This window comes from Pseudoduganella sp. R-43 (genome assembly GCF_049913255.1).
Classification (GTDB): domain Bacteria; phylum Pseudomonadota; class Gammaproteobacteria; order Burkholderiales; family Burkholderiaceae_D; genus Rugamonas.
Map to the genome: position 1 here is coordinate 3,904,106 of NZ_CP183988.1, position 57,671 is coordinate 3,961,776.

Annotated in this window: 46 protein-coding genes (2 of these 46 running past the window's edge); 18 read left to right on the top strand and 28 right to left on the bottom strand. The window is 61.9% G+C overall.

Annotation, left to right across the window (positions count from 1 at the left end; genetic code table 11):
* Window positions 1–1,901: the 5' portion of a family 43 glycosylhydrolase gene (locus ACN9M3_RS17705; protein WP_426318150.1), read on the bottom strand. It extends 439 nt beyond the left edge of the window; 1,901 of the gene's 2,340 nt are visible here — the first part of the coding sequence; its start codon is at window positions 1,899–1,901; its stop codon lies beyond the left edge, outside the window.
* Between the two features lie 105 nt (window positions 1,902–2,006).
* Window positions 2,007–2,891, bottom strand: a complete 885-nt coding sequence (locus ACN9M3_RS17710; RefSeq protein ID WP_426318151.1) for an alpha/beta hydrolase — start codon at window positions 2,889–2,891, stop codon at window positions 2,007–2,009.
* Window positions 2,892–3,034: 143 nt separating this feature from the next.
* On the opposite strand from ACN9M3_RS17710, the gene ACN9M3_RS17715 reads away from it, so the two are divergent.
* Both ACN9M3_RS17715 and ACN9M3_RS17720 read left to right on the top strand, forming a co-directional pair.
* Window positions 3,035–3,514 (top strand): arsenate reductase ArsC, encoded by a 480-nt coding sequence (locus ACN9M3_RS17715; RefSeq protein WP_426318152.1) that lies wholly within the window; start codon window positions 3,035–3,037, stop codon window positions 3,512–3,514.
* 70 nt (window positions 3,515–3,584) lie between these two features.
* A complete protein-coding gene (locus ACN9M3_RS17720; protein ID WP_426318153.1) occupies window positions 3,585–3,944 on the top strand; it encodes a hypothetical protein in 360 nt (119 codons plus the stop codon).
* Between the two features lie 313 nt (window positions 3,945–4,257).
* On the opposite strand, the gene ACN9M3_RS17725 is transcribed toward ACN9M3_RS17720, so the two are convergent.
* Window positions 4,258–4,896, bottom strand: coding sequence for an NAD(P)-dependent oxidoreductase (locus ACN9M3_RS17725; protein WP_426318154.1), 639 nt, complete (start codon window positions 4,894–4,896; stop codon window positions 4,258–4,260).
* A gap of 118 nt (window positions 4,897–5,014) precedes the next feature.
* On the opposite strand from ACN9M3_RS17725, the gene ACN9M3_RS17730 reads away from it, so the two are divergent.
* Window positions 5,015–5,890: a LysR family transcriptional regulator gene (locus tag ACN9M3_RS17730; protein WP_426318155.1), complete on the top strand. Its 876-nt coding sequence runs from the start codon at window positions 5,015–5,017 to the stop codon at window positions 5,888–5,890.
* A 35-nt stretch (window positions 5,891–5,925) separates the two neighbouring features.
* Complete coding sequence (locus ACN9M3_RS17735; protein WP_426161805.1) at window positions 5,926–6,276, top strand: hypothetical protein; 351 nt, start codon at window positions 5,926–5,928, stop codon at window positions 6,274–6,276.
* A gap of 9 nt (window positions 6,277–6,285) precedes the next feature.
* Here the strand turns inward: ACN9M3_RS17735 and ACN9M3_RS17740 are convergent, their stop codons facing one another.
* Window positions 6,286–7,116 (bottom strand): MipA/OmpV family protein, encoded by an 831-nt coding sequence (locus tag ACN9M3_RS17740; protein WP_426161806.1) that lies wholly within the window; start codon window positions 7,114–7,116, stop codon window positions 6,286–6,288.
* An 89-nt stretch (window positions 7,117–7,205) separates the two neighbouring features.
* Here ACN9M3_RS17740 and ACN9M3_RS17745 point away from each other — a divergent pair, with 89 nt between their 5' ends.
* Together ACN9M3_RS17745 and ACN9M3_RS17750 are read left to right on the top strand one after the other, a co-directional pair.
* Window positions 7,206–7,898, top strand: a complete 693-nt coding sequence (locus ACN9M3_RS17745) for a hypothetical protein (protein ID WP_426161808.1) — start codon at window positions 7,206–7,208, stop codon at window positions 7,896–7,898.
* A 146-nt stretch (window positions 7,899–8,044) separates the two neighbouring features.
* The gene (locus ACN9M3_RS17750; RefSeq protein WP_426161809.1) at window positions 8,045–8,581 is read left to right on the top strand and encodes a glycine zipper 2TM domain-containing protein; all 537 of its coding nucleotides are present in this window, start codon (window positions 8,045–8,047) and stop codon (window positions 8,579–8,581) included.
* A 51-nt stretch (window positions 8,582–8,632) separates the two neighbouring features.
* Here the strand turns inward: ACN9M3_RS17750 and lpdA are convergent, their stop codons facing one another.
* Genes lpdA through ACN9M3_RS17770 form a run of 4 tightly spaced genes read right to left on the bottom strand, consistent with a single transcriptional unit; the run spans window position 8,633 to window position 13,618 of the window.
* Window positions 8,633–10,030, bottom strand: coding sequence for a dihydrolipoyl dehydrogenase (lpdA, locus tag ACN9M3_RS17755; protein ID WP_426318156.1), 1,398 nt, complete (start codon window positions 10,028–10,030; stop codon window positions 8,633–8,635).
* A gap of 3 nt (window positions 10,031–10,033) precedes the next feature.
* The gene (locus tag ACN9M3_RS17760; protein WP_426318157.1) at window positions 10,034–11,350 is read right to left on the bottom strand and encodes a dihydrolipoamide acetyltransferase family protein; all 1,317 of its coding nucleotides are present in this window, start codon (window positions 11,348–11,350) and stop codon (window positions 10,034–10,036) included.
* A 2-nt stretch (window positions 11,351–11,352) separates the two neighbouring features.
* A complete protein-coding gene (locus tag ACN9M3_RS17765; RefSeq protein WP_426172230.1) occupies window positions 11,353–12,357 on the bottom strand; it encodes an alpha-ketoacid dehydrogenase subunit beta in 1,005 nt (334 codons plus the stop codon).
* Window positions 12,358–12,385: 28 nt separating this feature from the next.
* Window positions 12,386–13,618, bottom strand: a complete 1,233-nt coding sequence (locus ACN9M3_RS17770; RefSeq protein WP_426161813.1) for a 3-methyl-2-oxobutanoate dehydrogenase (2-methylpropanoyl-transferring) subunit alpha — start codon at window positions 13,616–13,618, stop codon at window positions 12,386–12,388.
* A gap of 212 nt (window positions 13,619–13,830) precedes the next feature.
* Here ACN9M3_RS17770 and ACN9M3_RS17775 point away from each other — a divergent pair, with 212 nt between their 5' ends.
* Window positions 13,831–15,243 carry a hypothetical protein gene (locus ACN9M3_RS17775; RefSeq protein ID WP_426318158.1) on the top strand — a complete coding sequence of 471 codons (1,413 nt, stop codon included), beginning with the start codon at window positions 13,831–13,833 and terminating at the stop codon, window positions 15,241–15,243.
* 3 nt (window positions 15,244–15,246) lie between these two features.
* On the opposite strand, the gene ACN9M3_RS17780 is transcribed toward ACN9M3_RS17775, so the two are convergent.
* The 3 genes from ACN9M3_RS17780 to ACN9M3_RS17790 form a co-directional block, all read right to left on the bottom strand.
* A complete protein-coding gene (locus ACN9M3_RS17780; RefSeq protein WP_426318159.1) occupies window positions 15,247–15,849 on the bottom strand; it encodes a serine hydrolase domain-containing protein in 603 nt (200 codons plus the stop codon).
* 71 nt (window positions 15,850–15,920) lie between these two features.
* Window positions 15,921–16,166 carry a hypothetical protein gene (locus ACN9M3_RS17785; protein ID WP_426161817.1) on the bottom strand — a complete coding sequence of 82 codons (246 nt, stop codon included), beginning with the start codon at window positions 16,164–16,166 and terminating at the stop codon, window positions 15,921–15,923.
* 59 nt (window positions 16,167–16,225) lie between these two features.
* On the bottom strand, window positions 16,226–16,963 hold the full coding sequence (locus ACN9M3_RS17790) for a substrate-binding periplasmic protein (protein ID WP_426161818.1): 738 nt from the start codon (window positions 16,961–16,963) through the stop codon (window positions 16,226–16,228).
* A gap of 174 nt (window positions 16,964–17,137) precedes the next feature.
* Between ACN9M3_RS17790 and ACN9M3_RS17795 the strand changes: the two genes are divergently transcribed.
* From ACN9M3_RS17795 to ACN9M3_RS17805, 3 genes are all read left to right on the top strand, one after another.
* Window positions 17,138–18,277, top strand: coding sequence for an SLC13 family permease (locus tag ACN9M3_RS17795; protein ID WP_426318160.1), 1,140 nt, complete (start codon window positions 17,138–17,140; stop codon window positions 18,275–18,277).
* Between the two features lie 422 nt (window positions 18,278–18,699).
* Window positions 18,700–21,495 carry a TonB-dependent receptor plug domain-containing protein gene (locus tag ACN9M3_RS17800; protein WP_426318161.1) on the top strand — a complete coding sequence of 932 codons (2,796 nt, stop codon included), beginning with the start codon at window positions 18,700–18,702 and terminating at the stop codon, window positions 21,493–21,495.
* 14 nt (window positions 21,496–21,509) lie between these two features.
* Window positions 21,510–23,606: a prolyl oligopeptidase family serine peptidase gene (locus tag ACN9M3_RS17805; protein WP_426318162.1), complete on the top strand. Its 2,097-nt coding sequence runs from the start codon at window positions 21,510–21,512 to the stop codon at window positions 23,604–23,606.
* 28 nt (window positions 23,607–23,634) lie between these two features.
* Here ACN9M3_RS17805 and ACN9M3_RS17810 read toward each other — a convergent pair whose 3' ends face one another.
* A complete protein-coding gene (locus ACN9M3_RS17810; protein ID WP_426318163.1) occupies window positions 23,635–24,384 on the bottom strand; it encodes a helix-turn-helix domain-containing protein in 750 nt (249 codons plus the stop codon).
* A 374-nt stretch (window positions 24,385–24,758) separates the two neighbouring features.
* Between ACN9M3_RS17810 and ACN9M3_RS17815 the strand changes: the two genes are divergently transcribed.
* The 4 genes from ACN9M3_RS17815 (at window position 24,759) to ACN9M3_RS17830 (ending at window position 30,632) form a co-directional block, all read left to right on the top strand.
* Window positions 24,759–27,431: a TonB-dependent receptor gene (locus tag ACN9M3_RS17815; RefSeq protein WP_426318164.1), complete on the top strand. Its 2,673-nt coding sequence runs from the start codon at window positions 24,759–24,761 to the stop codon at window positions 27,429–27,431.
* 125 nt (window positions 27,432–27,556) lie between these two features.
* Window positions 27,557–28,624 (top strand): OmpA family protein, encoded by a 1,068-nt coding sequence (locus ACN9M3_RS17820; RefSeq protein WP_426318165.1) that lies wholly within the window; start codon window positions 27,557–27,559, stop codon window positions 28,622–28,624.
* Window positions 28,625–28,805: 181 nt separating this feature from the next.
* A complete protein-coding gene (locus ACN9M3_RS17825; protein WP_426318166.1) occupies window positions 28,806–29,318 on the top strand; it encodes a hypothetical protein in 513 nt (170 codons plus the stop codon).
* A gap of 63 nt (window positions 29,319–29,381) precedes the next feature.
* Window positions 29,382–30,632, top strand: a complete 1,251-nt coding sequence (locus ACN9M3_RS17830; RefSeq protein ID WP_426323781.1) for a styrene monooxygenase/indole monooxygenase family protein — start codon at window positions 29,382–29,384, stop codon at window positions 30,630–30,632.
* On the opposite strand, the gene ACN9M3_RS17835 is transcribed toward ACN9M3_RS17830, so the two are convergent.
* Window positions 30,599–31,483, bottom strand: coding sequence for a class I SAM-dependent methyltransferase (locus tag ACN9M3_RS17835; protein ID WP_426318167.1), 885 nt, complete (start codon window positions 31,481–31,483; stop codon window positions 30,599–30,601). The two genes, ACN9M3_RS17830 and ACN9M3_RS17835, sit on opposite strands and share 34 nt — an antisense overlap.
* A 9-nt stretch (window positions 31,484–31,492) precedes the next feature.
* Window positions 31,493–32,386, bottom strand: a complete 894-nt coding sequence (locus tag ACN9M3_RS17840; protein ID WP_426318168.1) for an NAD(P)/FAD-dependent oxidoreductase — start codon at window positions 32,384–32,386, stop codon at window positions 31,493–31,495.
* 83 nt (window positions 32,387–32,469) lie between these two features.
* Here ACN9M3_RS17840 and ACN9M3_RS17845 point away from each other — a divergent pair, with 83 nt between their 5' ends.
* Complete coding sequence (locus ACN9M3_RS17845; protein ID WP_426318169.1) at window positions 32,470–33,132, top strand: TetR/AcrR family transcriptional regulator; 663 nt, start codon at window positions 32,470–32,472, stop codon at window positions 33,130–33,132.
* A gap of 38 nt (window positions 33,133–33,170) precedes the next feature.
* On the opposite strand, the gene ACN9M3_RS17850 is transcribed toward ACN9M3_RS17845, so the two are convergent.
* The 4 genes from ACN9M3_RS17850 to ACN9M3_RS17865 form a co-directional block, all read right to left on the bottom strand.
* Window positions 33,171–34,172 (bottom strand): NADP-dependent oxidoreductase, encoded by a 1,002-nt coding sequence (locus ACN9M3_RS17850; protein ID WP_426318170.1) that lies wholly within the window; start codon window positions 34,170–34,172, stop codon window positions 33,171–33,173.
* 106 nt (window positions 34,173–34,278) lie between these two features.
* Window positions 34,279–34,887 (bottom strand): TetR/AcrR family transcriptional regulator, encoded by a 609-nt coding sequence (locus ACN9M3_RS17855; RefSeq protein ID WP_426318171.1) that lies wholly within the window; start codon window positions 34,885–34,887, stop codon window positions 34,279–34,281.
* A gap of 167 nt (window positions 34,888–35,054) precedes the next feature.
* Window positions 35,055–35,564: a hypothetical protein gene (locus tag ACN9M3_RS17860; protein WP_426318172.1), complete on the bottom strand. Its 510-nt coding sequence runs from the start codon at window positions 35,562–35,564 to the stop codon at window positions 35,055–35,057.
* Between the two features lie 16 nt (window positions 35,565–35,580).
* The gene (locus ACN9M3_RS17865; protein ID WP_426161835.1) at window positions 35,581–36,342 is read right to left on the bottom strand and encodes a hypothetical protein; all 762 of its coding nucleotides are present in this window, start codon (window positions 36,340–36,342) and stop codon (window positions 35,581–35,583) included.
* Window positions 36,343–36,738: 396 nt separating this feature from the next.
* On the opposite strand from ACN9M3_RS17865, the gene ACN9M3_RS17870 reads away from it, so the two are divergent.
* The gene (locus tag ACN9M3_RS17870; protein WP_426318173.1) at window positions 36,739–39,336 is read left to right on the top strand and encodes a discoidin domain-containing protein; all 2,598 of its coding nucleotides are present in this window, start codon (window positions 36,739–36,741) and stop codon (window positions 39,334–39,336) included.
* A 46-nt stretch (window positions 39,337–39,382) separates the two neighbouring features.
* On the opposite strand, the gene ACN9M3_RS17875 is transcribed toward ACN9M3_RS17870, so the two are convergent.
* The 10 genes from ACN9M3_RS17875 to ACN9M3_RS17920 all read right to left on the bottom strand — a co-directional run bounded on the left by ACN9M3_RS17875 (window position 39,383) and on the right by ACN9M3_RS17920 (window position 53,524).
* Window positions 39,383–40,783 (bottom strand): glycoside hydrolase family 43 protein, encoded by a 1,401-nt coding sequence (locus tag ACN9M3_RS17875; RefSeq protein ID WP_426161837.1) that lies wholly within the window; start codon window positions 40,781–40,783, stop codon window positions 39,383–39,385.
* A gap of 40 nt (window positions 40,784–40,823) precedes the next feature.
* On the bottom strand, window positions 40,824–41,684 hold the full coding sequence (locus tag ACN9M3_RS17880; RefSeq protein ID WP_426161838.1) for an alpha/beta hydrolase family esterase: 861 nt from the start codon (window positions 41,682–41,684) through the stop codon (window positions 40,824–40,826).
* A 106-nt stretch (window positions 41,685–41,790) separates the two neighbouring features.
* Window positions 41,791–42,168, bottom strand: a complete 378-nt coding sequence (locus tag ACN9M3_RS17885) for a hypothetical protein (RefSeq protein WP_426161839.1) — start codon at window positions 42,166–42,168, stop codon at window positions 41,791–41,793.
* A 32-nt stretch (window positions 42,169–42,200) separates the two neighbouring features.
* Window positions 42,201–43,382 carry an MFS transporter gene (locus ACN9M3_RS17890; protein WP_426318174.1) on the bottom strand — a complete coding sequence of 394 codons (1,182 nt, stop codon included), beginning with the start codon at window positions 43,380–43,382 and terminating at the stop codon, window positions 42,201–42,203.
* An 85-nt stretch (window positions 43,383–43,467) separates the two neighbouring features.
* Window positions 43,468–44,049 carry a violacein biosynthesis enzyme VioE gene (gene vioE, locus ACN9M3_RS17895; RefSeq protein ID WP_426161842.1) on the bottom strand — a complete coding sequence of 194 codons (582 nt, stop codon included), beginning with the start codon at window positions 44,047–44,049 and terminating at the stop codon, window positions 43,468–43,470.
* 10 nt (window positions 44,050–44,059) lie between these two features.
* Window positions 44,060–45,178 carry a tryptophan hydroxylase gene (locus ACN9M3_RS17900; RefSeq protein ID WP_426318175.1) on the bottom strand — a complete coding sequence of 373 codons (1,119 nt, stop codon included), beginning with the start codon at window positions 45,176–45,178 and terminating at the stop codon, window positions 44,060–44,062.
* The gene (locus tag ACN9M3_RS17905; RefSeq protein ID WP_426318176.1) at window positions 45,178–46,467 is read right to left on the bottom strand and encodes an FAD-dependent oxidoreductase; all 1,290 of its coding nucleotides are present in this window, start codon (window positions 46,465–46,467) and stop codon (window positions 45,178–45,180) included. Before ACN9M3_RS17905 ends, ACN9M3_RS17900 begins: the two co-directional genes overlap by 1 nt.
* A 1-nt stretch (window position 46,468) precedes the next feature.
* Window positions 46,469–49,489, bottom strand: coding sequence for an iminophenyl-pyruvate dimer synthase VioB (vioB, locus tag ACN9M3_RS17910; RefSeq protein WP_426318177.1), 3,021 nt, complete (start codon window positions 49,487–49,489; stop codon window positions 46,469–46,471).
* A complete protein-coding gene (locus tag ACN9M3_RS17915) occupies window positions 49,486–50,790 on the bottom strand; it encodes a flavin monoamine oxidase family protein (RefSeq protein ID WP_426318178.1) in 1,305 nt (434 codons plus the stop codon). The genes vioB and ACN9M3_RS17915 overlap by 4 nt, the downstream gene beginning before the upstream one ends.
* A gap of 670 nt (window positions 50,791–51,460) precedes the next feature.
* Window positions 51,461–53,524: a beta-galactosidase gene (locus tag ACN9M3_RS17920; protein ID WP_426318179.1), complete on the bottom strand. Its 2,064-nt coding sequence runs from the start codon at window positions 53,522–53,524 to the stop codon at window positions 51,461–51,463.
* Window positions 53,525–53,839: 315 nt separating this feature from the next.
* Between ACN9M3_RS17920 and ACN9M3_RS17925 the strand changes: the two genes are divergently transcribed.
* Together ACN9M3_RS17925 and ACN9M3_RS17930 are read left to right on the top strand one after the other, a co-directional pair.
* Window positions 53,840–55,381, top strand: a complete 1,542-nt coding sequence (locus tag ACN9M3_RS17925) for an alpha-L-fucosidase (protein ID WP_426318180.1) — start codon at window positions 53,840–53,842, stop codon at window positions 55,379–55,381.
* Between the two features lie 151 nt (window positions 55,382–55,532).
* Window positions 55,533–57,671, top strand: the 5' portion of a protein-coding gene (locus ACN9M3_RS17930) for a dockerin (RefSeq protein ID WP_426318181.1). It continues 231 nt past the right edge of the window; the window shows 2,139 of its 2,370 coding nt (coding positions 1–2,139); its start codon is at window positions 55,533–55,535; the stop codon falls past the right edge of the window.

The window sequence follows — 57,671 nt, forward strand, 5'->3', positions numbered from 1 at the left end:
TCCGGCAAACGCACGCCAGATGCGCCATTGAAGACGGCGGCACTGCCTTTCATCCCCGGCTCGTACGCCATGCTGCCGCCGGCGGCATCTATCTTGCTGCCGACGACGGTGCCGGCGCCGAAGCCACCCGTCGCTTCGCCCAGATTCCCGTCAAAGGTGTAATGGGCAACCATGCTACCCAGCTTGCGCACCATGACCACGAAGGTCTTGACGGCACGCGCATGTCCCTTGGTGATAGTCGCTGTCAGCGTGACGTTCACGTCATTGGCAGGGCTGGTGACCTGCCCGGTATTGCTCAATACCGAGGGATTCGATGATACCCAGCTGATGGCCGAGTCACGCGCAGCGCTGGTCGGCAGCACGATATCGCCAGTGACTGCATTGGTGTTACCGAGACTGAGTTCGCCATAGACAGCCTGCACCACCTGCATGTCGCTACGGGGCGCCAGGCGGCTGCCCATGATGGAGATGCCATCGCGCGACGTCGCAGTAAACGTCATCACATAGCTGCCGGAGGTCTCATCCCACTGGTTCAGGAACACGCCCTTGAAAGGCGGCGACCCAGCCAGGTTGATTTCAGCCTGGTTGCTCCCAACCAGCGCCCAGCTGCCGGTTACCGCCCCGCTGATTGTGCCGTTGGGATTCAGCGTGACCAGCCGGGACTTCTTGATCGTGGCCGAGATGTCCTTCCCGTGATTGACGAACATATAGTCGCCAAAGACAAAACCGCGCGGAACAGCAGCCAGCGTTTCATTGGTATTGCGGTATGGCGCCACCACCGGCCACCCGTCAGCGTTCATGAACATCTGGTGCACGCGGATTTCGTGCTGCTCGCCACGTTCAGGGAAGCGGCTATGGAAGATCAGGAAGTGCTTTCGGCTTGCGGCGTCGTAGTAAGCCGAGTTGTGGCCCGCCGACACATAGCCGGTGCCGATACCGCTGCCCGCTTCGCCGATCTTGCGCTCGAACAGGAAATTGCCCATGACTTTCACGCCATACGGGGCAATCGACGCATCGTCGAACAAGGGCTTTGCAGGATCCGCCTTGACGTTCGCCATGTTCACGCCCTGCGCGTCGAAATAGGGACCGTCCGGCGCAACGGATCGCGCCACGCGCATGTTGTAGCCCCCTGCCGCATCCAGCCCGCCGAATGAGGTGAACAGATAGTAGTACTGCGTGACAGGGCTGTACATCACGTAAGCCCCTTCTATCCGGCTGTGATTCCCGCCCGTCAGGCGCTTCCCATAGCCCTGCCCCGGCAGCGGCATGCCAGTCGCGGGGTTCATTTGCATGATGAAAATGCCGCCGGAGTAAGAACCGTAGACCATCCACAGCCGTCCGCCGTTATCGAAGAAGACGTTCGGATCGACGGTATTTGGATGCTTGAGGGCATCGTAGATGGTGCCGTCGTAGCTGGCCTGCCCCCACATGCCCGACTTCAGGATGATGCCCTTGTTCACATAAGGGCCCTCGATCTTGTCGGCGACCGCAACGCCCAGGGCCGAACGCGGCGAATCGCCCTTGCAGGCGTTGTAGTACATGTAGTAGCGGCCGTCGGCCAGGCGGACGATGTCCGGCGCCCACAGGGTATTCGTTTGCGCCCAGCTGAAAGTCTCGGCAAGTTCGGTAAAGACGTTGCTGGCGCCGTTCAGGAACAACTTGTTGGTGGCGCTGACGGAACTGGTGACCTGCGTCCAGTTCATTAGGTCCGTGGACTTGGCCGAAGCAAGATGGGAGCCGAATACATAGTAGCTGCCCCCCGCCCTGATCACGGAAGGATCGTGCACTGAGGCGTTCTGGAAAGTCACCGGCGCATAGGGCGCTCCGGCCAAGGCGCTGAGGGACAGCATGGAGGAAGCCAATACAGCAGCAGCCCCCCATAGCGAGAAGGGTTTGGTCACGTTAGTCTCCAATAATGTTTTTACGCAAGTTAGCGCGCAGGACTTGGAGTGTCCAATGACCTTTTCCGTAAATGCGATAGCGAAACCGGCATCGAAAGCGGCGAATCAGCCGATGTGAGCCCGGAGGAAGGCGCATCCCTCGTCGCGCGCTGCGGCGCCTTCCGGGAAGTGTTCAGCATCCTTGAAAAACTGGATGAACCCGTGCTGTTGGTCCTTGTAAACCCTGGCCCTGGCATCGACGCCCGCATCCTTCAGGGCCTGCGCATAAGCAACGCCCTCGTCCCGGAGCGGGTCATGCTCCCCGACCTGGACCAACGTAGCGGGAAGGCCCTCATGCCGCGCCCACATCGGCGCAAGCAGGGGCGCGTTCGCATCCATCCCGCACGGGACATAGGCAGCAAGCACTTTCATGTTCATGGCGCGGGTAGGGAAATTCTTTTCGCCGTATGCATGCCAGGACGCGGTGTCCATCCTGTTGTCCAGTGCAGGATACATCAGCCATTGTGCGCCGATCCCGGGGCCGCGCCGATCCCGCGCCAGGATAGCCGCTCCGGCCACCAGGTTCGCACCAGCGCTGTCCCCGCAGACCGCCATCCGTTGAGGATCGCCGCCAATGCTGCCGCCCTCCTTCGCCAGCCATTCCAGCGCAGCATAAACGTCGTCCAGTCCAGCCGGGAAAGGATGTTCCGGCGCCAGGCGGTAATCGACTGCAATGACAAGCGCGCCCGATCTGTTCGCGATGGCGCGTGCCAGCACGTCATGGGTATCGAGGTCACCCGCGACAAAACCGCCGCCGTGGGCAAAGAGAACCATCGGAAGGGCATTGCCGGCCGCCCCCAGCGGAACATAAAGCCGCGCCGGGATCGGCAGCCCTCGAACCGCTGCAACGGGATCTGGCGCCCCGGTCGCCGGGATCTTCGACCGATAATTCGCGCGCATTTCACCGGCAAATTTTGCAAGCTCCGCTTCAGGTAATACCGGCCTTTGCATGGTTCGCTCCCTGTTTCTCGCGCCAGCAACTATGCGTCGCACACTTTTGCATGTCAAGCCGAGGCCGGGCGGGCAAATGTCATAAAACTGTAACCTTGCTCCGTTATGATCCGGCATTTTGCATGAGCACCCGAACTTATCATGTGCTGTTCCTCAGCACCCAGAACACTGCACGCAGCATCATGGCCGAGGCAATGTTGAATGCTGTCGGCGGACGCCGGTTTCGCGCGTTCAGCGCAGGCAGCCACCCTGCCGGCAAGCTCAATCTCTTCGCCGTCGAGCAAATCCGGGCGCTTGACAATACCCTGGCAGGCCTGCGCAGCAAATCCGTCGATGAATTCTCGGCGCCGGACGCGCCGGAGATGGATTTCGTCATCACCATGTGCGACCTGGTTGCGGGCGAACCATGCCCGAACTGGCCCGGCCAACCTGCAACAGCGAACTGGAACTTCCGCAATCCCGCCGCCGTGCAAGGGCCGGTTGAGCAGATTCGCCAGGAGTTCTTTACGGTCTGCCGCGAAATCAAGACGCGCATGGAGATCTTCCGCAACCTCCCCGATGAGGCACTTGACAAAATGGCACTGCAACGCAAAATAGCGAGGATCGCTGGCGTCCAGCTCTAACCCCTCGCTCCTTACACCAACACATGCTCCTTCCATTACGCGCCCTCGCCGCCTGCCGGAAACCGCGGCAATGGTACGCAAGATGCGGCTGAAGGATGCAGACGCCTTCATCGAGCATCTGCGCGGCCTTGCACGCGACGCGAAGAAAGTTGATCTCGCAAGCCAGGTCCAATCTGAATTCTGGCGCGAGAATAGCAGCAAGGTCGCCTTGGCCGCGGCTGAAATCACGCGCCGGCAGAAGGCCTATGTACCGCCCGAATTCTCGGCCAATCTCACCGTGCACTTCGTCTTCGGTGGCAACGCCATGGGCTTCGCCTTTGACGACATGCACGACGACGTTTATGTCGAGCTGTCGCGCCTTACGCAGGCTAGCAGGAGCTGGCTGGAGTGGTATCGCATGAGCTGTTTCACGCAGTGCAGTCGCATGTGATGAGCGCCCCACCGCGCCCTCCCGCCGACATGGGCCACCCGTGGCAAGGAGCGAATCGCACGCAACGGCAAACCCAACGACGTCGACCATTATGAAGGCGAGAATGGCCTGCACGATACGCGGCAAGCCATCATCGAAGCCCGGCAAACCGGCATTTCGCCGATCTGCCTGGCGATCGACCACCAGGCGCCGCACTATCTCGGCCAAGTCTTTGGCAAACACCAGTTTGCGATCTTGCCGCGTACCGAACTGCTGCCCGGCGTGCTGCTGGCGTGGCTGCGCAAAATGCTTGCCTGACCGACCTGGCAGGCGCTTAGTAGGCGACGCTGAAACGCTTGCCCGAATGGGCAGGATGTTCCAGTTCATCCAGCATCGCAACGGCGTAATCCTGTACCGAAATGCGGCTCTGGCCCTGTGCATCGACCAGCAACTGATCGCCGCCGATGCGGAACTTGCCGGTGCGCTCGCCACGTTCAATCAAGGCGGCTGGGCTCAGGTAGGTCCATTCCAGCTCCTGCTCCTTGCACAGCTTCTCCAGCGTGTCGCGGGCGCCCAGCGCGGAGGCCTTCCACTGGTCGGGGAATTGCGGAGTATCGACGGCCTGCACGCCCGGCGCCACTTCCAGGCTGCCAGCGCCACCTACCACCAGCAGGCGCGGCACGCCGGCACGCTTGGCGGCGCCAACGATCGAGTCAATTCCGCGGCCATAGTACTCGCGCACGTCTTGCTGGGCATGGCCGCTGAATGCACTGATGACCGCGTCATGGCCGGCCAGCTGCCCGGTCAGTTTCTGCTGGTCGTGCACGTCGGCGCCAAGCGCCGTCAGGCCAGCTTGCGGCGCCAGCCGTTCCGGACGGCTGACCAGGGCTGTCACCTGGTGGCCGCGCGAGAGCGTCTCAGCCAGCAGGCCATTGCCAATGAAGCCGGTAGCGCCGATTAATGCGATTTTCATGGGGAACTCCTGGGTGATTGAAGGTGGATTCAGTATGACGCCTTTACGATCCCCCGATAAGAGGGCAAAATCCACAATCACTATGAAGCAACTCTTAACAATCGACCGACTGAGGCGCATGGCCGTCTTTGCCCGCGTGGTGGAAGCTGGCTCCATGAGTGCCGCTGCGCGCGAGCTGGGCATGACCACCTCGGCAGTCAGCCAGCAGATACGGCAACTGGAAACGGAAACCGGCCTCGCCCTGCTGCACCGCTCGACCCGGCGCCTGAGCACCACGGTGGCCGGCCAGGCCTACTATGAGGACTGCGCCGCCATGCTGCACGCGGCACAGGCAGCCGAGCAGCGATTGTCCGACCTGCGCGACGAGCCGCGCGGCGAACTGCGGGTGGCCTTTCCCGTCGGCTTCAGCGCGCACCTGGCGGCAGCGCTGGCGCCTTTGCTGCGCGCCCACCCGCTATTGTCGCTGCGCCTGTTCGCCGAGGACCGCCGCGTCGACTTGATTGCCGAACGCATCGACCTGGCGATCCGCGCCGGAACGCTGAGCGATTCCGCGCTGGTCGCACGCCGCCTGACCGAATGGCGCCATGTACTAGTGGCCGCCAGATCATTCGCGCAGGAGCATGGCTTGCCGCGCACGCCGGAGGAACTGGCCAGGTTCCCGGTGCTTAACCTCAGCGTGATCAACCAGACCGAGTTCATCGAACTGCACCGGCCGGGCGAGCCGGCGCACCGCGTGCGCGTCAACGGCCCCGTTGCCGGCAACAGCTTCATCGCGCTTCAGCACATCATGCTGCAGGGCGCCGGCATCATGCGCATGCCCGGCCCGGATGCCGCGCCGCTGATCGAAGCCGGACTCGCCGTGCCGGTATTGCCGGAGTGGTCGATGGCGCCGATGGGCGTCTATGCAGTGACGGTACAGCGTGATTCGCAGCCGGCCAAGGTGCGGCTGGCAATTGCCGCGCTGCGCGACTACCTGGAAAAGATGCCACCCTAGCCCGGCGACGGCCTTGGATGGTATATGCTGCGGGCATGACTCAAGACACCGATATCCAGCTCAGCGGCCCCTTCAAGGCCATCGACGGCAACGGCCGCGCCATTGACATCAAATCCCTCCGCATATTCGACGAGGGCTATGGCGTGGTCGACCTATATGTCGACCTGGCCGCCCCAGCCACCGACGGCTTGCACAAGGATCATCAATTGATCGCCGAAATTGGCGCGCGCCTGCGCGCCATCGGCTACAACGGCCCCGACCTGAAGCCAGGCGATCCGGTGATCCAGGAAAAGCGCCTGATCGTGCTCGACACGCCGGACGAATTCCTGCCCTTCGCCGTGCGCAAGGGTTTCAAGGACCTCAGCTCGGAATTCGACGAGCAGTAATCCGGCCGCCTAGTCCCAGGCCCGCGCTTGCGAACGATAGGCCGTCCAAGTAAAACCGAAACCAAGCGACAGCCCGCTATTCTTGCGGAACAGCGGGCTGTCGCGGTTGGCAGCATGCGTGTAGTTGTCGTAGCGGGTAAAGCCGAACACGCGCCAATCGGGCCCCAGCGAATGCGACAGGCTCGCGCCAAGGCGCGTCATCATCAGTCCACTCCCGGCTTGATAGGCTGGACGGGTGGCGTTCGCATATTGTGGCGCGACCTCGTAAAAATACTGGTTCAGGCGAGTATTGCCAAACACCGCGCCGAGATTGGCGTCGGCCTGCCATTGCTGGTTGCTGCCGCTGGTTTCGAACACGACGCGCGGCTCAAAGACCAGGCCCTGGCGGCGAAAACCGTTCCCCACTTCAAGCGGCACCCGCAAAGGCAGCTCCAGCCTTACCCGATTGGGGGCCGAAGGCTCCGACAGCAACACTTTCAGGCGCGGGCCGAATTCCAGCAAGGAGTTCAGGTCCGGCATGCCGGCGCGGGCCGGCACGTCGTCCGAACGCGCCGGCAGCGACATCTGGAAACCAAGGTCCAGGTCCACGCGCTCGGTATCGAACAGGCGCGCGCTCACGCCGGAACGATCCGCACGCACGATCTTGCCGCGATAAATCACCATTGGCAGCACCAGCCCGCGCATGGAGCGTTCGGATGAACCCGGGTAAGCCGGCGTGGACGCCGCACCGCCGAACAGGCCGGCTTCCCATAGCGGCAAATCCGGACCCGGCGCTGGCGCCGCGCCGGCCGGCAACGCCAGTACCGACATCGCGATGCCAGCCCACATTCCCTTCTTCATATTCATGCTCCGCAAAAAGTCGTTGATGATACAGCCAAAGACGCGGGGCAACCATGCCATAATTTCATTTTTTACAATGTGCGACTGCCATGAAGCCCATTCACGTCTTGCCTGTCTTGCTCGTGCTCGCAGCATGCGGCCAGCAAGCCCCGTCAGCAGCTCCGTCCAAAGGCAACACCATGACTTGCGTAGCTGGCGGCCTCAAACTGGCCGGCGCCGGCGAACCAGAGGTTGGGGTTGGCAGTTTCGGCATCCAGGGCGATACCATCGGCGGTTTCGGGCTCGGACTGACCGTTGAGCATGGGGGCAAGGTGCATGAGATTTCCAGCTCGCTGATGTCCTTGCCGATGCAGAGCGGCACTTATCACTTTCCCTCAGTGTCGGAACCGGGCATGACCCTGGCTTCCTACAAGGTCAGGACCATGGACCGTGATCTGATCAGGGACTACAACGGCGGCATCTATAGCCAGCAGTTCTCGCCCATCGAGAACGACCCGGAAGCGAAGCTTAAGCTTCAAGTGGACAAAATGCTTGTCTCGGACGCGCCGCTGCCCGGATTCAAGCGTATCCACGCCGTCGGCAGGTTCCAGTTCAACGCAGCGGCGCTGCCCGGGCCGGAGCCCAGCGACGCCTGCGTGCGCGATAGCATCATCCGTTCGATCAAGGGCGCAAACGCCGGCAAGCGCCAGCTGCCGCTGTTCGACGCCGCACTTTGCGGCGCGGAAAAGATGCACGTCCAGTGTGATTTCGATGTCGTAGTGGACCTGGCTAAGGTGCAGTAGCCAGCGGCGATGACGCGTCTCCTATGCTGGTGGTGCGGCATCCGTAACAATTGCTTACCGGCGATACACTTTTTGCGTCACCGTGTTTTCATCCTGAGGCGTTTTCCAGGCAAGCGCCAACGATGGCGAGTTCAGGAGAAAACAACATGGAAAACAGCCCACGCACCAAAATTCATCCGATGATTGTCGCCGCAGCCGCTTCGGTGGCACTGGTAAGCCTGGTGGGAGCTGCATCAATTGCAGGCCTCCTGCCAAACTCGCAAGCGACCACGATGCCAGGCGCCGCAGCCGCACCGATCGCCGCTGTAAGCCCTGCAACGCCAGCAACAGTCGCGGCGCCAGCGCCGGAACCGGAAGTACGCAAAGTCGTGGAGCACAAAACCGTGGTGCATCATACGTACACGCCGTCGACGCGTGTCGCGGCAGCAGCGCCGCAAGCGGCCTCGCCTGCGCCGGCACCTGCTCAAGCACCTGCACCGGCGCCGGCACCAGCCCCCCAGAATAGTGCGCTGGGCATCGGCATCGGAGCTGTGGTGGGCGGCTTGATCGGCAACCAGGTAGGCGGCGGCAACGGCCGCAAGCTGGCTACTATCGCCGGCGCGGTTGGTGGCGGCTATATTGGCAATGAAATCGCCAAGCGCAACCAGCAGCAAGCACCGACGCAATCGCCATCGCAACAATAACGCCAATCGCAGCGGTGCAGGCCATCGACGGCCTGCACGCTCGCAGCAGGGTCAAATGTGCAGCGCATGCCCCAGGGCGCGCAAGGCAGCTTCCTGGATCGCCTCGCCCAGGGTCGGATGCGCATGGATCGTGCCCGCCACATCTTCAAGCGTCGCGCCCATCTCGATGGACTGGGCAAATGCGGCGGACAACTCGGATACCGCCTTGCCCACCGCTTGCCAGCCCACGACCAGGTGATTATCCCTGCGCGCCACCACCCGCACGAAGCCGTCCTTTGATTCCAGCGACATGGCGCGTCCATTTGCGGCGAACGGGAACAAAGCTTCGATGCAATCGATGCCCTGCGCCCGTGCCTGCTGGGGAGTGGCGCCGACCACCACGACTTCGGGATCGGTAAAGCACACCGCCGCAATCGCCGCTGGGCTGAAATGGCGGCGCTTGCCGCTGATGATCTCGGCGACCATCTCTCCCTGCGCCATGGCACGGTGCGCCAGCATCGGTTCACCGGTCACGTCGCCGATAGCCCAGACATCGCGCATCGAAGTGCGGCACTGGTCATCGATCTTGATGAAGTGCCCATCCATGTCGATGCGCAGCTTTTCCAGGCCGAAGCCGCGGGTGCTCGGGCGCCGGCCAACGGCAACCAGCACCTGGTCTGCGGCAAGTACCGATTCCTCCCCAGCGGCATTCCGGATGCGTACCGCATTACCCTCCCCGCCCAGGCCGAGCACTGAGCTGCCCAGGTGGGTTTCAATGCCCAGGCCCTTGAGCGCGATCGCTACCGGACGGCTCAACTCAGCGTCGTAGGCAGGAAGGATGCGCTCCTGCGCCTCCACCACCTGCACCTGCGCCCCCAGCTTGGCATAGGCGATGCCCAGTTCAAGGCCGATGTAGCCCGCTCCCACCACTACCAGCCTACCCGGCACGGTCTTGGGCGACAGCGCTTCCGTCGCACTGATCACCGGCCCGCCGAACGGCATGAAGGGCAATTCGGTAGCGTGCGACCCGGTGGCCAGCAGTAAATGCTCGCAGCCGATGCGCTGCGGACTTTCGCCGTCGCGAATCACTTCGACGGTCTTGCCATCGACAATATTGGCCCAGCCCTTGACGACACGCACGCCGCTTTTTTTCAGCAGCGCCGCCACGCCGCCGGTCAGGCGCCCGACGATGCCGTCTTTCCAAAGCACGGTCTGGCCGATGTCGATGCGCGGCGCCTGCACCGAAATGCCAAGCGCCGAGCCGCTCGCGTAATGACTGGCCTTTTCAAACTCTTCAGCCGCATGGATCAGCGCCTTGGAGGGGATGCAGCCGACGTTCAGGCAGGTGCCACCCAGTTCTCCGGCTTCGACCAGGGTGGTGGGAATGCCAAGCTGGCCGGCGCGAATGGCCGCGATATAGCCGCCAGGACCGCCGCCGATCACCAGCAGCGTAGTGGTGTGTTGATTCATCGATTACTCCACAAAGAGCATCGCTGGACATTCCAGCAAGGCGCGGATGGCTTGTACAAACTGGGCTGCGTGCATGCCGTCGACCACGCGGTGGTCGAACGAGGACGACAGGTTCATCATCTTGCGCACTACCAGCCCGCCCTGGCGCACCATGGGCCGCTCCACGATCTTGTTGACGCCGATGATCGCCACTTCCGGATGATTGATCACCGGCGTGGTGACGATGCCGCCCAAGGCGCCCAGGCTGGAAATGGTGATCGTCGAACCGGACAACTCGTCGCGCGTGGCCTTGCCGGTGCGCGCGGCATCGGCAAGGCGTGCGATCTCCGCGGCGCACGACCACATATCGCGTGCTTCCGCATGGCGCATGACCGACACCATCAGGCCGGCATCGGTCTGTGTGGCGACGCCAAGATGGACAGGACCGTACTGGGTAACCACGCCGGCATCGTCATCGAAACGGGCATTCATCTGCGGGAACTGGCGCAAGGCGACCACCAGCGCGCGTGCCAGCAAGGGCAGCACGGTCAGCTTGCCGCGCTCCTTGCCCCATTGCTCGTTCAGGCGCACGCGCAGGGCCTCAAGCTCGGTGACGTCGATTTCCTCCACGTAGGAAAAGTGTGGGATACGGCGCTTCGATTCCTGCATTTTCTGAGCGATCTTGCGGCGCAGGCCGATCAACGGAATTGCCTGCTCCCCGTGAACCTCGCGGTAGCCGCCCGGGCTTGCGGACGGCGCCCCATGCACACCGCGCGCGACGTAGGAATCAAGGTCGGCATGCAGGATGCGGCCGGCCGGACCGCTGCCGTGCACGAACTGCAGCTCGACACCCATGTCCCAGGCGCGCTTGCGCACAGCCGGAGAAGCCAGCGGACGTTCGCCAGGCTCGCGGGCCACGCGGGCCGGAGCCTGCACCTGCTGGCCCATCGCCGTCGCCGCAGGCTTTGCGGGCGAGGCGACGGGAGGCGCTGCCGGAGCAAGCGATGCAGCTTGCGCCACGGCGGGCACGGCCGCAGGCGCCGGCATCGCAGCAGAAGCAGCAGCAGCCGCGCCGGCCTGCGGCTTCAGGTTGCCAGCCCCCTCCACTTCAATATGGATCAGGTCCGCCCCCACAGCCATCACCTGCCCCGCCGCGCACCCAAGCATGGCGACCGTGCCGTGCACAGGCGATGGAATCTCGATGGTGGCCTTGTCGGTCATGACGTCGGCCAGGATCATGTCTTCCGTAACAGCGTCGCCCACCTTGACATGCCACATGACCAGCTCAACTTCTGCAATGCCCTCGCCAATATCAGGCATCTTGATGACGTGAATACCCATCGTTATGCCTCCACCGTACGTTTGAACGCCGCGCCGACGCGCCCCGGCCCAGGGAAATACGCCCATTCCTGCGCGTGCGGGTAAGGCGTATCCCACCCCGTCACACGTTCAATCGGCGCTTCCAGATGGTAGAAGCAGTGTTCCTGCACCAGCGAGACCAATTCGGCGCCAAAGCCGCAGGTGCGCGTGGCCTCGTGCACAACCACGCAGCGCCTGGTTTTCCGGACCGACTCGACAATCGTCTCGAGGTCCAGCGGCCACAAGCTGCGCAGGTCGATGATCTCGGCGTCGATGCCGGTCTCGCGCGCCGCCGCCTCGCATACCCACACCATGGTGCCGTAGGCGAGCACCGTCAGTTGCTTGCCCGGCCGGAAAATTGCCGCCTTGTCCAGCGGGACGGTGTAATAGCCTTCCGGTACTTCCCCCAGCGGGTTCTGCGACCATGGCACTACAGGTTTGTCGTGGTGGCCGTCGAACGGCCCGTTATACAAGCGCTTCGGCTCGAGGAAGATTACCGGATCGTCGTTCTCGATCGAGGAAATCAGCAGGCCTTTGGCGTCGTAGGGATTCGACGGCATCACCGTGCGCAGGCCGCATACGTGGGCAAACACGGCCTCCGGACTTTGGCTGTGGGTCTGGCCGCCGTAGATGCCGCCTCCGCAAGGGGTACGGATTGTGATGGGCGCCGTAAAGTCGCCGGCCGAACGGAAGCGCAAGCGCGCCGCTTCCGACACGATCTGGTCGTAGGCCGGATAAATGTAGTCGGCAAACTGGATCTCGATGCATGGCCGCAGCCCGTAAGCTCCCATGCCGATGGCCACGCCGACGATGCCGCCCTCGGAAATCGGCGTGTCGAACACGCGCGATTTGCCGTATTTCTTTTGGAGGCCCTCGGTGCAGCGAAACACGCCGCCGAAGTAGCCCACGTCCTGGCCGAAGACCACGACGTTTTCGTCCTTCTCCATCATCACATCCATCGCCGACCGCAGCGCCTGGATCATGGTCATGGAAGTTTTCACTGTGTTTTCCGCCATCTCAGATCCCCAGTTGCTGTCGTTGTACACGCAAGTGTTCCGGCAGCTCCTTATAGATGCCATCGAACATTTCTGCGGGACTGAAGGTATGGCCGCTGGCCATGGTGCCGTATTGTTCCGCCTCCTTCTGCGCGGCCAGTACCTCCGCCTCCAGCAGCTTCTGGGTTTCTTCGTGCTCCTGTTCGGACCAGGCGCCAGCCTTGATCAGGTACTGCTTCAGGCGTGCGATCGGGTCGCCCAGCGGAAAATGCGACCAGTCGTCGCCGGGACGGTACTTCGACGGATCGTCCGAGGTCGAATGCGGGCCGGCGCGGTAGGTGACCCATTCGATCAGGCATGGTCCGAGGTTGCGCCGCGCCCGCTCGGCCGCCCAGCGCGACGCTGCGTACACCGCCAGGAAGTCATTGCCGTCGACACGCAACGAGGCGATGCCGCAGCCGACGCCGCGCGCCGCAAACGTTGTATCCTCGCCGCCCGCGATGGCCTGGAAAGTCGAGATCGCCCATTGGTTATTGACCACGTTCAGGATCACCGGGGCGCGATAGACGTGGGCGAACGTCAGGGCGGTATCGAAGTCCGCTTCGGCAGTGGCGCCGTCGCCGATCCATGCCGAGGCAATCTTGGTATCGCCCTTGATCGCCGACGCCATGCCCCAGCCTACTGCCTGGATGTACTGCGTCGCCAGGTTGCCGGAAATCGAGAAAAAGCCGGCCTTTTTCACCGAATACATGACGGGCAACTGCCGACCCTTGAGCGGGTCGCGTTCGTTCGACATCAGCTGGCAGATCATGTCGACCATTGGATAGTCGCGCACGACGAGGATGCTTTGCTGGCGGTAGGTGGGAAAACACATGTCGTCCACATTGAGCGCCAGCGCCTGCGCGGTGCCGATCGCCTCTTCGCCAAGGCTTTGCATGTAGAACGACATCTTCTTCTGGCGCTGCGCCATCAGCATGCGGCTATCGAAGATGCGCGTCTTCATCATTGCGCGCAATCCTTTGCGCACGACTTCGATATCGATTTGCGGCACCCAGGGCCCCACGGCGTTGCCTTCGGCATCGAGCACGCTGATCAGGGAATACGCAAGATCGCGCGTATCCATTGGGGCTACGTCGACCTCGGGACGGCGCACAGCACCGGCCGGCGACAGCCGGAGATAGGAAAAATCAGTTGCACAGCCTGGACGTCCCGTGGGTTCGGGCACGTGCAGGCGAAGTGGTTCGCCCTTGCTCATTCAGATTCCTTCAATTGCGATGGTGACGCAGGATCATTCCCGGCGGGCCTGCGGCGGGTAGCCTCGGCCGGCCTGGACTGTGGAACCGCCCGCCGAGGATCGCAAAGCGGGCACGAAAAAACATTTCCTTCAAAGCAATGGTAGGGTAGCACGCTTTTTCGTGGCGAAGGGTCACAATTAAAGTTTCATTAATAAATCGCCGTTAAGGGGGAATGAGCCCAATCTCCTCCCTCTCCAACTGGCAACCGGCCGCCCGCTATGCCGTGACCGCCCCCGCGCGGAAGGCCGATCCTCTCCTGGCCAGGCTGGACGCGGCCACCGCTCCACCAGCTTCCACCATCGTGACGCTGAGCCCGGAAGCGATCGCCGCAGCCTCCGCGCCCGTCCCGACCAGCCTGCGCTACCAGGACCTTGGTGCGGACATGCTCAAGCAGCTCGGCGCCGGCTCGGTCATAGCGCTGGACCATGCCAGGCTGCCGGACAGGGTCGACAACAAATTCACGCTGGGCATCACCACGCGCAGCGGGACCCAGGTCGAGCTCACGCTGGCCGATGTCGATGACGAAATGATCTACCAGGTCAGCTCGAGCGCCAGGCTTGATGATGATGAGCGTAAAGCCCTGTCCACGCTGGCAGCGGGCTTCCAGGCTGCTATCGATGGGATGGCGGGAGCGGCCCCTCAGGTCCGGCTGAGCGGCCTGACACAGTTCGACAGCAGGTTTGTTCAGTCGATCGACTTCCATGCCGAAGTGTCCGGTCCTGAGCCTGCGCCGCAGACCCTGGATTTCCACATTGACGACGCGTTGCGCAAGGCACGCATCAACGGGCCTGATGGCCAGGCTGAAGTGAACGTGGACACAAGCACCCTGGAACACCTGGGCACCAGGAAGCAGCAGGCAAAAGCCATCAACAACTACCTGGCGCAATTCGACCAGGCGCTCGCACGCGGGCACGGTGACAAGAAGTTGATGTCCATGTTCAAAGACGCCTTCTCGGACATGAATCGAACGGCCGTCGCCGAAGAGACTGACGACTTCCTGCACATTCCATCGAAGTGGCAGCTGAATTCGGACGACCGTTCCGCGCTGACAGGTCTTTCCGATTTCAGCGCCTCCCTGACCCAGACGCCCAAGTCCAGCAATCCGCTCAAGGCATGGGAACAGGACACGTTCTCCTATGAGGTATCGCAAGCGACCAAACTGGAGGGGACAAGCCGCGACGACCGCAAGATTGGCCAGGACCAGCAATCGCGCCTTAGCGCCCAGTACCACACCGATATCGGCAAATCCAGTCCTCCATGGTTCGACGGGACCCTGCAGACCCAGAACTACGAATACCACCAGGTCGAGGATAGCGCGCGCAGCAATGTCTCCCTCGAATACCGGCTGGGCAAGCTGAAAAAAGCAAGCCTGGAACAGATCGCCGGCCAGTCGGAGCAAGTAAAGACGATCATCCTGGGCAAGCTGAAGTCAGACAAGTCCATTCCGAGCCAGCAGTCGCTTGTACGCGACCTGCTCCCATCGCTCACCTCATACGAACACATCAAAGGTGCGGATAATCTGAACGATCATGTCTTCCTGCTTGGTTCGCCTGGCGAAATCGTCGCGCGCAACGAGCAGTTCTAGGTCTCAGGCCACTGGCGGAAAACGGAAGGCGCCGTGATCCGAAGGCAGCACCTGCTGCGCGATTGAAGCGGCGAGCGGCATGCCCCGTTCGCTGTTTGTCAGGACCACAAAGCCATCCTTCGTCGTGGTCGACGCCATCGCAAATGCGCGGAAGCCGGGGTTGTTCCCCCACTGCCAGACATGGCTTCCGCCCGAGCCGCGCTCGATACCCCAGCCCAGCCCCCATGCCAGGCCAAGCGGCTTGCTCACGTCTACAGGCGCGGCAAGCGCCATCTGCATCAGCGCATCGTCGGCCAGGAAGGCCGACATGAAGCGCGCATAGTCTGCTGCCGTGGTGTAAAGGGTGAATGCGGCCAGCGCGTTCTGGAAACAAGCCCGCCGCGAAAAGCCAAGAAACATCTTGCCTGGGACGGCCCGTTCCTCGAATGCCTCGCGCCAGACCAGGCTCGTGTCGCGCATCTCCAGCGGCGCAAACAGATGCTGGTCGAGATAGGCTGCAAGGCCCGTCCGGGTAATGGCCTCCATGATGCCTTGCAGGAGCACGTAGCCTTCGCCGGAATAATTCCAGCCCTGGCCAGGTTCCGCAACAAAGGCCAGCGGTTTCATGGCTTCCCGCCGGGCGTAAAGTAAGGCGGAAAGTATTGCCCAAGCGATAACCGTTGTAAATTAAGTAAAGCTTAAAGCAGCACGCACGGTGCCGGGCGTCGCGCTTGCTGCAATAGCTCCGCACAACATGCCGCCTGCCCCTGTGCGGCAATCAGCGCCTGCTCATACGCGCGCAACTGGCTAAGCGAAGGGAGCACCCCGCTGCCTTTCACCGCCCTGGCCGCGACTGCCGTGATTTCCGTCATCAGGCGGTTGGTCTTGTCGTGCGCCGCCTTGAGTTCGGCCAGGTGATCCAGCAACGCTTCTTTTGCATCCATAGCTCCTCCTCGAAAACGTCGTAACCGGGCCAGTAATTTTTGGCCTGGCCTGGAAGATTTCAAGAGGAGTCGTGCGGCCTGTAACGCGCCAGGATCGATCGGATCGTGCCGCGGGCCTTGAGCGTAGCGATCGCCTGGTTCAGGTCCCTGATACCGAGTTTGCCTTGTGGATGAACTGCGCAATAAGTATCAAAATCCGTGATCTTCAGGTTATGGGATGCCAGGCGCGCCCGCTCAGGGTGAACCTTGCGCTGGTAGTCGAAATAGATGCGGTTGGTGAAAATGAAGTCGAAGCGCCCGAGCAGCAACTTTTCAAGGTTCTGGCTATCGTTCGCCGCGTTATCGCGCAGGATTGGTGGCTGCAAGTGTTCAATCTCCGGGTACCTGTATCCCCGGATCGTTCCCACCCGCAGGCCCGCGATAGCGTTCAGGGAGGCCGGCACTGGCGTTTCACTGCGCATGGCGACCATCATTCGATTCGAAATAATGGCGTCCGACCAGAGGAAGCCCTGGTTGTCGAGCCATTCGGGCCGCAGGTCGCACAGCAAATCGGCATGTCCCCGCAGCAGCGCGCCTTCAACACGCGTGCGCGGCAGGATCATATAACGGGGCTCGAGATGCAGCAAACCGCCTAGCGCGTCGCCGAATTCCTTAAGTATCCCGCCCTTGAGTTCCTCGCCGCGAATATCGGTCATCGGCATGCCACTACCGTTGGAGATTGCCATCACCAGATCGGATGCATGGACGGTCTTTGAAGCTAGGAGGAAAGCGAATAGTAATTGACGCGTGAAGTACATCGTGGACCCGCGAGTTATCGTAGGGCAAGCGTTATTGATCGGTTTTGCTGATGATAACCCTTCCGGAAGACGCGGAGCTTCACAATTGCGGCAATGCAGGCGTGCCTGGCCCTGCGCACGCGCCCTTGCCCGCTCCTGTTATCATGCGCACGTTTGCCCACGCAGAAAACTTACATGCTTGTGACCACCGAACCAACCACCGCGCAGCCATTCCTGCGCCAGATTATCCAGCCTTTCCTGCGCGACCGCCTGATGCACCTGCTGCTGCTCGCCGCCATTGCTCTTTCCATCCTGTCGCCGCATCCGCTCACGGAGTATAAGAACTGGGTAGACTGGCACACCATCGCGACGCTCGCCGGCATGCTGTTGCTAACCACCGGCATCGAAGCCAGCGGCTACCTGGAACACCTGGGGCGGCTCATCATCAACAGGCTGCGGCAGGAGCGGGTGCTGGCGGTGTTCCTGGTGGCGGCATCCACGGTGTTGTCGACCGTACTGACCAACGATATCGCGCTCTTCATCGTCGTGCCGCTGACTGTCGGCCTGTCCGGCATCCGCGGCCTGCCTGTCGGGCGCCTGGTGATCTTCGAAGCGCTGGCAGTCAACGCGGGTTCGCTGTTGACGCCGATCGGCAATCCCCAGAACATCCTGCTGTGGCAACGCTCGCACCAGTCCTTCGCTGAATTCACCTGGCAAATGGCGCCGCTTGCGTTGGCGGTTTTTGCCGTACTGCTGCTGGCGACCTGGTTCTGCTTCCCCAAACAGACCATCCATGCCGAGCTGAATGACGATCCCGCGGCCTACCATGTCGGCTTGCTCAGGACTTGCGGCATGCTTTATATCGCCTTCCTGGTGACTGTGGAACTCGGGTATCCCGGATGGGGCCTGGCCGGCGTGGGGCTCGCTGTCCTGCTGTCCTGCCGCGGCATCATCGCCAAGGTTGACTGGAGCCTGATCGTTGTCTTCATCCTGATGTTCATCGATATCCGGTTGCTGTCACAGCAGCATTTCATCCAGGGCTGGATTGAATCTGTTCCCCATTTCTCCCGACTGGAACTGTTCCTGGCAGGCCTGCTCGGTTCCCAGGTGATCAGCAACGTCCCGGCAACCATCCTGCTGGTCCAGCATTCCGTCGACTACAAGGTCATCGCCTATGCCGTGAATGCAGGAGGCTTTGGGCTGGCGATCGGCTCGCTGGCCAATATCATCGCCCTGCGCATGGCGCCCGAACGCCGCCTGTGGCTGCGCTTCCACCTGTACTCCTTCCCCTTCCTTCTGCTGTCGGCGCTGATTGCATGGGGGCTCCTGCGTTAATTGGCAACTCCACCGATTAATACGCGGTGTTCTGCAAGATTCTTATTGCCTTTGCGTTCTCCAGGCACCCCCATCTTGCTTTATAGTCCACCGCGTTGCGGCCGGCTCCTTTCATTCCCTGCCCTGAAGGACGGGTTTCTCGGAGCAACTCTGATAAATGATGTAGATACACGGCTGGGTTTCCGGCGCCGGGTTCTCCGATGAGGTGACTCGGAAGGATGATAGAAGTGCGCAGCGAGGTAATACCAGTATCAATGGGTATCTGCAAGCGCGGCGCGGTGCACAGGCCATTGGTCGCTGCGGTATGCCATTTTCAGCGTATTAGCGCGGGAAAACGCTCAAGACCGTGCGCTCCCTCGAAAGTATCCTTGCGACGACATGTAGAACGATCCAAATCGTCCATGAAGTACAAGGAGACAAACGTGAAGCACAGCAAGAAGTTGAAGTACAGCGTCCTGGTCGGATCAATCGTTGCCGCCTTCCCCGCGATCACCCTGGCACAGGCTGCGCAAGACAAGAACGTCCAGCGCGTCGTCGTGACGGGCTCGAACATCAAGCGCGTGGACCAGGAAACCGCGTCCCCGGTTCAGGTCCTGTCGCGCCAGGAGATTGAACAAAGCGGCGCGCAGACCGTTGCGCAAATCCTCGACAACCTGACCAGCAATGACCGCGGCGCGATCAGCGACCTGGGTGGTACCAATTCCTGGGCGAGCGGCGCCACCGGCGTCTCCCTGCGCAACCTCGGCACGGGTGCGACCCTGGTCCTGCTTAATGGCCGCCGGCTCTCCTCCTACGGTTTTGCGGACGGGCTTCAATCGAACTTCGTCAACATCGATTCCATTCCAAGCGACGTCATTGAACGCGTCGAGATTCTCAAAGACGGCGCTTCCGCGATCTATGGCTCCGATGCAGTTGCCGGTGTCGTCAACATCATCACCCGCAAGAATTATCGGGGCGTTGGCGTGAAAGCTTCGGCCCAGCAATCGCTGAAGCGCTCCTTCCTCGATCGCGAACGCAAGGCTTCGATCATCGGCGGCACCGGGGACTTCGAGGAGGACGGCTATAACGCCTTCGCTCATCTCGAAGTCTATTCGCGCGGCAAATTCACCGATCGCCAGGTGCGCCCCTTGCTCCCCGACTGGTTCATCCGCATGAACCCGGATCGCGACGCGACTTCCACCGGCTCGATTCCCGGCAACTATGTCGGCCGCTACCCCGCCAATTACCACGATCCTGCCCTGGCCGGCAAATCGATCAATGTCGCGGCCCCTGGCTGCGCGCCGGAGAACCTGAGCGGCGGCCTGTGCTTCTATGACTATTGGCAGGACAGCCTGGCCCGTGCGCCTGCCGAGAGGGTAACCTTCCTGGGTTCGGGACGCCTCAAGCTTTCCGGCGATACGGTAGCCTACGGCGAACTGCAGCTTGCCAAGACGCGCAACAACTACAACACGGCGCCTCCGCGCAGCAATGTCACCGGTGTTCCCCTGTCCTGGTATGATTCGATCAGCGGCACGATGCAGTACTTTACCGATCCCAAACTGCCGGTCGGCCATCCGAACAACCCATATGACTTCCCCATTGGCCTGAATTACCGTTTCGCCGACGATCGCGACATGTTCAAGAACGTCGGATCATCGGAGCAGTTCCGCGCCCTCGCCGGCATCCAGGGCGCAAGCTTTGGCTGGGAGTGGGATGGTGCAATCGGCCATATGGGCTCCAAGGCCCGCCAGCGCCAGCACCTGTACCGCGATCGTTACGGCTACTACGATGCCATCGTCAGCGGCGCCTACAAATTCGGCCAGCAGAATGACCGCGCCCTGCTCGAAACCATGTTCCCTGAAATGGGTTCGCATGGCGAGTACCGCCAGACCTTCCTGGACTTCAAGGCGAACCGCGAGCTGTTCATGCTGGGCGGCGGTCCACTCCAGCTTGCGACCGGCGTCGACCTGCGCCACGAGTCCTTTGAGCATCAGAGCAGCGACAACGTCCTGGCCGCGCGCATCGTCCAGTTCAGCGGCGTGAAGATCAATGGATCGCGCAAGGTCGCGGCGGCCTTCCTGGAGCTTGGGGCGCCATTCACCAAGCAGCTGGAAGCGAGTTTTGCGGTCCGCGGCGACAAGGTGATCGACGGGGCCGGCGCGGTCGTGCCCAAGCTTGGCCTGCGCTATACCGTGAACGACATGCTGATGGTGCGCGGCACGGTGTCCAAGGGCTTCCGCGCGCCAAGCCTGCCGGAGACCGGCAACGGCGGCGCGTCCTGGTTCAACAACGGCTACAACGACCCCAAACGCTGCGCAGCCGCCACGGAGCTCAGGAACATCCTGAATACCGGCAACGCGGCCGACAAGAACCTGGCCCTGACCGCCTATGGCCTGGGCTGCTCGGTCAGCTTCCCGTCCGCGGTCACTCCAAATCCCGACCTGAAGCCAGAATATACCAACAGCTTCACGGCGGGCCTGGTGCTGCAGCCGATTCGCGCGCTCAGTTTTACGATCGACTACTACAACATCAAGCGCCGCGATGAAATCGCCGTCAAGAGCATCGACCAGACGCTCGCCAACGAAGACCGGCTGGCCGGGCTGGTGGAGCGCGACCCGCTGACGTCACAGGACCTGGACATCGCACGCCGTGCCTTCGAGCTGTCCGGCAGAACGGTCGGCTTCCCTGTGGGACCAATCAGGACCATCGCAGCCCAGTATGAAAACTACGGCAAGTCGCGCGTTTCCGGTATCGACCTTGATGCCAAGGCGCGCTGGAACCTTGGCGAAGCCGGTACCCTTAACCTCGGCCTGGAACTCAACCGCCAGTTCAAATACCAGAGCTGGGATAGCTTTGCCAAGACCTACACCGAGAACTATGTCGGTTATCGCGACAAACCTCGCACGCGCGCCGTCGCCAAGATGTCGTGGGAACGGGGCCCGCTCGTTGCAGGCCTGCGCGCGAATTATACGGACTCCACCAAGCTCGCCTGGGGCGTACTTGATACGACCAGCAGCATCGAGGGATGCGAGGACCGCGGCGTGAGCGCGGGCGAATGCCATATCGCTTCTGATACGACGGTCGACCTGTGGACCCGCTATACCTTCCAGCCTGGCACCACCGTATCGGCGAACGTATTCAACCTCTTCGACCGCAAGGCCCCCGTCAAGCTGTATCCGGGAAGTTCCCTGCCCCTGCGCTCGCGTACCTTGATGCTGACGGTTGAGCACAAGTTCTGAGGAAATTGAGAAACATGCTTCCAATCGAAAAGCTGAGCCTGACGGCGGCGGCCGCACTCCTGTCCTGCACAATGGCGCAGGCACAGGCACCGGCGGCCGATGCCGATCCTTATCTTTGGCTTGAAGAAGTCAGCTCGAAGCGGGCGCTGGACTGGGTCAAGCAGTGGAATAGCCTCACCACCAACCAGCTGGACGGACTGCCGGGCATCCAGCAGACCACCAATGCAATCCGCGAAGTCGTCGACTCGCGCGAGCGGATTCCTTTCGTCGAGAAACAAGGCCAGTACCTCTACAACTTCTGGAAAGACGCCGAGCACCCGCGCGGCGTGCTGCGGCGTACCACGCTGGAACGCTACAGGACTGATGCGCCGCAGTGGGACGTGGTATTGGATCTCGACCGGCTGGCGCGGGATGAGAAGGAAAACTGGGTCTGGCATGGCATGGAGTGCCTCAAGCCGCACGCGGAGCGCTGCCTGTTCTCGCTGACCCGGGGCGGCGGGGACGCGCATGTTGTGCGCGAGTTCGACACGAGCAGCCTGCAGTTTGTCCCGCAGGGCTTCTACCTTCCCGAAGCGAAGAGCGACGTCAATTGGGTGAGCCGCGACCGCCTGTTCGTAGCGACCGACTTCGGCCCCGGCTCGCTCACCAGCTCAGGATATCCGCGCATCGTCAAGGAATGGAAACGGGGAACGCCATTGCAGTCTGCGAAGCTGGTGTTCGAGGGCAAGCTGGCCGACATCAGCGTGTCCGGGTACTCTGACCACTATCCGCGATTTAAGCGCGAATTTGTCCTGCGCTACACCTCGTTTTTCACGAACGAACTGTACTTCCGCCATGCCGGGAAGCTGGTCAAGCTCGACAAGCCGAACAGCGCAACGGCCTTCACCTTCAAGGACCAGCTCCTGATCCGCCTGCGCGGAGACTGGAACGTCGGGAATCGCCAGTACCAGCAAGGCTCGCTCCTGTCGATCGACTTTTCCGGCTTCATGGCGGGCAAGCGCAACTTCACCATTCTGTACGAGCCAGACGCCACCCGCTCGCTGCAATCGGTCGCGACGACCAGGAGCGCGATCCTGCTGACAGAGCTGGTCAATGTGCGCAGCCAGGTGCAGGAGCTGCGCATGCAGAAAGGAAAATGGGAACGCCGGACGGTACCGACGCCGGCATTTGCCAGCGTCTCGATCTCATCGCTGGACTACCTGGATTCAGACCAGTACTTCATGGTGCAGAACGACTTTCTCACCCCCACCACGCTGCACCTGGCTCAGGTCAGTTCCGACGAACGGCGGCAACTGAAATCGCAGCCGGGCTTCTTCGATACTTCGGGCCTCAAGGTGGAGCAGCACTTCGCCTCCGCCAAGGATGGCACGCGGATTCCGTATTTCGTCGTCATGCGCAAGGACCTCAAGTACGACGGCAGCAATCCGACGCTGCTGTACGGCTATGGCGGGTTCGAGATATCGATGAAGCCCTCGTACAATGCCACGGTCGGCCGCGCCTGGCTGGAAAAAGGCGGCGTGTACGTGCTCTCGAACATTCGCGGCGGTGGCGAGTTCGGGCCGCGCTGGCACGAAGCCGCGCTGAAGGAAAAGCGCCAGGTATCGTATGACGATTTCATCACAGTGGCCGAAGACCTGATTGCGCGGAAAGTCACGTCGCCGCAGCATCTCGGCATCATGGGCGGCAGCCTGGGCGGCATGCTGGTGTCCGTGGTAGCCTTGCAGCGCCCGGAGCTGTTCAATGCCGTCGTCAGCCAGGTGCCGCTGGCCGACATGAAGCGCTACCACCGCATGCTGGCAGGCGCCTCATGGATTGACGAGTATGGCGACCCGGACCGCCCCGAAGAATGGGACTACATCTCGCGCTATTCTCCCTACCACCTGCTCGACAGGAACCGGTCCTATCCGCCGGTGTTTTTCACCAGTTCGACCAGGGACGATCGCGTGCATCCGGCCCATGCCCGCAAGATGGTCGCGCGCATGAAGGAACAAGGCCACCAGGTCCTGTATTGGGAGAACATGGATGGCGGCCATGGCGGCGCGGTGAACGGTGAACAGCAGGCCCGCCTCTACGGCATGGTCTACAGCTTCCTTTGGGACCGCTTGAAGTAGGTATTTGCCGGCCGCGCGGGGACCACAGTCAAGTCCCCGTGCGGCCCGCCACGCGGCTGTATTCGGTCGGACTCATTCCCACCACCGATTTGAACTGGCGGCTGAAAGCGCTGTGGTCGGAATAGCCGCATTCATGAGCGATGTCGGCGATCCTGGCGTCCGGCTTTTTATCGATGATGGCCCTGGCCGCCGAAAGCCTGCACTGAACCAGCATTTGCCGCGGCGAGTGATGAAAGACTTTCTGGAACAGGCGCTCAACCTGCGAGAGCGATAGCCCCGCCTGGTCGGCCAGCTCCTGGACGCACACGTTGCGCTGATAATTCTCGCGAATGTAGTCCGCGATATGGGCAATCTGGCGGTATGCGGGATTCACGTCGTCGGGCAAGCCGAGATCGCGTGAAGTGCCGATCAGGCCGACAATCCTGCCCTTCGTGTCCTGCAAAGGCATCTTCCTGGTGATGCACCAACCGCGGCTGCGCCCCGGGTAGATGTGCAATTCAAGGTGCCTGTCGATGCAAGCGCCGCTGTCAATCACCTTGCGGTCCTGGGCAAAATAGGTTTCCGCCAGGGCCTGAGGAAACAGGTCCAGCGCGGTTTTTCCGATCACCTCTTCCTTGTCCCGCGCCCCGCAACGGCGCACCATCGTCCGGTTGATGCCGAAATAGCGCCCTTCCCTGTCCTTGACGAAAAAGGCAATGTCATTCAAAGCGTCGAACATGGTCAAGATGGCGTCGATATTAATCGCCTCCAGCTCGCCAAAGCATGCCTGACTGATCATCTCCATTCCTCCGCAGCACGAAAAATGTTCACTTTGCATTGGCTTGGCAAGGATGGCAACGCCACTGTTGCGCCCCGTGCCAGGACATGGCCGGACTATGCCGATTTCCGTGTGATCCCGATCGAAAACATGCAAATTGGAAGTCAGCAAAAACGTTGTAATCACAACGAAATTGCGACTTGCATGTGCTCCAGTGCGCACAAGTCGCACAACGTTGCATACACTGCAATTGTTCCATAACAACTCAAGCTTAGTTAATCGGGTACGAATACCAACTTACGAGGACTGATCGCATGAAAATACCTGGCACGCACAAGGCATCGGCATTCCGCCGCTCCCAATGCACCCATGCTGTATTGCTCGCACTTGGCTGCATGAGTTTGGACGCCGTCGCGCAAACCATGCCGCGCGTGGAAATCACCGGCTCCAGCATCAAGCGCATCGAGGGCGAGTCCGCACTGCCAGTTGAAGTCATCAAGCGCGAAGACATTGAAAAGACGGGCGTGACCACGGCTGCCGAATTGCTGCAAAAGATCTCCTCGAATGTGGGCGGCCTGACCGATGGCACCAGCGTCAGCGATGTCATGGGCGGCCAGCGCGGCTTTAACGGCGCCAACCTGCGTGGCCTGGGCGTCTCCAGCACGCTGGTGCTGCTGAATGGCCGGCGCATGGCCAACTTCGCCAGCCCTGGCGACAATTCCGGCGTCGACCTGAACAACATTCCCGCCGGCGCCATCCAGCGCGTGGAAGTGCTCAAGGACGGCGCATCGGCAATCTACGGCACCGATGCCATGGGCGGCGTGATCAACTTCATCACCCGCAAGGATTACCAGGGCGGCGATGCCAGCGTGTATGCCCTGCGTACGGACGAAGGCGGCGGCGGCAAGAAATCTGCCTCGCTGTCCGGCGGCGTCGGCGATCTGAACACCGACCGCTACAACCTGTTCGGCGCACTGGACGTGCAAAAGACGAACCGCCTGGCCAGTTCGCAACGCAAATTCATGCAGGAATATAGCCTGCCCGACCGCCTGTCGCCGCAGCTGTCGAGCTACTCATTCCCAGCCAACGTCGACCTGACTCCCGCCCAGTTGGCAACCCTGAACCAATCGAGCTACCTGAAGGGCTCCGGCCCTGGCGGCACCTGGGTGCCGTCGCCTGGTCGCCGCGTCAATTTCGGCAAGGAGTCCTGCGTGGACGGCAGCCCGAACGTGGTGCGGCCGCTCGGTCCCGGCGGCACGGAAGGCTGTTCCTTCAACTACATGGGCGATTCGGAAGTCTATCCGGAATCGAAGAAGCGAAGCTTTATCGGCCGCGCCACCTTCCAGGTGACGGATGCCCACCAGGTGTTTGCTGAAGTTCTGCTGAGCAGGGCCGAGACCAGCTATGCCGCCTCGCCTGCCGTATCGAGCAGCATCAACGGCACGACCAGCGGCATCTTCCTGCCGGCCGACCTGCAAGCCAGGACCGGCATCACGGACCCGATCAATTTCCGCTTCCGGCTGTCGGACGCAGGCCGCCGCACCTCGGAAGTGACCAGCAAAGCGTCACGCCTGGTGCTCGGTGCGACCGGCAAGGTGGGCGACTGGGATTACGATACGGCCTACAACCACAGCGTCAACAAGGCAACCGACCTGGATATCGATGGCTGGGTGTCGCACAGCAAGATGTTGGCCGGTATTGCCAGCGGCCAGTACAACCCCTTTGTCCCTGCCACGGATGACTCCGGCCGCAAGTTCATGGACTCGATCAAGATCCATGACGCGGCACGCATGTCCAAGGGCACCAGCGACAGCATCGATGGCAAGGTGAGCCGCCCCCTGATGGCGCTGGGCGGAGGCGATGCCGTGCTGGCCATCGGCGCTGAACTGCGGCGCGAAAAGACTTCGTTCACCTCCTCCGAAGCACTGCGCAGCAACGATGTGCAAGGTGACCGCGCCAGCTCGGACGAATTGCTGGCCGACTCGTCCAATTCGCGCCGGATCACCGGCATCTACGCGGAGATCGACGCGCCGTTCAGCAAGGAATGGGAAGGCCAGTTCGCCATCCGTCACGACCGCTACAAAGGCGTACATGATCCGCTGACCAATATCACCACGCCGGCACTGAACACCACCAACCCGAAAGTCGCAATCAGCTACCGCCCGAGCAAGGAAGTGCTGGGGCGCGCCTCCTACGGCACCGGCTTCCGCGCACCTTCGATTTCCGAAATGTTCCTGCCCGTCCGTTCCGATACCACGGCAAGCTTCGTGAAAGACCCGATCTCGGGCGAAGTAGCCCAGTTCGACCTGGACCGCTACGGCAACCCGCAACTGAAGCCGGAAAAGTCCAGGCAGTTTTCGGTCGGCCTGGTACTGCAGCCGAACAAGAACTGGAATGGCAGCCTCGACTACTGGATCATCCGCAAGACCGACATCATTTCGGAAATCGGCGAACAAACCGTGTTCGACAATCCGGTCTACTACAACGACCCCAACATCGTGGTGCGTGATGAAGATGGTGTCGTTTCCTTCCTTCAGTTCAAGAAGGAGAATCGGGGCAAGCTCAACACAGCCGGTCTCGATATTGACCTTAACTGGCACGGCGATGCCACTTCAATGGGCCGCTTCAGCGCCAGCCTGAACGGCACGCTGATCACCAAGTACAAGTTCCAGTCCGATCCGCTCTCGCCGATGACGAATGGCCTGGGCGTCTTCCGCGACGACAAGGCTGTGCAGCGCTGGCGCCACAAGCTGAATATCGACTGGAGCCAGGGGCCCTTCAGCCTGAGCCTGGGCAACACCTTCTTCTCCAGCTATCGCGACCAGAACATCGCCGGCCTGGCTGATCCGGGATGGAACGACCGTGACGTGAAAGCCTATTCGCTGTGGGACCTGACAGGCAGCTATGCCTTCAACAGCAAGCTCAAGCTGCGCGCCGGCGTGATCAATATGTTCGATACGCCGCCGCCATTCACCAACCAGTCGCGCTACTTCGAAGTGACCTGGGACCCAACCTATGGTGATCCGCGCGGCCGCTCGTTCTTTGCCAACCTGCAGTACAAGTTCTAGTGTGGCGTCGTTAATTCAGCCTTCCGATTACCGACGCGTTTGAATGGAGAGCGATCACGACGCAGTATAAGATTTACATCATTGCACTGCGTCGTGCTCTGACATTCTTCGCGAAAGGATAAACCTTGAAACTACTGTCCTCCCCTCTGGCACGCCACTTCGCCGCCACCGCATTCTGCCTGTCTTCGTTTGCTATCGCCGCCCCCGCCTCCGCCGGACCTGACTGGGCAATCGATGTCGCTGGCGGAGAAGACCATCCCCTGATCCAGCGCTATAACAATTCCTGGATGATGGCGTACAAGAAAATCGGCTTTGACCAAACGACTTTCCCCGGCAAAATGGGCTTGGACAGCCATAATGCTTTCCAGGCGCCGGTCACCGTGGAAGGCCAGATCACCCGCATGGTGTATTTCGCCCCGCTCGGCAAGTCGCCGCTGGAAGTACATCGCAACTATGAACAGGCCCTGAAGGCAGCGGGATTCAAAGCCATCGTCAGTTGCACGCCGCGCGACAAAGGCTGCGATAGCATGCGCTACGGTTTTGACGATCATTATGGCGCCATGAAGGAAGCCGACTTCCGTGCCAACCGCTCACGCCATCCGGAGAAATCCACGCTGTATAACCAGATGTATTCCCTGGGCGGTTCGAACATGCTCGGTACCGATGACATCTATTTTACTTACGGCACCTTGTCAAAGGATGGGAACCTCGTCCACGTGATGGTGAATTCAGGAAAGGTATATCGCACCGACTTCACCACGACTTACATCGAAATCGCCGAACCCCAGGCGATGCAAGGCGGACAGGTGACTGTCAACGCCGATGCATTGAAGGCAGCCTTGCAGTCGAGCGGCAAGATTGCCCTGTACGGCATCTACTTCGATACCAGCAAGGCAGAGATCAAAGCCGCGGAATCCAGGACCCAGCTGGACGAGATGGCGAAACTGTTGAAAAGCCAGCCTGCCCTCAAGGTCTACATCGTGGGCCACACGGACAACCAGGGCAATCTCGACGCCAACCAGCTGTTGTCGCAGCAACGTGCACAAGCGGTTGTCTCCGCGCTGGCGAGGCAGTACCAGATCCCTTCCACGCGCCTGACGAGCAAAGGTGTCGCCAGCCTGGCCCCCGTCGCTTCCAACGGAGATGAAACTGGTCGAGCCAAGAATCGCCGGGTGGAACTGGTCGTTCAGTAGATAAGCGAAAGTCCCGGCGTGCGCCCAGCCGGCAAGCACTAATCTGGGTATGGGACTCGACCTAAATTAGGTGGCAGTACCGATTCCCGCCCCGCTCCTCCAGCCCATGATAAGCAGGCCGTTGCCCCTCGCGGGCAGCGGCTTCGCTGTTCAAACAGTAGCGTTTTGATAGGAGACTGCCATGTGGATTGGATCGATCAGGCTGATTGTGCAAACAAAAAACGCAGCAAACGCCGGAACAGATAGCCTTGTTCAAGCCAGGATCTTGCGGGATGGCCACGAACTTCGCTTGCTCAATCTGGACTATCTGACGGAAGATGACCTGGAGGCCGGGGCCATCAGGAATTATGACTACATGGGGCCTACGAAACTGCCCCGGCGGAATGACAAGACACCGGAACTTCCACCGGGCGTGGGGCAGATACCCATGCCGTATCCGGGTTACGGCTTTGAATTCTCGAACGGGATGAGCCGTCACTTGCAGATTCAGTTGCGCATTCGCGGGGACGATATGTGGATCAAGGACAACGTCGACCTGTACGTCAGGTTTATCCGGCAACGCGCCACAAGTTTCGATACCTTGGCCTGGATCGAGGACCCGGACTGGACATACATCGCGAGCTGGGGCCGCGACGTCGCAATGAGCACGGACGCAAGAGAAGGCGTTACCACCTGGACCTTGAATTTGTCCTGATGCAGACAAGTGCACTGCGCCTGCAACGGCGAACTTCTTTGAGAAACGTATGGGAGAGAAATGATGCGCAAGATCGCCGTTGTAGGCAGTGGACAGGCCGGCCTGCCTCTGGCATTGGGCCTGTTGGCCAATGGCTTTGACGTCACCGTCGCGACCAACCGCACGCCCGACGACATTCGTAATGGCCGCGTCATGTCGAGCCAATGCATGTTCGATGCCTCACTGCAGATCGAACGGGACCTGGGCCTCAACCAATGGGAGGACGCATGCCCGACGGTGGACGGGATCGGACTGGCCGTTCCGAATCCCGATGCCCCACATGAAAAACTGATCGACTGGAGCGCCCGCCTGCAGCGTCCTGCGCAGGCCGTCGATCAGCGGATCAAGATGCCTGCCTGGCTGCAGCAGTTCGAAAGGCAAGGCGGCAGGCTGCTGATCGAAGACGTCGGCATTCCGGAACTGGAACGGCTCGCGAAGGAAAATGAACTGGTGATCGTGGCCGCGGGCAAAAGCGAAATCGTCAAGCTATTCGAACGTGATGCCATCCGATCCGCATTTGACAAACCGCAGCGCGCCCTGGCCCTCACCTACGTGAACGGTTTGCGACCAGCGCAGGAATATTCGCGCGTCGCATTCAATCTGATCCCCGGTGTCGGCGAGCATTTTGTCTTCCCTGCCCTGACCACCAGCGGCCCTTGCGACATCATGGTGTTCGAAGGCGTTCCCGGCGGCCCGATGGACTGCTGGCGCAATGTAGCAACGCCCCAGGCCCACCTGGCGCAAAGCCTCGCCCTGCTGCGTACCTTCCTGCCCTGGGAGGCCGAACGTGCCGCGCATGTGGAGCTGACCGACGCAAACGGCATCCTGGCTGGCAGCTTTGCGCCCACCGTGCGCAGGCCAGTCGCCACCCTCCCGTCAGGGAAAATGGTCTTCGGCCTGGGCGATGCCGTCGTGCTCAACGACCCGATCACCGGCCAGGGTTCGAATAACGCCACCAAGGCAGCGCGCATTTATCTCGACGCCATCCTTGCCCATGGCGACCAGCCCTACAGCCGCGAGTGGATGCAGCGGACTTTCGAACGCTTCTGGGTGTATGGCGAGCAGGTCGTTGCATGGACCAATTCGCTGCTCCGCCCGCCGCCGCCCCACGTGCTCAACATGCTGGGCGCGGCCGGCAATTGCCCTTCCCTTGCCAGCGCTGTCGCCAATGGCTTCAACAATCCGCCAGACTATTTCCCATGGTGGTTCGACGCCGAGGCCTGCGAACAGTTTGTCGCCCTTCACATGGCCAACGCTTCGCGCGCGGCAGCCTGATTGCGCGCCATGACGATCCACGCCGCGCCGTCGAACATCACCGACCGATCACCGGGTTGACGCGCGAACACGGCACGCAGCGCGGCCGAGGCGCTGGCGCGGATGCCGTCGGGCTGGTCAGCGAGCGCACGCGACAACGGGCCGACCTCGAGCGCCATCTTTACCGCGTCGTCGATCGCAGCGTCGCGCGTCTCGCCTTCGCCCAACGGGATGGAAGCGTCGAAGGGCATGATGGCAATATCGGTGAAGCCGGCTGCAGCCAGGATGCACGCCACGCGCTCCCGGTCGCCGAACGAGAATGGGCCAGGCGCTTCTGGATCGGGCTGCGCGGCCGGCGGAACGATGCCCTTGATCGCACCCATCGGCAGGCGCACCCAATCGTTCTCGGCCGCTCCGCGCCAGCACACGAAAGCGACCCGCCCGCCCGGCCGGAGCGCGCACCGCATATGGGCGAACGCACCTGCCGGATCATCGAAGAACATGACCCCGAAACGCGAGAACAGGATGTCGAACGCGCCCTCGGGCAGCTCGGCGCTGCCGGCATCGGCCAACTGGAAACGGACCGGCGCATCCGGCGGCGCCAGCGCGCGCGCCCGGCCGATCAGCGGTTCGGAAATGTCGACGCCCAGCACTTGCCCGCTCGCACCGACGCGGGCGGCCAGCGCCAGGCTCGAAGTGCCTGCGCCGCAGCCAACGTCCAGCACGCGCTCGCCCGGCGCAGGAGCCACGGCGTCGATGGCGGCCTGGCCGAACACCGCCACCATGGCGTCAAGCCTGGCCTGGTTGGCAACCCAGCGCTCCCCGCTTTGACCATTCCAGTCGGCGACCTGGTAGATATTCCTTTCTGCCATGTCAAATCCTCACGCCAGCAGCGATTGCTGGGCGAAGATGCCCGCCATCGCGCCTTGCGATGACGCCTGGGTGACCGAAGGAAGGAAAGGCGTGGCGAGGTCGCCCGCGGCGTAGATGCCGGGCACGCTCGTTTGGCGGCGCTCGTCGACCTTGAGGACGATGCCGGTGGGCGTATCCACGGTGGCCAGGCCCAGTGTTTCGTGCAGGCTTGCGGACGGCTTGTTGCGCGGTTGGGCGAACAGGACGTCGACCGCGACATGACGGCCGGTATCGAGATTGACAGTGGCGATATGGCCCTTGCGATGGGCGATCTCGACGATCCGGCCGGCGACGACTGCTATGTTGCGAACCGCCAGGTCGGCCTGGATATCGGCCGGAATGTCATGACCATCGGCGAAGACAGTCAACTTGTCGGTCCAATGCTGGAACAGCTTGGCGGACTGGTGCGACTGCGGGCCCGTCCAGAGAACGCCCCAATGCCGGCCAGCGACTTCAAAACCGTCGCAATAGGGACACGGCACGATCGACGTGCCCCAGCTTTCGGCAAAGCCAGGTACATCAGGCATCTGGTCGGCGACGCCATAACTCAGGATCACGCGGCGCGCCGCAAAGGTCTCGCCATCGCCCGTGAGGGCGGAGAAATGGTCGATGGCGCCGGAGACGCTGTCGGCCAGGGCATTGACCAGCCTGATCGCGGGATAACGCGCCAGCTGCTGCCGCGCCTCGGCCAGGATGTCCAGCGGCGGCTTGTGATCGTGGCCGAGCAGGCCATGCGAGTGGCCGGCGAAGCGATTGCGCGGCAGGCCGCTATCGAGAACGGTGACCGTGCGGCGGGCACGGCCAAGCTGCAGGGCGGCGGCGAGACCGGCAAAGCTGCCGCCGATGATGATGACGTCATTCATGATGATGGGCTCCGTTTGCAGATTTGAATACTACGTGGTATCCTAAATCCTGACTTTGAATACTGTCAAGTACTATAATTATCATGACTGAAAACAGCCAGGGCCGGCGTGGCCGGCCAGCGAACGAGGCGCTTGCCCAAACGATCGTCGACGCCGCGTACGAACTCTTTGTGGAATTGGGCTTTCAAGCAACGACCATGGACAAGGTCGCCCAGCGCGCAAAAATATCCAAGCTCAGCATCTATCGGCACTTCGAGAACAAAGAGGCGCTATTCAGCGCCGCCACCTCGGCCCGCTGCCATCAGTTTGCACCGCAAGCCCTTTTTGAAAGCATCGGCGGGTCGGCCGAGGACCAGCTCATGGCGGTCGGATCATCCCTGCTGCGCACGCTGATGAATCCGGAAGTCCGCGGTGTCGAAGCCATGATCATGGCCGACAAGACGAATCAAAAGTCGTTAAGCAAGCTCCATTACGAAGCCGGGGCCGCCCATGTCACCGCCCAAATCGAGGTCCTGTTGCGCCAATTGCAGGCGAAGGGGGCGATGAAGGTGCCAAATCCTCGCCAGTCCGCCCGCTTGTTCGCCGCGCTTGTCAAAGGAGCCGACCTGCTGGCGATCGCACGCTTCGATGAAGCGAAAGCAATGGACGCCAGCGAAATCGAATCCTATTGCCGGTCGGCCGTCGCCATGTTCCTCGCCGCACACGGTTCTGCGCTGCCCAATAAAGGAATTGCGAACGCTGCATAGTGCTTCTTGGCTAAGCCATGTTTCCCTGCCTGAAAACATCACACCATCTGGACTACTACCTTGCCCTTGGCGCGCCCTTGTTCGAGGTACGCCAGCCCTTCCTTCGCGCTCGTGAACGGAAACACCTTGTCGATGACAGGCCGAATGTGCGACGACTCCAGCATTTCTCCGATCTTGCCAAGCTGGCGTCCATCAGGGCGAACGAACAAGAATGAGTACCGCGCGCTGCGCTTTTGCGCCAGCCGAATGATCTTGCGGCTCAAGAGACCGAAGACGAACTTCATCAGGAAGTTCATGCCGCGCGCACTTGCAAATGCGGCATCCGGCGGGCCAACGAGGGAGACCACGCTGCTGCCAGGCTTCACGATCTTCAAGGCATTCTCAAGCCCGTCGCCGCGCACCGTGCCCAACACGGCGTCATAGCCACTCAGAGTATTCTCAAATTCCTGCTTCTTGTAATCGACGACTTCATCCGCGCCGAGACTACGCACCAGATCGACATTTGCCGTGCTGGTCGTGGTGCCCACTTTCGCGCCAAGCTGCTTGGCCAGCTGGATGGCAAAGGAACCAATGCCGCCAGAACCTGCCGGGATAAATACCTTCTGCCCTGGCTTCAATTGGGCGCGCTCGTTGAGCGCCTGCCACGACGTGAGGCCAACCATCGGAATCGATGCTGCCTGCACAAAATCCAGGTTGGCAGGCTTATGTGCTGCAGCGCGCTCAGGCACCGCAGCATACTCTGCCAGGGAGCCTGTGCCGAGATCGAACACGCTGGCGAAGACGGCATCGCCGACCTTGAAGCGGTTGACGCGGCTGCCGACTTCGACCACCACCCCAGCCAGGTCGCTTCCCATCGTGGCGGGCAAATCAAACTTGAGGATGGGCTTGAACGATCCTTTCGGAATCATGTAATCGATAGGATTGAGGCCGGCGGCATGCACGTGGACCAGGATCTCATCGGGTTTGATGCTTGGCCGTGGGACATCGGCAAAGGCGAGCGAGTCAATGCCGCCATAACGTTTCAGGACAAGTGCTTTCATTTGGACCTTCCTTCTTTATAAAAATAATACGGGCGGTCCTGGAGACCGCAATCCTGCTGCATCAATATGATGCGCATCATATTTTTGCGCAAAAAAAGTCAATGCCTCATTCGGCGGCAGCCGCAAACTGCTTCATCGTGGCTTCACACAACGCTTTGGACAAACGGGGGTCATCGACAGCGCGCGCCATTACCGTAGTGCCGATCAGGGCGCACACCAGCGCCATCGCCTGCTCATGCGCCTTTGGCTGGCCCCAATCCGGCATCTGGCGCGCGAACACGTCGATCATTTCCTTGATATGAATCGTCGCGGCTCGCCTTACTTCGGGCGATTGCCGCGGCATCTCCGAGCCCAGCGCCGATACAGGGCACCCGGTCTCGATCGCAGCAATATGCTGCGGCGACAGATATGCCTGCATCATGGCCTGCACGGCTTGGCCAGGGGGTGCGGCAGCCGCCACCCGCGCAGCCAGGGCAACCGACTCGGTGCCGGCACGATCGGCGGCCTCGGCCAGCAAAGCATCGCGCGATTCAAAGTGCGCGTAAAAGCCGCCGTGCGTCAGTCCAGCCTCTTTCATGATGTCGGCCACGCCGGTACCGTCATACCCGCTGCGACGAATGGCGCGCGACGCCACCTCCACGATACGCTCGTGGGTGAGTTCCTTGCGGCTGACAGGCGGGCGCTTGCGGGATTTGATCTGCATGATGGTCATCATATACGATTTCAGCTAGATGTGCACGCAGCACATGCTGCCTGCCGTCACCAACGGCGCCCATGGTTCGGTTGCCAAAAGTTTATATTGCGAAAACGCTGGCCAGCGCGAATCAGCCCGCGCCACGCCAGCGTTCATGGAAACCGGCACGGCCGGTCCAAACCAACCATTCACAGGTTCGAATGCACGATCGTTGCCCCCGTCATTTTGTCCCGGACTGTTACGCTGCGTGCGCCAAGCGGACGGCCATCTGCATACAAGGGCACGACCAGGGCCCAGTCAAGCGTCCCCGTTTCATCAACCCATTGATAATCGGCGTGCGCCCTGGGGTATGCTTCGGCCTCGCGCCTCGCAGGGCTGTCGACATAGAAGGTGCGGGGCGTATCGCCCTCGATCATAACTTCCCACATCCCGCCCTCGCGGGCAAAGACCTTGGGCGCGTACGCCGCAATGCGCTTGACCGACTCGACCCGTGCGGCACGCACTTCGCCCTTCGCAACGTCAAGCTTGATCGCCAGTACGGCAACCTGCTGTTGTCCGGTCGGTGCGGCGGCTGGCCTGGCGCTTTCGATGCGCGCAGAACTTCGAAGCTCCCTCGCGCGCTCAGGGTCCTGTTGTTGGGCTTGCGCCAGGCCGAGGCCTGCCCCGCACATGCCGATGGCAATCCAGATCTTGTTCATGATGTTCTCCTCTCAATCAAGGGTGCCAAGGCGGCGGAACCGTGTAGCTCCAGTGGGCTGGTGCAAATGCGGCAGGCTGGGTGATGGTCGGGGAACCGGACAAGCCATGATAGGCCGCCCGCATCACTGCCCAATCGGCCGGCCCGGCCTCCCACACTTCGTCGCCGGCGTTGCGCATGATCAGGTTATCCGTGATATTGCCCTGCGAGCGCCACCAGACCGATCCATCCCGGCTGGACGTCATGGATTGGCAATTGCGCCAGCCGGCATTGGCGCCGTCCCCGTTACAGGCTGCCTGCGAACTGTACATGACCGGCGGCTTCACGAAGTATCCGCCATCGCAGCAATATTCGTCCGGCAGGCCGAACAGGCCATGGCCGGTTTCATGGACGATCGTTCGATAGCTGGTCGGTTCTCCAGTCGCGCGCCCGCCACCGCCGCAGTCACGCAATTCATTGCGGTGGATGAGCACGATCTGGTCGGCGAATACGCCGTCCGTGTTGACCTGCCCCGGCCAGGTAACGATCGGGCAGCGGAACTGGCCGCCCGGTCCCGGCGCTTGTTCGACAACGGAACCGCTGGCTGTCATGTAGAAGTAGTTGTACAGGCCCCAGGCGTTGAAGTAGGCGCGGTTCTGCCAGTATCCGTTTTCAATCACATTGGCCAGGTCGTTGACGAAAGCCTGGCGGTTGGCCAGGACCGACATGTCTCCATAAGAGGTGTCCGGAACGAAGAGCACGTTGAAAGCGCGATCGCGGTCGCTTTGTACAACATACATTTCGAACACCGTACTGCCGGACGCAGGCGGGTCGTCATCATGGACGACCCGCGTAATCTGACATCCCATGAGTAGCGATGCTGCAAGCGCCGCGAGCATCGCTCCCGGCAGGTTCCGTAGTTTTAGAACGTATTGCCATGACATGATGAACTCCCTTGTTTTGTTGACCGAGGCGGGCAGCAACCGCGCTGGCGCCTTGCGATGAACTTTAGGGAAGTGCGGACCGGCACGGATTGGTACTGACACCCAAATTTAGATGGCCGCGACACCCAGATTTCGGCCCAGCGAGCGTGTTTGATCAATTTCATTAAACCCGGTGGAAATATTCATAATTGCCAAGGTATGCAGCCGCGCCGACAATTGCCATAAAGCAATTTTAATCGTTGGAAGGATGGCATGAAGAGTTACAAGATGCGGACGATCGCCCTGTCGGTCATCGCAGCGAGCATCGCCGCGGGCTGCGGCGGCGATTTGAAGACTACCGGGAATACGGCTGCACCAAACAACGCCAGCAATTCCCCGGCTTCAAATGACGCTGGCGGAACGTCCGGCACTGGCGGTGCGGGCAACATTGGCAGCACGCCCGGCGCCGGCAGCACACCCGGCACAGGCACCACACCCGCAAATGACAGCGCTGTGGCGCGCGTTTTCACCCATCCAGGCGCCCCGCTCACCCGTTCGGACCTCCTCACGCTGAAGTCCTACGTCGACCAGGGCCGGGAACCATGGAAGTCCGCCTACGACCAGCTGGCAAACGATGGCAAGGCCAAGCTGACCTATGGCATGGCCGGTCCTTACGCGACGGTCGGTCGCGCGCCGAACGTCAACCTGTGGGCATGGCGCAATGACATGGTCGCGATCTGGAATCTCTCGCGCATGTGGCATTTCACTGGCAACCAGGAATACGCAAAGAAGGCGCGCGAGATCCTCATGGCGTGGGCCACAACCCAGGTGGAGTTTTCCGGCCGCGAGTCGATGCTCGACCTGGGCGACTATGCCTACATGTTCGTTGGCGGCGCTGACATCCTGCGCGGCACGTGGCCGGGCTGGACCGAAGCCGATACTGCCACCGTGAAGAAGTACTTCAAGAATGTCCTGATGCCGGCATCGAACCCTTATGGCGAACATCAGTTTGGCGCCGCCAACAAGGGGGCGTTGGCCCTGGTCGCCCTCGGCTTGATGGCCATTTTCAACGACGATACGGCGGCGCTGGACAAGGTGGTCTACCAGGTACGCACTCTGGCCCACATCGGACTGCGCAATTCCAACGATATCGGCATGCTCGGCGACTCCCTGCGCGACCAGGGCCACTTCCACGGCCAGCTGAGATCGCTGACCATGCTGGCAGAGGCGCTCTGGAAGCAAGGCATCGACATCTATTCCGACCTGGACGACCGCCTCCTGGCAGCTGGTGAGTATTTCGCGCGGGTGAACGAGCTCGTGCCAACCACCGCACTGCCTTTCGGCACCACCGATGCCTATTACACTGCTGACGTGACCAACCGCGGATGGGACGGCTGGGGTGGCGGGAACATCGTACTCAATCAGATCCATGCCGCCTACGTCCTTCGCAAGGGCATGCAGGCGCCGTTTATCGAACAAAGGCGCCGCTGGATGCCGGTGGACGGCAACAGCTTCATGTTCTTGAAGGAGGCCGACGCCTCCATCGCGGCGCCTGCACCACAGCTCAACCAGCCGTCTGCCACCTCGCTTACAAGTGGGTTGAACGGCATCGATATCGGCGGCGCCGCCCCCGGCGGCAGCGCCAGCTATAGCGCCGGCAAATGGACCGTAACGGGCGCCGGTTCAGAGATCTGGGGCACAAACGACAGCTGCCACTTCGCGTACAAGGCGCTCGTCGGCGATGGCGCCATTATCGCCAAGGTTGAATCGGTCCAGAACACAGGTCCGTCTGCCAAGGCGGGCGTGATGATGCGCACAAGCCTTGACCAGGGCGCCCCGCGTGCGTGGATGGCCATCAGCAATCGCATCCAGGCCGAGCAGAACATGCAGAAGCTCACGGCATATGGCGGCAGCAACTACGCGAACAAGGCCCTTCCAATTGCGAACCCTGCGGCCTCGTACTGGGTGAAACTCGAGCGCATCGGCAATGTCATCACCGGTTACCTGTCTCCCGATGGGACCAACTGGGCTGCCACGGACGTCGGCCGCATCGACGGTCCCCTGCCGGACACGATCTATGCAGGCCTGGTGGTCTCTTCGACCGTCAACGGCACACCTAACAGCTCAGTGTTCAGCAACGTCCAGATCACTGGAGGCGACGGTAATGCGCCGGCCGTGATCCCGGCAGCGCCGAGCGCACTGCTTGCCGCGCCGGGCGATGGCGCCGTTCCGCTGCGCTGGCAGCGCTCATTCGGCGCCACGCGCTACCTGGTCAAGCGCGCCACATCCAGCGGCGGCCCCTACACAACCATCGCAACGGATGTCAAGGGCGCCAGCTACACCGACAGGTCGGTGGCCAACGGCATGACCTACTACTACACCGTCGCTGCCGCAAACTCCGCCGGCGTGAGCGCCAATTCTCCCGAGGACGCGGCTACGCCGCTTCGGTCGATGGTCAACGTCGCCAGCGGCGGCACCGCCAACGACAGTGCGAACAATGCCGACAACGCGAAGCGCGCCTTCGACCATAACTCGGCGACGCAATGGTTCTACAAAGGTGTGCAGGGATGGCTGCAGTATGACCTGGGACACACGGAGACGGTCCAGCGCTACACCATCATCAGTTCCAACGACCAGGTTGCGCGCGATCCGAAGGCCTGGGAGCTCTTGGCTTCCAACGACGGCGTGACCTGGCAAGCACTCGACGCACAAACCAACCAGGCGTTCGCCCGGCGCTTCGCGCCGAAGAGCTACCCGGTCTCGCGACCGGGCGCCTATCGCTACTACCGGCTCAACATCACAGCCAATAACGGCGACGCTACCTTTACCGACCTCTCCGAATTCGGACTGTTCGCGGCCAGGAAAAATTGAAAATCATCGACAGCATCGGGCGCACCTCCGGGAGGTGCAACCGATGCTATTCAAACTGCCAGTAATCGATGCCGAACGGAACGTGGCGACCATGGGCGTTTAATACGAGGTAGAGGTCCTGCGTGCCGGTCACGTTCTCCGCAGGGACTGTGACGCTGCGCCAGGCGGACAAGGTACCGGTTGCGGGCACCTCGATGGTTGCGATCAACCTGCCTTCCGGCGAACCGGCCCGTACTTCGATCTTCCCTCCCGGCGCCTCGCTCGCGACGCTGATCGTGAACGTCTTCGGCCCCTTGCGCCCGAAATCGACGCCTGCCACCTGCGTGAACGCGCGTGCAGCCACAGGGGCAATGTACACGCCGGTCTGCCGATCCTTGACGCTACGCACCCCCGGTGCCCAATCAAACGGCATGTCCCGGTCGCGTTTCAGGCGCGATTCCCAGGCCATCGTCTCGGCCTCCACGCGGCGATACGGCGACAAGGGCTCCACTTGCTGGACGCCCGTCTTGTTCCAGAACGGCAGCGTCGGGATCGTGCCATCAGGACGGTAGGAAAAGTCGGCCAGGTTAACAGACCGCCGTTCACGGTGTATCGGCGTTTCAGCCCAGTTCAAGCGGTAGTTGAGCCCAAAGACATAGGACTTCCCCTTGAAATCGATGATGCCAGGGTGGTTGCCGGTTGACAGAGGGCTCGGGTCCATGATCTGCCCCCGGTATTCCCACGGACCGGTCGGCGCATCGCTCATCGCATACCCCAGTCCCTCGGAACAGCAGCTCGAGGCATACGCGAGGTAGTATTTGCCGTTGCGCTTGTAGACCCAAGGGCCCTCCTGGTAGTTGCGTGGCTTGGCGTCGATACGTGCGATCTCGCCGGCATAAGACACCATGTCGCGATTCAGCTTGACGTATGACAGATGGGGGTTGCCCCAGTACAGGTAGGCCTGGCCATCGTCGTCGATCAGGACTGTCGGATCGAAGTTCCCTTCCCCGCGTCCGATCAACGGCCGGCCCAGTGGGTCCTTGAATGGACCGTAAGGACTGTCCGATACCGCCACCCCGATGACGTTGCCGGGCGATCCGGCGACCGTAACAGGAGCGTACAAGTAATACTTGCCGTTGCGCGCAACGACTTGCGGCGCCCATGCATCGTTGTGCTGATTCGCCCAGGGGAATATGGAAAGATCGGCTACCGTACCATGGTCAGTCCAGTTCACCATGTCCTTCGAGGTGTACAGCTTCCAATCGACCATCTTGAACTCGAGCGCGTCGTCTTCGTCGTGTGTCGTGTACAAGAACACGGTGTCGCCGACTACCAGCGGTGCCGGATCGGCAGTAAAGCTGGTCTGGATGATCGGATTGGCAGCGAAGGCGCAGTTGCTGGCGAAACCGGCCACCACAAAAGCCAGGAGCGCCGCACGGACATCGGGCAACGCGGGTCTACGAACCATTTCCTTGATGATCGGCATGGGGCCGGCTCTCCTCATTGAACTACTTGAACCGGTCAAAGAAGGTTTTCGATTCCTGCGCCGAGAAGTTGGGGTACCAGTGACCGCCAGTCTCGGTGCCGCACCAGATCACCGGCTTGCCGCTGTCGCAGCCCTGGTACTCTACGCAGCCGTTGCTACCCAGCTGCACTGTGGCGGCGCCACAGCTATTGCGCTTAAGGAAAAGATCGCGCGCCTCCATCCCCGCGGTGTAAGGCACGACGTTATCGTCCTTGGCGTGAATGAACATGGCCGCCACCTTGTTGGAAGAACTGGCGCAGCCGCTCCAGAGCGAACCGGCCATGGGCACGATGGCCCGCACCACATCGCCCATCTGGCATCCGATGGCGTTGGACATCATTCCGCCGAAGCTGAAGCCGGTAGCGAAGACACGCCGGGTGTCGGTGCACGCGCCCTTCTGCACCTCGCTGATCATGGCGCGCAAGAAGCGGATATCGCGGTCGCCAGTGTTGGCCCACCCCTTATCCAGGCCTTGCGGGGCCACAAAGATGGCATTGTCGCCGTACAGGTTCTTCAGCCCGAAAAAGCCGCTCCAACCGTAGACATCGGCGGCGCTGCCATCGCGCCAGTGCAGCCCGATGATCACGGGATAGGCCTTGTTGCGGTCATAGGTGGCCGGCATCTCGATCCAGTAGCTGCGCTCGGTACCGTCGCTGGTGAGCGAGCGCAAGCCAGTGGTCAGGCTGGAACTGCCGCCGCAACCCGCAGTGCTCGTTGACGGCGGGGCGACGGGCGTCGAGGACGTTGATCCCAATGCCGGTGTTGGTGCGGTGCTGCTGGCGCCTGTTCCCCCTCCGCAAGCTACGACCGTGGTGAACAGTAACGCGGCCCAAACATATCTCATGTCTACTCCTTATTTGCATTGAGACGTTTCATGCGCGCTAAGTCTAATGGCCACGATCGGGACCGTCATTTATGTTTTTCGCCAACAGCCGACATGTTTTTGAATTTCAGGCATCGTCGCCACCCGGCTTCCGCCCGCTGGCGGGGCCGGTGCGCTTTTTCACCTCGGCTTCGCGCAGGAACGGAACATCTTCCATGATCGGCTCAATGGCCCGGAATAGTTGATCGGCATCCCGGCCATACAGATGGAGGCAGACCTCACTGCCGTCTGGCGCAGCTTCCTTGCCGCCATATTCACCAGCCCCCGCCCTGGCCAGTGCATGCCGTATCCGGTCCTCCAGTTCAAGCACCCGGCTCAGGTCACGCGATCCGTACTGGAACCTGATGACCAGCGCCGGTCCTGGGTGAGGCCCTGCGTGGGCAAGCAAAAGCGTGCCCGGATAGCTCATGCCGAGAAACCCGGCAAGCGAAGCGAAAACTTCCATGCTGTCTGCTCCTTGGTAAAATCAGGCAGCGGTCAATCGGCGCGGGCCGCGAAAGCCGCGGCCTTCGCCTGGCCCGGTTTCTGCCCGAGGTAAGGCAGCAAGCTGAGCAGGCCTAGAAGCGCAAGCGCCACACCGACCCACAGCGGCGAGAGCAAGCCGTAACCGGCAGCGATGCCCGCTCCGCCGATCCAGGCACCGGCACTCAGGCCGATATTGATGACGGAGGTGTGCACCGTATTGACCAGCGGCCCGGGATGGGCGACGCGCATCACGCGCGCAATGATGGCCGGGTTCATCGACATGCCGACCAGCCCGATAACGACCAGCAAAGCCAGGCTGGCGCTCTGCCGGTGGGCAAAGACGGCGAACAGCGCCAGGGCGATGCTGAGGACCACCATGCCGCCGGCCAGGATGGGTATCGTGTGCCGGTCTGCGAAGCGCCCTACCACGCCATTGCCCACCACGTTGGCAATGCCGTACACGCCCAGCAGCCAGGGAATCGCGCTGGCAGGGAAGCCGCTGACCGTGGTCAGGATGGGCGCGAAATAGCTGAAGGCGGCGAAAATCGCGCTGATGACAAGGGCGCTGGTGGCAAAAGCCGCCCACAGCTCGCGCTTGCGGAATTCGCCCAGTTCGCGGCCAAGGCTGATGTCCTCGGCCGGCCTGGAGCGTGGCACGAACAAGGCGACCAGCACCATGCACAGCAACGCCAGCACCACCACCAGCCAGAAGCTGGCCCGCCATCCCGCTTGCTGATCGATGAGCGTCGTGAGCGGCATGCCCAGCACCGACGCCAGCATGAGGCCGCCGATCACGACTGCTGCGGCGCGTCCGCGCACCGGCGGGCTGACGGCTTCGGCGCAGATGGCCAGGGAGACCCCGAAACAGGCGGCGCCGGCCACGCCGGTGAGCAGCCGGGCAGCGGCCATGAGTTCATAGCTGGCAGCCGAAGCGGCAGCCGCTTGGGCAACGGCATACATGGCGAGCAGGCAAAGCAAGCCCTGTCTGTTCGGGACGCGCAGCTTCAGCATGCCGAAAGTGACCAGGGGTCCGCCGATCACCATGCCCAGGGCATACAGTGAGATCAGGTAGCCGATGCGCGCTACCGGCTCGCCCAAGGCGTGGGCCAGCGAGGGCATCATCCCCGCCACCATGAATTCAGAGGTGCTCAGCGAGAACACCGTCAATCCCAGAACATAGACAAGCAAAGGCATACAGATCTCCTGCAAAAGCCGGGCTCATGCCGGCATGAGCGGCAAAGGTGGGCGAACAGCACATGGACGGCAAACGCGGCGGGGCTCAGCCTGGCGGCGTCATGAACACGCTGTCCGGAATATCGCCGGCAAAGAAGTTGGGGAAGTCGCGCACCGAAAGATGCTGCGCGTCGTGGCCGGTAACCATGCGCAACAGGCGGTTGCCGCCGGCCTGGAGATAGAAGACCGACGGCGCCCGGCCGGCGTGCTCCACTACCCAGGCGTCGGCGGACTGGCCCAGCACGGCATGGCAGCCGTCATGGCGCGCCGCGCCGTCCAGCAGGATCGCCTGGGGCAGGAACAATTCCTGGAAGGGCGTTACCGTATCGGGCAGGGCCGCCTCGTACAGCCGGACGCCGGCCGCCACCGTTTCCCTGGCATACGCCACCTTCTGCTTGCGGCTCTGGCCGCACCCGGCATCGCCGATTTCCGACATCCAGAGCCGATGCCCGGTATCCCGTTCCGACCAGGGATTGAACAAGCCGTCGATGCGGCAGATGTTGCGGCCATAATCGAACCAGCAATAGCCGGAGGTGATCTGGTCTTCCTCCCGCATCGGCAGCCAGTACGAGATATAGGCACTGCTCCATTGCTGCGGCAGCAGCGGCGGTGTGGCGTGGACGGGCATCGGCGTCTCCTCAACGGCCCAGGGCGTAGCCCAGGGTGGCCATCAGCGCATCCTGCAGCGGCGGCAAGTCCTTGCGCCGGGCATCGAAGCTCGCGGTCAATTCCGCGTTGCTCAGTCCCATGCGTTCAGCCACGCTTTCAAACCACAGGCGGCTGCTGTTGGCATGCTCCTTGAACAGATGCGCCACAGGCAGCGCGCGGGCGTTGAAGTTGGCCAGGGCGGCCGCCGGATCGGTGTCGGCGTTGAGGGTTTTCACCAGCAGCAGGGCCAGCACCACCGCCATGGTCGTGCCGTGGCCGATCGAGAAGTGGCCCGATTGCAGCGCATCGCCGATCAGGACAAACTTGCCCTCGCAGGCGCGGTCGTGGCTGAGGGTCATGAAATTGCGCCAGCCCTGGCCGGGCTGGCTGACCAGGGCGTGGCCGCCCAGTTCGGCCTCGAACACCTTGGCGACATAGGCGGCGGCATCGCGCTCCGGGCGCATTTCCAGCTCGGCCCGGGCGTACGCCTGTTCATCGCATTCGACCACGAACGTGCTCATCGTGTCCGAATACCGGTAGGCATGGCCGATGAACATGCCTTGCGCATTGCCGCGGAACACCAGGTTCATCTGGTCGAACAGCTGGGTGGTGCCATACCAGATGTATTTATTGCGCCCGAAGTCGATCTGCGGCGCCAGCGACGGCGGCAGCTCCAGCGTTTTGTGATTGACGCCATTGGCGACCACCACCAGGTCGTACTCGGCTTCGAGCTGCGCCTGGCTGGCCGGCGCCGTTTCGTAGCTGATGGCGATGCCGGCCGCCACGCATTTGGCGCGCAGCGCCTGCACCAGCGCGCGCCGCTCCACGCCGCACAGGGTGACGCCAGTGCTCATCAGATTGGGCTGGTCGTGGTGCACCAGCTTGAATTCTTCCAGGTACTGCGGCTTGAGCCGCTCCGGCTGCTCCAGGTAGGACAAGGGATTGGCAGGATGGCGCGGCGGCCGTCCCGGCAGCACCACGCCCCAGCCCAGCACTTCTTCCTCGGTGTTCCTTTCCACGACACGGATGTCCCAGCCTGGCTGGGCTTGTTTCATTTGGCTGGCAAAGATCAATCCTGCCGGGCCGGCGCCGATAACGAGAATCTTCATTAATTTACCCTTCCAAGTTTGTACCACACGTTTTGCTTCTTCTGGATTTGCTGCAGTTCGGCGTAAGGAACCGATGTGAAATACAGTTTCTCGGCCATGTCAGGTGGATAGACCCGCGGGAATTTCTGGTGCATATAGCGGGTGTAGCGCGCCTGCAGGAAGAAAAGAAAGTTCGGATTGCTCAGCACCTCGTAGTTGGCGATCGCCATCTCCTGCATGGCGTCGGCCTGCACCTTGCGCTGGCGGGTGAACTCGGGCAAGGCCAGCTCCAGGGCATTGCCATGCTTTTCGAGCAAGCCGACGAAGACCTGCACATCTTCCAGCGCCATATTCATGCCCTGCCCGAGGAAGGGCGCGGTGGCGTGGGCCGAGTCGCCGATCAACAGCACATTGCCCTTGTAGTGGAAGGCGCTGGAGCGGACGTTGATGAGGTCATTGCTGGGCAGCGCGAGGAACTGTTCCACCAGTTCCTCGCGGCTGGCCGGCGGCAGCTTGCCAAAGTAGCGGCCGAAAAAGCCGCGCATGACGTCGCGGTCTTGCGTGTGCAGGCTGGGCGCGCCGGTATATGGCAGGCAGATTGCGAAGCTGATGCTGCCGTCCGGGATGACGGCGGCGCGGCCGGCAAATTCGCCCCGCGAATCCATGCCGAAAAAGTACAGCAGGTCCTTTCGGAAGCCGAGCGCTTCCGCATTCGGCAGCACCATGGTCTTGTAGCCATGGCGGAAAAAACTCTGCTTGAATTCGAAACGCCGCATGCTGCTCTGCATGGCGCGCCGCACCGCCGAGTGCGCGCCGTCGGCACCGATGACCAGGTCGCCATGCAGCTGCTGCACGGCGCCGTCCGGCCCCTGGACCAGCACGATCTTGCGCTCCAGGTCGACATCCAGGCATTTATGCTCGAACGAATATTTCACCTGGTGCCGGGCCGCGTACTGGTTGAGCAGGCGCTGGAAGGCATTGCGGTTCAGCGACAGCGGCAACACGCCTTCCAGCGGGTGCAGCTCGCGCACCTTGTATTGGCCGCGGATGGAAAACGCCATGCCGACCACGGGCTCGCCGCACTGGCCCAGCTCCTGCATGCTGATGCCGGCCCCCAGCACTGCCTTGATGCCGCGCACGGTCATGCTGACGCCGATGGCGCGTGAGCTGACGGGATCGGCATTGGCCAGCGGTTCCTGCAGCGGATCGGCGCGCTTTTCGACCACATGGACATCGTGTCCGCGCTGCGCCAGATAGATGGCGGCCAGGCTGCCTGCCAGGCCGCCGCCGACGATGATAATTTTATGCATATCAAGCCTCTCTAGACATCGTTCCCCGGGATAAGTCGGTCAATTGCTGATTAAAAAACTCCAACATCTCGATCGGCGCCAGGCCGACCACGCCAGCATCCAGGCTGCGCGCATAGCGGGCCAGCGCCAGGCATTTCTGCGCCAGCTGAGCGCAACCCTCGCTGTAGTCCGCGCTGACCGAGGCGGCGGGCGGCACCGGCAGCGGCGGGCCGGCGTTGCGCCCCGGCAGGCCGGACGGCATATTCATCAGGGCCGCCGACAGGGGCCGCAGCACGCCGGTCATGATGTCGATCGAGGCGTTCATCAGGCGTGAGCGGCGCAGGCTGCCTGCGGGCTTTTGCGCGAAATGGTGGGCCATCAACAGGAAGGTCAATTCGTAGCCGCCCTGGTACAGCCGCATCAGGGCAAGCGCTTTGCCATCGCTTACCCGGCAGCCCTCCGCGCCCGCATCGGGCAGCGGATTTTTCAGCGCCGGCAAGGCCGGTTCGAAGGGCTTGTCGCGCGCCGCAAACCGGCCGGCCAGGGCGCGCAGCCGGTTGAAGTGCGAGCTCTCGAAATGCGGCGAATCGAGCGCCACGCCCTCCCCCTGTCCTGTGACGAAGTCGATCGCGAACAGCGCGCTGTCGCGGTCGCTCACCTCGAGCTGATAGGCGGGATAGGCGCGGTTGGTCAGCTCCTTCAGGAACAAGTGGTGTTCGCCGCCGCTCTTGCCGCTGCCGGCCGCGAACAGCTGCGGCAGGTCGGCGAGGGCGCGCCGGATCGCCGCGTAGAAGGTGGCCACCGATTTGCCCGGGGTCGGCAGGTAATCGGGCCACTCGAAGCGCACGAAGCGGGCCAGCACATGCTCGGAAAAGGGCTCGAACGCAAACTCCGTGTCCAGGCCAAAGCGCTGGCGCGCCTGCTCGCCCAGTAGCGGACGGCCGGCGTAGAACGGCTCGCCGAGCGCCATCAGCACGTTATTGACCACCAGGTAGTGAATCATTTCCTCGTGGGCGATTTCCAGCAGGGTGCCGCGCGCGCCGCTGTTGCGGCGCCGGTCCGCGCCGCCGCAAGCCAGCTCCAGCTCGCCGGCCTGCCAGCGGCCTTCCGCGACCAGCTGCACGCCTTGCTCATAGTTGGGAATGGAATAGGCGGCATACAAGTACTGCAGCATGAGCGACAACTCGAGGTCGATGGCCTTCTTCAGCTCCTCGACCAGCTCGGCCTTGCTGCCGATGGCCGGCGCGGGCCCGGGCGGTGCCGCTTGACCGCTTTTCGCGCCCGCTTCAACCTGGGTCAGGTATTTCAGGAAAAGGCGTGCTTTCGGCAGCGACAGTTCGCGCGTGCTCGGCATGTAATAGCTCTTGTCGCGGTTTTGCGGATCGCACATCTGCCACATCAGGCGCGCATAGGTTTCGCATTTGCACTGGTCCGCCAGGCTGAACACCTTGTCCGCCATGAAGGGATAGATCAGCTCGTAATAGCTCATCACATGCCGGTAGAGGAAGGCGTAGTCGACCTGTCCAGCCGGGACTTCGTCCAGATGCCAATCGTCCGGCAGCACGCGTACGCCAATGTGCTGGCGTTCCAGGCCATCGCCAAGCACGATGCGGGTGACGCCGGGAACGAGCCCCGTGACGCGCAGCTCGGCATAGCCACAGCCGCGCGCCGAAGCTTGCAGATCCAGGGCCAGCATCGCACCGTCTTCGGCCCGTGGCGCCAGGGCCGGATGGTCCGCCAGGACGCCGCGGAAACGGCTTTGCAGCGTGATCGCCTGCGGATAGTCCAGACCTTTCGCGCGGTTGGGCGCCTCCAGGTACAGCTGATTGCTGTCGGACTGCAGCACCCAGTCCGCTTCCTCCCATTGCCCCAGCGCGCTGCCCAGGCGCAGCCCACCATCGGCCACGCCAGCGTGCAGCAGCGGCACGTCGACCACCCCATGATGGCGCCAGTAATCGAGATACAGCGCCTCCGGGATGCGGGCAAGCAGCCTGCCCGCGCCATCCTCCAGCCGCAGGTCGCCCAGCGCCTGCTGGCCGCCCAGCGCATGCGTCGGGTGCTGCTCTGAAACGGCGCTGGCCGCGCGGGTGGTAAACGGAATCGCGGTCGGCATGTTCAGCGACACCCGGTCCGCGTCCAGTTTCACCAGCACCGGCCCCAGGCTGCCCTGGCGCGGCAGCAGCAGGCGGCCCGCCGGATAGGTGGCCAGTTCATCACGGCGCCACAGCCCAATGGTGCCGGCCAGGTCGTAGAACACCGGCGAATCGGGTTTCAGCGGCGTCGACATATTGAACAGGGCATACTGGACCGTCAATCCCAGCACGTCCTCCTCGGCCAAGGCTTCCTGCAAGGCGCACAGGCTGGCCGGTAGCGGCACCTCGGGGTTGAACAGGAAATGCGGCCCCTGCTTGGCAAGGGAAAACTGGAACAGCCGCGCACGGCCGAATTCCTCGTCCAGAAAATGGCCGCTGCGCTCGGTAATGTGGCCGCTTCCCAGCCAGCGCACCGAGTGCGCCTGCCCGATCGCGGCACTGAACAGGCTGGGGGTGTTGGGCCCGGCCTGCTCGCCGCTCAGCGTGAACTGCCCGGCGTAAATCAGCGTGGTATCGGGCTGGGCCGGATTGTTGTCCACCCAACGTGCGCGGTTGAACGTGGTGCGCAGATAGTCATTGTAATGGCCCCACAGGGCCAGCCTGGCGCCGACCAGGGCATCGCCGGTATCGACGCCGCCCTCCCCGAGCTGGACGCCGGTGATCCGGGTGTTTTCCCAGGAAAAGTGATTATTGCCGCAGGAATTGTAGCCGGCGGCCTGGCTGAAGATACCCTCCGGATCGGGCTTGCCGGCGGCATCGAAGCGCGGCTGCAGCTGCTTCAGGTGCGCATGAAATTCCGACGGCGCCCGGCTCAGGTCGAAGGGCTGGCCCGCCATCGATACCACGTTGGTGGCCATATCGATATGCCCGTGCGTGTTGCGGTTTGCCGTGGGCACGTTGGCGCGGGCAAAGCCGCGGAAATGCAAACGGGGGAAATCCAGAATGCTCATGCGCTCTCCGCAACCGGGGTGTCGAGCGTATCGTCACCACTTGCCTCTTCGGGCAGCCAATTGCAGCGCTCCTGCAAGAGCTGGCAGGCCTGGTGCGCGCTGATCAGGCTGCCCTCCATCCAGCCGCAGTGCGAGGTATACGCGTCCGAGCAGGCGATGATGCCGCTCGGATGCACGAGGGCGGCCGGATGCTTGGCTTCAGGTTCCAGGTAGAACTCGACGCCATGCGGCCAATGCTTGTAGAAGTGCGATTGGATCGGCGGCAGCGCCCTGCCCTTGAGCGGCAGGGCCTCCTCCAGATGCCGCCGCACGCGCTCCAGGTAAATTTCTTCGCCCTGCTCCACGCTGTCCTGCCAATAGAGGGCGCTTTGGCTGTCGGTATAGAACAGCAGGTATTTATCGCTCTTGAAGTAGATCTTGCGCAGGGGATTATTCGCCATCAGCATCTTGTCGCCCAGCCCCAGGCACTCGAACCAGCGTTTCTCGAACGTCAGGAAGCCCTTGAACAAAGGCAGGGAATCGTACTTGAACGTGCTCCAGGCGGCCGGGAAGTCCAGGTTCAGGCCCGCCATGGCGGAGGGCGGCATGGCCAGGATCACATGGCGCGCACGCTGCATCTCGATCTCGCCATGATGGCTGAAAGCCAGCAGATGATCGGCGCCGGACTTTTCCAGCGACAGCAAGCGGTGTTCGAGGCGGAACTCCACACCAGCGGCCTGGGCCTGGCGCTGCAACTGGCGCAGCAGCTCTCCATAGCCATCCGGGGCATAGCGCCATTCGTTGCCGGCGTTTTCGGTGCAGTTTTGCGTTTCCGGATGCTTCTTGATGATGTCGTACGCCATGGAGGCCGTGACGATCGGCAGTTGCAGCGCATCGTAGCCGGTGGCCTTGAGGATCCGGAGCGCTTCGGCAGCGCCCAGATAATGGCTGACGAATTCAAGGAAGGATTCCTGCGGATGCTCTTTCACCATGGGCTGCAAGCTCAGCAGGGTTTCCTTCAACTCTTGCTGCTCGCGCTCCTGGGACGCCACTTCCGTGAACGGGTAGACCGCGTGCGCCAGCCCGCTGTCCTGCATGAGCTCCTGGAAATGCGGATGGAGTTGCGGCGAATAGCGGGCAGCGCCGAGTTCGGCGACCTCCTCGTCGATTTTGCGCGACTGGATGCGGCCACCCACGAAGCCATTCAGGTCGAACACCCGGATGCGCATCTGCTGGCCAAGGCCGGCGTTGATCAAACGGGTCGCGCAGGTCAATCCACCAATACCGGCGCCAACAATGCAAATGTCGGAATAGTTTGTCATTTAGAAATCCTTTTAGCTAGTCAAGACCGTTAACCAAACTGGCCACGCCGCATTCCGACAGTGGGAGAGGCGCGCACGAACCCGCCCGCCGCTGGCGTGAATCAAGAATGGTTAACTTTAGGTAAAGCTTTTCGGTTGCTCGGACCAGGGGTCCGTCTTGCGGGGCAAAGCGAGTACTGCTCACTGACTGCAAATTCACCAAAGCGTAACGGCGCCCCCGTTCCGGCATTAGACAAATGCCGCTGGCAGCGATTGCCGCGGGGTCTTACTTACTTGCAACTATGACATTGCGGTGCCCAGTTCCCTCAGCACTCGTAGCTCTGTGCGGGTAATTGATCTGGATCAAATTTGTCTAGACAATATCCGATGTCCAAGCCTCGGATTTGATAAAAATCAAACGAATTACTGAATGATCCACTTATCAATAAATGCAGGATGAAAACCGAATTTCATTCATCCGACAGCGATTTCAAGAACATTTCCACCGGGCGCCCGCGCGGCAGTTGGCGTTTCGGGCGCGCATGGTGATCGCGCACGAATGATCTTGATTGGCCGGTGCCCTCAGGCCGCTTTCGTTCGGCCGGCAGAAACAAAAAAAGCCCCTGGGGAGTCAGGGGCTTGGCTTGGTGGATGACCTGGGTGCAACTGCGAGAACAGAGCGCGATTCAGGTCACTTCTCGAGGAGGTCGACGCCCAAGGGGCCAAGGCGCAGCACGCCTGGCCAGCGATTTCCGGTGAGCACACCGTTCATGGCGCCACCAAGCACCACGTCCTTGGTCTCGCCCGTAGTGTTGACGTAGAGCGTACGGCCAGCCACAACGCGCGCGTAAACCCCATCGGGCGTCTGCGGCCCCGGTGCAATGCCCAGGCTCGCGTAAAGCTGGCGGTACAACGGGCGCATGAGCTGCGGATGCGCAGCCGTGGCGACGTAGATGGCGCGTCCCTGGCCGTAGCGGTTGAGCGTGATGGCGGGCGTCTTGCCGTCAACATTGTCAAAACGTGCCAGCACTTCGGCCGTGGAAGGTTCCAGCACCTCGTAGGTCCCCAGTTCGGCCTTGATTTCTGCACCAGCAACCGTGGTCTGCAATGTGCCTGCGTTGTAGAACGCGTTGGTACGCAGGCCAAACACGTCGGACAGGCCGCCTGGCAGCGGAGTGTCGTGCCACTGATTGTTGTCATTCACCTTGGCCGACTGCGCGGTCATGATGACAGTGCCGCCGGCGGCAACGAACTCGCGCAACCTGGCGGTCGATGCCGCGTCGAGCAGATACAGGCCGGGCACGATCACCAGCTTGTAGCGTCTCAGGTCCTCGTGGCCGATGTGAATGATGGCCACGTCGATATTGTCCTTGAACAGCGGCTCGTAAGCGTTATGTGCCTGCTTCATGTAGCCCGGGTTGAGGTAAGGGCGCACCGTGTTGTTCATGCCCTCCTTCGGCAAGTTGGTGGCGATCATATTGTCAAACGCGTAGGCGATCGCGACCTCGGATTGCTGGAGGCGGGGGAAGCCCAGCTTTTCCAATTGGCTGAACTCCTTCGCGATGGTAGCAAACTCATCGAGCTTCCATGAGGGCCGGTCATCGTGGTCGACCAGGCCGAACAAAGCCTGCTCCTCGCCGCCGTGGTGGCTGTGCCACGTCCATGGCATCACCGCCTGCGCGCCCATCAGCAGGCCAAAGTGCGCCCACATCCGGGAGCGCCCCGGGGTGCCATAATATCCCGGGCCGCCAGCAGTGAATTCGTTGAACCAGATCGGAGCCTTCATGCCGGCACGCATCATCGTCGCTTCGAAGCCGGCGCCCAGCGGATCGCCAGGGTAGAAGCCCATCGCGCCGTAGCTCACATAATTGCGGTACGTGGCCAAATAGTCGAAGCCCTTGCGCCCTGCGCTGTCCCATAGGTTGGAGATGGCGGGCTTGTCCGGCACATTTTTCTTGCGTACCGCTTCGAGCAGCTCCAGCACTTCAACAGTCTGGTCGGACCAGAAACGACGCATGTCGAGGTAGCGCTCGTAGGGACCAGCGCCTTCGATATACGGCAGGCGCACCTCATCCCAGTTACTGAGGTGGCGCGACCAGCGCTGCGCAGCCCAGGCCTTGTTCAAGGCGGCCAGGCTACCGTACTTGCGTTTGAGCCAGCGGATGAAGCGCTTGCGGTCAGCCTCGGAGTACGACACCATGCCATTGCCGCTTTCGTTGTTGTAGCCGATGGCGAACAGCGCCGGGTGCTTCGCATAGCGCCTGGTCATGGTGTCGGCCAGGCGTAACAGCAGGCGCCGGTAGTCGGGGTCGCTGGTATCGTCCATGTAACGCTCGACCGGATCGAGCCACGCACCGCGCTCGGTGACGATGCCGACGCCGGGATACTTCTTGTGCAGCCATACCGGCGCCGGCTGTCCCGGGATATCCATGATGACCTTCAGGCCGGCGGCCTGCATCCGGTCCATGATCCAGTCGAACAGCCTGAAGTCGAATTTCCCCTCGGCTGGCTCGAAGGCATCCCAGGCCAGGTCGCCCATGCGCACCACTTTCATCCCAGCCTGCTTCATGCGCTGGATGTCGCGCTCAATCTGATCGCGGTCCCTACGGTCGAAGGGTTGGTAGTTGGTGCCGACAAATAGCTGTCCGGCGCCAGGCCATCCGGGATGGCCTTCCGCAGATTGCGCCCAAACATCGGCATTGGAGAAGGAGGCTAGCGCCAGCGTGCACGCGGCAGCGATTGAATTGAATTTCATGACTGTGCGGGGTGCATTCGGAATTTTTAGCCTCGCATTCTGCGAGCATCCGCATCGCACTGCAATTGCGAAAATGGTCAACGCATTCAATGAAATTCAACAACTGGAAAAACGGGGGCACATTGCCGAGCGTGGCCGCGGGATGGATCAATCCATTGTGCGAGCGGTGCCAGAGGCGAGGCGATTGCGAAAGTTACCAAGCTGGCCAACGAAATTTCGTACTCTGAACTCCAGTGCCCTGGTATCGCTTGTCCATGCAACCGTTTGCTTCTAACCTGTCTCCATCCCTACAAGTTCTTAACATCCGGAGACCGAATGCCGAATCGCCGCGCCACATTGCTGGCCTTTGCCGTGCCACTGCTCACCTCGTGCATCCCACTCTCGGCTGTCCACGCCGAGGATTCCACCCTACAGTTAACCAGCGTTCCGGGGCCATTCCGCGCGGACGCAGCAACGTTCAAAACTTACCAGGCTCCCGACTGGTTCCGCGACGCGAAGTTCGGCATTTGGTCGCACTGGGGGCCACAATCCGTGCCGCGCGCGGGCGACTGGTATGCGCGCAATATGTACATCTACGGGACCGATCAGTACAAACACCATCTTGAACACTATGGGCATCCGTCCAAGTCCGGCTACAAGGACATCATCCCCCTCTGGAAAGCGGAGAAATTCGATCCCGATGCCTTGATGGCCCTGTACAAGAAGGCAGGTGCGCGCTATTTCGTCAGCATGGCCGTCCATCACGACAACTTCGATTTGTGGGACTCGCGCTTTCATGAATGGAACGCAGTCAAGATGGGGCCGAAGCGCGACATCGTCGGCGACTGGAAGAAAGCCGCGTTGAAGGCTGGCCTGCGCTTTGGCGTATCGGAACACCTGGGCGCAAGCTACAGCTGGTTCGCACCAAGCCATGGCTACGACCAGGCCTGGCCCATGCTGGGTGTGCCATATGACGGCGCCGATCCAAAATACACATCGCTCTATCACCGCCCGACCGACCAGCCCTACCGCAATTCAAGCACCTGGTACACCACCGATGCCCGCTTCCAGCAGGAGTGGTTCAACCGCATCACCGACCTGGTGACGCGCTACCAGCCCGACCTGCTCTATTCCGATGGCGGCATTCCCTTCGATAAAGTGGGCCGCACCCTGGTGGCCAACTTCTACAATGCCAACGCCGCCAAGCACGGCGGCAAGCTGGAAGCGGTGTACAACCACAAGGATATCGGCTCGGGCGAATTCATCCGCGAAGCCGGCGTGCAGGACGTGGAGCGCGGCGTCATGGACGGCATCAATCCCCGTCCCTGGCAGACCGACACCTCGATCGGCGACTGGTTCTACAGCGAAGGCTATAAATACAAGAGCACCAGCGAGGTGGTGCATATGCTGGCCGATATCGTCAGCAAGAACGGCAACCTGCTGCTGAACGTGGTGCAGTACCCGGACGGCAGCTTGCCGCCCGAGCCGATGCGTTTCCTGAAGGAGATGGCAGAGTGGATGGCGGTCAATGGCGATGCGATCTATGGGACTCGCCCCTGGAAAGTCTTTGGCGAAGGGCCGACCAAGGCGTCGTCCGGCCATTTCAATGAGAACGCCGCCTATACACCGCAGGATATCCGCTTTACCGCCAAGGATGGAGCTCTATACGCCATCACCCTTGGCACGCCCGGAACCGAGGTGCGCGTCCAATCGCTGGGCCGGAAGGCCGGATTGGAGCCGCGGCCAATAAAGACTGTCACCCTGTTGGGCAGTCCAGCCCCGCTGTCCTGGGAACTGTCTGACGAGGCCTTGACAATCCGCCTGCCTGCCGGCCGGCTGGACACAATGGCAGCCAGCTTCCGCGTCACCTTCCAATAGCGTGTAAATCTCTTCAACTTTCTGCACATTCAAGGATTTGCAAACGCGAATGCGACACCCCGTCCCGGCTTCCGCGTAGGCTGGGCTGGACCGGCCGAACGGTCTGTCATTCCAACAATCGCAGTTCAATAAATTCTCTTGGAGCCAAAGGATGAAGAAGCAAACTCTCGCCCTCGCCTGCCTCATGGCCGGCCTGGTGGCGGCCTGTGGAGGCGGCAGTAGTCCGTCTACCCAGTCGCCTGCTTTCGCCGCCACTGTCACCGCCAGCACCAGCGCCAGCACCAGCACTACCACGGCAACAGGCACGCGCTGGATGAACGTGAAGTACGGCGGCAGCGGCTATGTACCCGGGCTGGTCTTTCACCCCACCAACCCCAACGTGCTGTACGCGCGTACTGACATGGGCGGCAGCTACCGCTGGGATGCGGCGACCTCAGCCTGGACCCCGATCACCGACGGCTTCGGGATCAGGGAAGAATTTTTCAACGGTGCGGAAAGCATCGCGCTGGACGCCAACGACGACAAGCGCGTGTACCTGGTCACGGGAATGTATGACTGGGCCGGCACCAATGGCCGCCTGTATGTTTCAACGGATCGCGGCGATAACTGGACCCACGTCGATCTCCCCTTCCGCGTCGGGTCCAACGACCCGGGCCGCGCCATCGGCGAACGCCTGATGGTCGATCCGAACCAGTCCGCCGTCCTGTATTACGGTTCGCGCACTGCCGGTCTCTGGAAGAGCGCGGACTATGGCCAGACCTGGGCGCAAGTCAGCGCGCTGTCGTCGTTCCAGTATCCCGCCGAGCAGATCCCCTCGCTGCCCGGACGCACCTCGGCCGGCATCGAAGCAGTGTTGTTCGACACCTCGAGCACCGGCGCAGGCACTGCCACGCAGGGTCTTTACGCTGCCGTCGGTCCCGATTATGCAACTGCGGCAGGCCTGGCCTTCAACCTGTACAAGTCGAACGACGGCGGCGCAAGCTGGACGGGTGTACCCACCCCGGTGACCGGATACCACATCCCGCACATGGCCCGTGCCAAAGACGGCATGATCTATGTCGCGTTCACCCGCGATATGGGCCCAGGCGCTGGCGGTCCGGCAAAGCTTTACAAGTTCGACGGCAGCAACTGGACCCTGTTGAAAAGCTACGATACGCAACAGTGGGTCAACTTCGGCATGGGCGGCCTGTCAGTCTCCGGCTCGGGACCGGCCACCCGGATTGCGCTCGGCGTCACGAATTCCTGGGGCAACTGGCAGGGCCAGCCTATCGTCCAGCTCTCGGACGACGCGGGCCTGACCTGGCGTGAAATCGCTTCGATGACGCCCCATACCCCGGCTGACGTCGACTTTTCCGGCTGGGTGGACGATGTCGAAATCGACCCGCACAACCCAGACCGCATCCTGCACGTATTCGGCGGCGGGGTCTGGGAAACCAGGAACGCTTCAGCAGCCTCGCCCAGCTGGAATCTCGCGGTCACCGGCCTCGAAGAAACCGCCACTCTTGCCCTGATGACGCCACCAAAGGGGGCCAGCTACACCCTGCTGAGAAGTTCGGGCGATATCGGCATGCACGTCCAGACCGAACTCCTGAAAACGCCAACGCGCGGCCCCCGCGGATGGTTCGGCAATGGCAACAGCGCCGACATGGCGTGGTCTGCCCCCGCTTACATCGCTGCGATCGGCACGCCGGTGTGGAACACGCCGAACGTCGCCGGCGCATACTCCACCGACTCCGGCGTGACCTGGACGGCATTTGCCGCCAACCACCCGGATGCCCTGGCCAGCCAGGGAGGCGAATCGAACATCGCCGTGACCAAGCCAGGGAACATTGTCTGGGCGCCTGCCAACTCGCGGCCCGCCTACACCACCAATAACGGCGCCAGCTGGGCCTATACCAACCTGCCAGCCCTCAGTGCGGTGGGTATCAACCGCGGCTACCGCATCGTTGCCGACCGCAAGAATCCACTCAAGGTGTACGCCTTCAACTCGGGCGGCGCATGGTGGAACCAGTGGTCCGATACTGCGCACTTCTGGTACTCGATCGACGGCGGCCACACCTTCACCGAGAGCACCGCCTTCACTGCTGCCGGAGCGCGGGTTGCAGATTTCTCCCACTCGTCGGTCGCCGTCAACCCGAATGCCGAGGGCGACATCTGGGTGGCTGATGGCTTCAGCCTCCTCCACTCGACCGATTCGGGCGTGAGCTGGACCAGGCTGCAGGCCACGGCGCCCGACTGGGGCAACCAGCCGGCGTGGATGTACCCGGAAGTATACGGTGCGACTTCGATC

Bases quoted from the DNA above. Each gene is read 5' to 3' on its own strand.
- ACN9M3_RS17710 (WP_426318151.1), bottom strand. From the start codon at position 2,891: ATGCAAAGGCCGGTATTACCTGAAGCGGAGCTTGCAAAATTTGCCGGT.
- ACN9M3_RS17720 (WP_426318153.1), top strand. From the start codon at position 3,585: ATGGTACGCAAGATGCGGCTGAAGGATGCAGACGCCTTCATCGAGCAT.
- ACN9M3_RS17725 (WP_426318154.1), bottom strand. From the start codon at position 4,896: ATGAAAATCGCATTAATCGGCGCTACCGGCTTCATTGGCAATGGCCTG.
- ACN9M3_RS17730 (WP_426318155.1), top strand. From the start codon at position 5,015: ATGGCCGTCTTTGCCCGCGTGGTGGAAGCTGGCTCCATGAGTGCCGCT.
- ACN9M3_RS17735 (WP_426161805.1), top strand. From the start codon at position 5,926: ATGACTCAAGACACCGATATCCAGCTCAGCGGCCCCTTCAAGGCCATC.
- ACN9M3_RS17740 (WP_426161806.1), bottom strand. From the start codon at position 7,116: ATGAAGAAGGGAATGTGGGCTGGCATCGCGATGTCGGTACTGGCGTTG.
- ACN9M3_RS17745 (WP_426161808.1), top strand. From the start codon at position 7,206: ATGAAGCCCATTCACGTCTTGCCTGTCTTGCTCGTGCTCGCAGCATGC.
- ACN9M3_RS17750 (WP_426161809.1), top strand. From the start codon at position 8,045: ATGGAAAACAGCCCACGCACCAAAATTCATCCGATGATTGTCGCCGCA.
- lpdA (WP_426318156.1), bottom strand. From the start codon at position 10,030: ATGAATCAACACACCACTACGCTGCTGGTGATCGGCGGCGGTCCTGGC.
- ACN9M3_RS17760 (WP_426318157.1), bottom strand. From the start codon at position 11,350: ATGGGTATTCACGTCATCAAGATGCCTGATATTGGCGAGGGCATTGCA.
- ACN9M3_RS17765 (WP_426172230.1), bottom strand. From the start codon at position 12,357: ATGACCATGATCCAGGCGCTGCGGTCGGCGATGGATGTGATGATGGAG.
- ACN9M3_RS17770 (WP_426161813.1), bottom strand. From the start codon at position 13,618: ATGAGCAAGGGCGAACCACTTCGCCTGCACGTGCCCGAACCCACGGGA.
- ACN9M3_RS17775 (WP_426318158.1), top strand. From the start codon at position 13,831: ATGAGCCCAATCTCCTCCCTCTCCAACTGGCAACCGGCCGCCCGCTAT.
- ACN9M3_RS17780 (WP_426318159.1), bottom strand. From the start codon at position 15,849: ATGAAACCGCTGGCCTTTGTTGCGGAACCTGGCCAGGGCTGGAATTAT.
- ACN9M3_RS17785 (WP_426161817.1), bottom strand. From the start codon at position 16,166: ATGGATGCAAAAGAAGCGTTGCTGGATCACCTGGCCGAACTCAAGGCG.
- ACN9M3_RS17790 (WP_426161818.1), bottom strand. From the start codon at position 16,963: ATGTACTTCACGCGTCAATTACTATTCGCTTTCCTCCTAGCTTCAAAG.
- ACN9M3_RS17795 (WP_426318160.1), top strand. From the start codon at position 17,138: ATGCTTGTGACCACCGAACCAACCACCGCGCAGCCATTCCTGCGCCAG.
- ACN9M3_RS17805 (WP_426318162.1), top strand. From the start codon at position 21,510: ATGCTTCCAATCGAAAAGCTGAGCCTGACGGCGGCGGCCGCACTCCTG.
- ACN9M3_RS17810 (WP_426318163.1), bottom strand. From the start codon at position 24,384: ATGATCAGTCAGGCATGCTTTGGCGAGCTGGAGGCGATTAATATCGAC.
- ACN9M3_RS17815 (WP_426318164.1), top strand. From the start codon at position 24,759: ATGAGTTTGGACGCCGTCGCGCAAACCATGCCGCGCGTGGAAATCACC.
- ACN9M3_RS17825 (WP_426318166.1), top strand. From the start codon at position 28,806: ATGTGGATTGGATCGATCAGGCTGATTGTGCAAACAAAAAACGCAGCA.
- ACN9M3_RS17830 (WP_426323781.1), top strand. From the start codon at position 29,382: ATGCGCAAGATCGCCGTTGTAGGCAGTGGACAGGCCGGCCTGCCTCTG.
- ACN9M3_RS17835 (WP_426318167.1), bottom strand. From the start codon at position 31,483: ATGGCAGAAAGGAATATCTACCAGGTCGCCGACTGGAATGGTCAAAGC.
- ACN9M3_RS17840 (WP_426318168.1), bottom strand. From the start codon at position 32,386: ATGAATGACGTCATCATCATCGGCGGCAGCTTTGCCGGTCTCGCCGCC.
- ACN9M3_RS17845 (WP_426318169.1), top strand. From the start codon at position 32,470: ATGACTGAAAACAGCCAGGGCCGGCGTGGCCGGCCAGCGAACGAGGCG.
- ACN9M3_RS17850 (WP_426318170.1), bottom strand. From the start codon at position 34,172: ATGAAAGCACTTGTCCTGAAACGTTATGGCGGCATTGACTCGCTCGCC.
- ACN9M3_RS17855 (WP_426318171.1), bottom strand. From the start codon at position 34,887: ATGATGACCATCATGCAGATCAAATCCCGCAAGCGCCCGCCTGTCAGC.
- ACN9M3_RS17860 (WP_426318172.1), bottom strand. From the start codon at position 35,564: ATGAACAAGATCTGGATTGCCATCGGCATGTGCGGGGCAGGCCTCGGC.
- ACN9M3_RS17865 (WP_426161835.1), bottom strand. From the start codon at position 36,342: ATGTATGTTGTACAAAGCGACCGCGATCGCGCTTTCAACGTGCTCTTC.
- ACN9M3_RS17870 (WP_426318173.1), top strand. From the start codon at position 36,739: ATGAAGAGTTACAAGATGCGGACGATCGCCCTGTCGGTCATCGCAGCG.
- ACN9M3_RS17875 (WP_426161837.1), bottom strand. From the start codon at position 40,783: ATGGTTCGTAGACCCGCGTTGCCCGATGTCCGTGCGGCGCTCCTGGCT.
- ACN9M3_RS17880 (WP_426161838.1), bottom strand. From the start codon at position 41,684: ATGAGATATGTTTGGGCCGCGTTACTGTTCACCACGGTCGTAGCTTGC.
- ACN9M3_RS17885 (WP_426161839.1), bottom strand. From the start codon at position 42,168: ATGGAAGTTTTCGCTTCGCTTGCCGGGTTTCTCGGCATGAGCTATCCG.
- ACN9M3_RS17890 (WP_426318174.1), bottom strand. From the start codon at position 43,382: ATGCCTTTGCTTGTCTATGTTCTGGGATTGACGGTGTTCTCGCTGAGC.
- vioE (WP_426161842.1), bottom strand. From the start codon at position 44,049: ATGCCCGTCCACGCCACACCGCCGCTGCTGCCGCAGCAATGGAGCAGT.
- ACN9M3_RS17900 (WP_426318175.1), bottom strand. From the start codon at position 45,178: ATGAAGATTCTCGTTATCGGCGCCGGCCCGGCAGGATTGATCTTTGCC.
- ACN9M3_RS17905 (WP_426318176.1), bottom strand. From the start codon at position 46,467: ATGCATAAAATTATCATCGTCGGCGGCGGCCTGGCAGGCAGCCTGGCC.
- vioB (WP_426318177.1), bottom strand. From the start codon at position 49,489: ATGAGCATTCTGGATTTCCCCCGTTTGCATTTCCGCGGCTTTGCCCGC.
- ACN9M3_RS17915 (WP_426318178.1), bottom strand. From the start codon at position 50,790: ATGACAAACTATTCCGACATTTGCATTGTTGGCGCCGGTATTGGTGGA.
- ACN9M3_RS17920 (WP_426318179.1), bottom strand. From the start codon at position 53,524: ATGAAATTCAATTCAATCGCTGCCGCGTGCACGCTGGCGCTAGCCTCC.
- ACN9M3_RS17925 (WP_426318180.1), top strand. From the start codon at position 53,840: ATGCCGAATCGCCGCGCCACATTGCTGGCCTTTGCCGTGCCACTGCTC.